The 55,393-nt window shown below is 72.7% G+C and carries 42 protein-coding genes; 11 read left to right on the top strand and 31 right to left on the bottom strand.

What is annotated here, in order from left to right; all coding sequences use genetic code 11:
- Window positions 1-492: 492 nt before the first annotated feature.
- Together ACZ60J_RS38915 and dapA are read right to left on the bottom strand one after the other, a co-directional pair.
- Window positions 493-2,178: a ribonuclease J gene (locus ACZ60J_RS38915; protein ID WP_469688905.1), complete on the bottom strand. Its 1,686-nt coding sequence runs from the start codon at window positions 2,176-2,178 to the stop codon at window positions 493-495.
- 116 nt (window positions 2,179-2,294) lie between these two features.
- Window positions 2,295-3,194, bottom strand: a complete 900-nt coding sequence (gene dapA / locus ACZ60J_RS38910) for a 4-hydroxy-tetrahydrodipicolinate synthase (RefSeq protein ID WP_469688904.1) — start codon at window positions 3,192-3,194, stop codon at window positions 2,295-2,297.
- A gap of 426 nt (window positions 3,195-3,620) precedes the next feature.
- Here dapA and ACZ60J_RS38905 point away from each other — a divergent pair, with 426 nt between their 5' ends.
- Complete coding sequence (locus ACZ60J_RS38905) at window positions 3,621-3,860, top strand: hypothetical protein (RefSeq protein WP_243337485.1); 240 nt, start codon at window positions 3,621-3,623, stop codon at window positions 3,858-3,860.
- Window positions 3,861-3,908: 48 nt separating this feature from the next.
- Complete coding sequence (locus tag ACZ60J_RS38900) at window positions 3,909-4,466, top strand: PH domain-containing protein (RefSeq protein WP_469688903.1); 558 nt, start codon at window positions 3,909-3,911, stop codon at window positions 4,464-4,466.
- Between the two features lie 58 nt (window positions 4,467-4,524).
- Here the strand turns inward: ACZ60J_RS38900 and ACZ60J_RS38895 are convergent, their stop codons facing one another.
- The 6 genes from ACZ60J_RS38895 to eccD form a co-directional block, all read right to left on the bottom strand.
- Window positions 4,525-4,977 (bottom strand): hypothetical protein, encoded by a 453-nt coding sequence (locus tag ACZ60J_RS38895; protein WP_469688902.1) that lies wholly within the window; start codon window positions 4,975-4,977, stop codon window positions 4,525-4,527.
- Window positions 4,978-4,996: 19 nt separating this feature from the next.
- A complete protein-coding gene (gene dapB / locus ACZ60J_RS38890) occupies window positions 4,997-5,749 on the bottom strand; it encodes a 4-hydroxy-tetrahydrodipicolinate reductase (protein WP_250749206.1) in 753 nt (250 codons plus the stop codon).
- Window positions 5,750-5,824: 75 nt separating this feature from the next.
- Complete coding sequence (locus tag ACZ60J_RS38885) at window positions 5,825-7,204, bottom strand: M16 family metallopeptidase (protein WP_469688901.1); 1,380 nt, start codon at window positions 7,202-7,204, stop codon at window positions 5,825-5,827.
- On the bottom strand, window positions 7,201-9,423 hold the full coding sequence (locus ACZ60J_RS38880) for a polyribonucleotide nucleotidyltransferase (protein WP_469688906.1): 2,223 nt from the start codon (window positions 9,421-9,423) through the stop codon (window positions 7,201-7,203). Before ACZ60J_RS38880 ends, ACZ60J_RS38885 begins: the two co-directional genes overlap by 4 nt.
- Window positions 9,424-9,720: 297 nt before the next feature.
- Entirely contained in the window at window positions 9,721-10,008 is a 288-nt protein-coding gene (gene rpsO, locus ACZ60J_RS38875; RefSeq protein ID WP_254385843.1) for a 30S ribosomal protein S15, read from the bottom strand.
- A gap of 172 nt (window positions 10,009-10,180) precedes the next feature.
- Window positions 10,181-11,695 (bottom strand): type VII secretion integral membrane protein EccD, encoded by a 1,515-nt coding sequence (gene eccD, locus ACZ60J_RS38870; RefSeq protein WP_469688900.1) that lies wholly within the window; start codon window positions 11,693-11,695, stop codon window positions 10,181-10,183.
- 239 nt (window positions 11,696-11,934) lie between these two features.
- On the opposite strand from eccD, the gene eccCa reads away from it, so the two are divergent.
- Together eccCa and ACZ60J_RS38860 are read left to right on the top strand one after the other, a co-directional pair.
- A complete protein-coding gene (gene eccCa, locus ACZ60J_RS38865; RefSeq protein ID WP_469688899.1) occupies window positions 11,935-15,918 on the top strand; it encodes a type VII secretion protein EccCa in 3,984 nt (1,327 codons plus the stop codon).
- 109 nt (window positions 15,919-16,027) lie between these two features.
- A complete protein-coding gene (locus tag ACZ60J_RS38860) occupies window positions 16,028-16,282 on the top strand; it encodes a DUF397 domain-containing protein (protein ID WP_469688898.1) in 255 nt (84 codons plus the stop codon).
- A 103-nt stretch (window positions 16,283-16,385) separates the two neighbouring features.
- Here ACZ60J_RS38860 and ACZ60J_RS38855 read toward each other — a convergent pair whose 3' ends face one another.
- The 4 genes from ACZ60J_RS38855 to eccB form a co-directional block, all read right to left on the bottom strand.
- Window positions 16,386-16,694, bottom strand: a complete 309-nt coding sequence (locus tag ACZ60J_RS38855) for a WXG100 family type VII secretion target (RefSeq protein WP_469688897.1) — start codon at window positions 16,692-16,694, stop codon at window positions 16,386-16,388.
- A 46-nt stretch (window positions 16,695-16,740) separates the two neighbouring features.
- Window positions 16,741-17,079, bottom strand: a complete 339-nt coding sequence (locus ACZ60J_RS38850) for a WXG100 family type VII secretion target (protein ID WP_469688896.1) — start codon at window positions 17,077-17,079, stop codon at window positions 16,741-16,743.
- A gap of 217 nt (window positions 17,080-17,296) precedes the next feature.
- Window positions 17,297-18,523, bottom strand: coding sequence for a type VII secretion-associated serine protease mycosin (mycP, locus tag ACZ60J_RS38845; protein WP_469688895.1), 1,227 nt, complete (start codon window positions 18,521-18,523; stop codon window positions 17,297-17,299).
- Complete coding sequence (gene eccB / locus ACZ60J_RS38840; RefSeq protein WP_469688894.1) at window positions 18,523-20,109, bottom strand: type VII secretion protein EccB; 1,587 nt, start codon at window positions 20,107-20,109, stop codon at window positions 18,523-18,525. The genes mycP and eccB overlap by 1 nt, the downstream gene beginning before the upstream one ends.
- Window positions 20,110-20,369: 260 nt before the next feature.
- Here eccB and eccE point away from each other — a divergent pair, with 260 nt between their 5' ends.
- The 3 genes from eccE to ACZ60J_RS38825 all read left to right on the top strand — a co-directional run bounded on the left by eccE (window position 20,370) and on the right by ACZ60J_RS38825 (window position 26,041).
- On the top strand, window positions 20,370-21,647 hold the full coding sequence (gene eccE / locus ACZ60J_RS38835; RefSeq protein ID WP_469688893.1) for a type VII secretion protein EccE: 1,278 nt from the start codon (window positions 20,370-20,372) through the stop codon (window positions 21,645-21,647).
- Complete coding sequence (locus ACZ60J_RS38830) at window positions 21,644-22,435, top strand: hypothetical protein (RefSeq protein WP_469688892.1); 792 nt, start codon at window positions 21,644-21,646, stop codon at window positions 22,433-22,435. Before eccE ends, ACZ60J_RS38830 begins: the two co-directional genes overlap by 4 nt.
- Window positions 22,436-23,311: 876 nt before the next feature.
- Window positions 23,312-26,041: an SCO5717 family growth-regulating ATPase gene (locus tag ACZ60J_RS38825; RefSeq protein ID WP_469688891.1), complete on the top strand. Its 2,730-nt coding sequence runs from the start codon at window positions 23,312-23,314 to the stop codon at window positions 26,039-26,041.
- Between the two features lie 114 nt (window positions 26,042-26,155).
- Here the strand turns inward: ACZ60J_RS38825 and ACZ60J_RS38820 are convergent, their stop codons facing one another.
- The 9 genes from ACZ60J_RS38820 to rimP form a co-directional block, all read right to left on the bottom strand.
- A complete protein-coding gene (locus tag ACZ60J_RS38820; RefSeq protein ID WP_469688890.1) occupies window positions 26,156-27,112 on the bottom strand; it encodes a bifunctional riboflavin kinase/FAD synthetase in 957 nt (318 codons plus the stop codon).
- Window positions 27,113-27,168: 56 nt separating this feature from the next.
- A complete protein-coding gene (locus ACZ60J_RS38815; protein WP_469688889.1) occupies window positions 27,169-30,975 on the bottom strand; it encodes a serine protease in 3,807 nt (1,268 codons plus the stop codon).
- A gap of 290 nt (window positions 30,976-31,265) precedes the next feature.
- Complete coding sequence (gene truB / locus ACZ60J_RS38810) at window positions 31,266-32,174, bottom strand: tRNA pseudouridine(55) synthase TruB (protein WP_469688888.1); 909 nt, start codon at window positions 32,172-32,174, stop codon at window positions 31,266-31,268.
- On the bottom strand, window positions 32,174-32,641 hold the full coding sequence (gene rbfA / locus ACZ60J_RS38805) for a 30S ribosome-binding factor RbfA (protein ID WP_469688887.1): 468 nt from the start codon (window positions 32,639-32,641) through the stop codon (window positions 32,174-32,176). The genes truB and rbfA overlap by 1 nt, the downstream gene beginning before the upstream one ends.
- 27 nt (window positions 32,642-32,668) lie before the next feature.
- Window positions 32,669-32,962 carry a DUF503 domain-containing protein gene (locus ACZ60J_RS38800; RefSeq protein WP_030161467.1) on the bottom strand — a complete coding sequence of 98 codons (294 nt, stop codon included), beginning with the start codon at window positions 32,960-32,962 and terminating at the stop codon, window positions 32,669-32,671.
- 165 nt (window positions 32,963-33,127) lie between these two features.
- Entirely contained in the window at window positions 33,128-36,250 is a 3,123-nt protein-coding gene (infB, locus tag ACZ60J_RS38795; protein ID WP_469688886.1) for a translation initiation factor IF-2, read from the bottom strand.
- Window positions 36,251-36,402: 152 nt separating this feature from the next.
- Window positions 36,403-36,690, bottom strand: a complete 288-nt coding sequence (locus ACZ60J_RS38790; protein ID WP_469688885.1) for a YlxR family protein — start codon at window positions 36,688-36,690, stop codon at window positions 36,403-36,405.
- A 127-nt stretch (window positions 36,691-36,817) separates the two neighbouring features.
- A complete protein-coding gene (nusA, locus tag ACZ60J_RS38785; RefSeq protein ID WP_469688884.1) occupies window positions 36,818-37,840 on the bottom strand; it encodes a transcription termination factor NusA in 1,023 nt (340 codons plus the stop codon).
- A gap of 2 nt (window positions 37,841-37,842) precedes the next feature.
- Window positions 37,843-38,340, bottom strand: coding sequence for a ribosome maturation factor RimP (gene rimP / locus ACZ60J_RS38780; protein ID WP_469688883.1), 498 nt, complete (start codon window positions 38,338-38,340; stop codon window positions 37,843-37,845).
- Window positions 38,341-38,495: 155 nt separating this feature from the next.
- Between rimP and ACZ60J_RS38775 the strand changes: the two genes are divergently transcribed.
- From ACZ60J_RS38775 to ACZ60J_RS38760, 4 genes are all read left to right on the top strand, one after another.
- Entirely contained in the window at window positions 38,496-39,047 is a 552-nt protein-coding gene (locus ACZ60J_RS38775; protein WP_469688882.1) for a hypothetical protein, read from the top strand.
- Window positions 39,044-39,499, top strand: a complete 456-nt coding sequence (locus tag ACZ60J_RS38770) for a ferritin-like domain-containing protein (RefSeq protein ID WP_469688881.1) — start codon at window positions 39,044-39,046, stop codon at window positions 39,497-39,499. The genes ACZ60J_RS38775 and ACZ60J_RS38770 overlap by 4 nt, the downstream gene beginning before the upstream one ends.
- Before the next feature lie 52 nt (window positions 39,500-39,551).
- Window positions 39,552-40,454 (top strand): aminoglycoside phosphotransferase family protein, encoded by a 903-nt coding sequence (locus ACZ60J_RS38765; RefSeq protein ID WP_469688880.1) that lies wholly within the window; start codon window positions 39,552-39,554, stop codon window positions 40,452-40,454.
- Between the two features lie 69 nt (window positions 40,455-40,523).
- Window positions 40,524-41,483 carry a slipin family protein gene (locus ACZ60J_RS38760; RefSeq protein WP_469688879.1) on the top strand — a complete coding sequence of 320 codons (960 nt, stop codon included), beginning with the start codon at window positions 40,524-40,526 and terminating at the stop codon, window positions 41,481-41,483.
- 164 nt (window positions 41,484-41,647) lie between these two features.
- Here ACZ60J_RS38760 and ACZ60J_RS38755 read toward each other — a convergent pair whose 3' ends face one another.
- The 10 genes from ACZ60J_RS38755 to ACZ60J_RS38710 form a co-directional block, all read right to left on the bottom strand.
- Complete coding sequence (locus tag ACZ60J_RS38755) at window positions 41,648-43,351, bottom strand: proline--tRNA ligase (RefSeq protein ID WP_469688878.1); 1,704 nt, start codon at window positions 43,349-43,351, stop codon at window positions 41,648-41,650.
- Between the two features lie 72 nt (window positions 43,352-43,423).
- On the bottom strand, window positions 43,424-43,996 hold the full coding sequence (locus ACZ60J_RS38750) for a GNAT family N-acetyltransferase (RefSeq protein ID WP_469688877.1): 573 nt from the start codon (window positions 43,994-43,996) through the stop codon (window positions 43,424-43,426).
- Window positions 43,997-44,080: 84 nt separating this feature from the next.
- Complete coding sequence (locus ACZ60J_RS38745; protein WP_469688876.1) at window positions 44,081-44,941, bottom strand: GNAT family N-acetyltransferase; 861 nt, start codon at window positions 44,939-44,941, stop codon at window positions 44,081-44,083.
- 181 nt (window positions 44,942-45,122) lie between these two features.
- Window positions 45,123-46,280 (bottom strand): flavodoxin-dependent (E)-4-hydroxy-3-methylbut-2-enyl-diphosphate synthase, encoded by a 1,158-nt coding sequence (gene ispG, locus ACZ60J_RS38740; protein WP_250749283.1) that lies wholly within the window; start codon window positions 46,278-46,280, stop codon window positions 45,123-45,125.
- A 197-nt stretch (window positions 46,281-46,477) separates the two neighbouring features.
- Window positions 46,478-47,779, bottom strand: coding sequence for a M50 family metallopeptidase (locus ACZ60J_RS38735; protein ID WP_469688875.1), 1,302 nt, complete (start codon window positions 47,777-47,779; stop codon window positions 46,478-46,480).
- The gene (gene dxr / locus ACZ60J_RS38730) at window positions 47,776-49,029 is read right to left on the bottom strand and encodes a 1-deoxy-D-xylulose-5-phosphate reductoisomerase (RefSeq protein ID WP_469688874.1); all 1,254 of its coding nucleotides are present in this window, start codon (window positions 49,027-49,029) and stop codon (window positions 47,776-47,778) included. The genes ACZ60J_RS38735 and dxr overlap by 4 nt, the downstream gene beginning before the upstream one ends.
- Before the next feature lie 20 nt (window positions 49,030-49,049).
- Complete coding sequence (locus ACZ60J_RS38725) at window positions 49,050-50,453, bottom strand: hypothetical protein (RefSeq protein WP_469688873.1); 1,404 nt, start codon at window positions 50,451-50,453, stop codon at window positions 49,050-49,052.
- Between the two features lie 34 nt (window positions 50,454-50,487).
- The gene (locus tag ACZ60J_RS38720) at window positions 50,488-52,458 is read right to left on the bottom strand and encodes an acyl-CoA dehydrogenase family protein (protein ID WP_469688872.1); all 1,971 of its coding nucleotides are present in this window, start codon (window positions 52,456-52,458) and stop codon (window positions 50,488-50,490) included.
- A 99-nt stretch (window positions 52,459-52,557) separates the two neighbouring features.
- Entirely contained in the window at window positions 52,558-53,349 is a 792-nt protein-coding gene (locus tag ACZ60J_RS38715) for a thioesterase II family protein (RefSeq protein ID WP_469688871.1), read from the bottom strand.
- A 117-nt stretch (window positions 53,350-53,466) separates the two neighbouring features.
- Window positions 53,467-54,912, bottom strand: coding sequence for an aldehyde dehydrogenase family protein (locus tag ACZ60J_RS38710; RefSeq protein ID WP_469688870.1), 1,446 nt, complete (start codon window positions 54,910-54,912; stop codon window positions 53,467-53,469).
- Window positions 54,913-55,393: the final 481 nt, after the last annotated feature.

The following is a 55,393-nucleotide window of genomic DNA, read 5'->3' as shown; positions in this document are numbered from 1 at the left end:
TCCACCGAAGTGGACGGGGTATCAACTTTTTGGCGTTGATTTTTGGCACGCTGTTGAGTTCTCAAGGAACGGACGCTTCCTTTGTACTCACCCTCAGTAACACTTACTGGGGCTTTCCTCCGGGCGCTTCGTTTCGTTCTTGTGTCTCCGACTCTATCAGACTCTTTCGTGTCCGATTCCCAGTCAGCGGGATTCACTTTCCAGTTCTTCGCTTTCGCGTTTCCCTTTCCGGCGATTCCAACTCTACCAGATCATTTCCGTGCCGTTTCCGGCTTGGATTTGAATTGGATGGCCATTGGAGAGCCATTCCCTTTCGGGCGAGCCAGACTTTATCAGGTTTCCCTGCTCTGGAATCCCACCCGCCCGCACCGACACGGCCGGGCACACGTGTGTGCCGGGTGATCGTGCGGGGTGGAGAGGTAAACGTACTGGAGCGGGGCCCCCGGATGCAAATCCGGGGGCCCCGCTCCGGTGTGGTCGCTACGGCGAGGGTCAGACCTCGACGACGACCGGGAGGATCATCGGGCGGCGGCGGTAGCCGTCCGAGACCCACTTGCCCATCGTGCGGCGGATGAGCTGCTGGATCTGGTGCGGCTCGGCCACGCCGTCGGCCGCGGCGCGAGCGATGGCTTCCTCGATCTTCGGCAGGACGGAGGCGAACGCCGAGTCCTCGATGCCGGAGCCCCGGGCCTGGATGTTCGGGCCGCTGACGACCTTGCCCGTGGTGCTGTCCACCACGACGTAGACCGAGATGATGCCCTCGTCGCCGAGGATCTTGCGGTCCTTGAGGTGGGCTTCGGTGACGTCGCCGACCGAGAGGCCGTCCACGTAGACGTAGCCGGCCTGGACCTTGCCCGAGATGCGGGCCTTGCCGTCGACGAGGTCGACGACGACGCCGTCCTCGGCGATGACGATGCGGTCCTTCGGTACGCCCGTCAGGGCTCCGAGCTCGGCGTTGGCGCGCAGGTGGCGCCATTCGCCGTGGACCGGCATCAGGTTCCGCGGCTTGCAGATGTTGTAGAAGTACAGCAGCTCGCCTGCGGAGGCGTGGCCGGAGACGTGCACCTTGGCGTTGCCCTTGTGCACGACGTTGGCGCCCCAGCGGGTCAGGCCGTTGATCACGCGGTAGACCGCGTTCTCGTTGCCCGGGATGAGCGACGACGCCAGGATGACGGTGTCGCCCGGGACGATCCGGATCTGGTGGTCGCGGTTCGCCATGCGGGACAGGGCCGCCATCGGCTCGCCCTGCGAGCCGGTGCAGACGAGGACGACCTCGTTCGGCGGCAGGTCGTCGAGGGTCTTGACGTCCACGACCAGGCCGGCCGGGACCTTCAGGTAGCCCAGGTCGCGCGCAATGCCCATGTTGCGGACCATCGAGCGGCCGACGAAGGCGACCCTGCGGCCGTACTCGTGCGCGGCGTCGAGGATCTGCTGGATGCGGTGCACGTGGCTCGCGAAGCTCGCCACGATGATCCGGTTGTTGGCGCTGGCGAAGACGTTGCGCAGGACGTTCGAGATCTCGCGCTCGGGCGGGACGAAGCCCGGTACCTCGGCGTTCGTCGAGTCCGAGAGGAGGAGGTCGATGCCCTCTTCGCTCAGACGCGCGAAGGCGTGCAGGTCGGTGAGGCGGCCGTCCAGCGGCAGCTGGTCCATCTTGAAGTCACCGGTGGCGACGACCATGCCGGCGCCGGTGCGGATGGCGACGGCCAGCGCGTCCGGGATGGAGTGGTTGACCGCGATGAACTCGCAGTCGAAGGGGCCGAGGTTCTCGCGCTCGCCTTCCTTCACCTCGAGGGTGTAGGGGCGGATGCGGTGCTCCTGGAGCTTGGCCTCGATGAGCGCCAGCGTCAGCTTGGAGCCGATCAGCGGGATGTCCGGCTTCTCCCGGAGGAGGTAGGGGACGGCGCCGATGTGGTCTTCGTGGCCGTGCGTGAGGACGATGCCCTCGATGTCGTCGAGGCGATCCCGGATGGACGAGAAGTCCGGCAGGATCAGGTCGATGCCCGGCTGCTCCTCTTCGGGGAAGAGGACACCGCAGTCGACGATGAGCAGGCGGCCGTCGAACTCGAAGACGGTCATGTTGCGGCCGATCTCACCGAGCCCGCCCAGGGGGGTGACCCGAAGGCCGCCCTTGGGGAGCTTCGGCGGCGGACCCAGTTCAGGATGCGGATGGCTCAAAAGGTTCTCCTTCACCACGCGCGGCCACGTACCCGTCGAGGCACGTGGCGCGCATGTCATTCGTGCACTTGCTGTTGTCTTGTGTGGTTCTGCTTATTCAGTTGTGAAGTCTGATGTCAGAGCTGTACCCCGCCGGCGGCAAGATCGATCTTGAGCTGCGCCGTCTCTTCGGCGGTCAGCTCGATCAGCGGGAGCCGCAGCGGGCCCGCGGGCAGGCCCTGCAGGTTCAGCGCGCCCTTGGTGGTGATCACACCCTGGGTGCGGAACATGCCAGTGAAGACGGGGAGCAGCTTCTGGTGGATCTCGGTGGCCTTCTGGACGTCGCCGCCCAGGTGGGCCTCGAGCATCTCGCGGAGCTCGGGGGTGACCACGTGACCGACCACGGAGACGAAGCCGACCGCGCCGACCGACAGGAGCGGCAGGTTCAGCATGTCGTCGCCGGAGTACCAGGCCAGGCCGCTCTGCGCGATGGCCCAGCTGGCGCGTCCGAGGTCGCCCTTGGCGTCCTTGTTGGCAACGATACGGGGGTGCTCGGCCAGCCGGACGAGTGTTTCCGTATTGATCGGTACGCCGCTGCGGCCCGGGATGTCGTAGAGCATGACCGGGAGCTCGGTGGCGTCGGCGATCGCCGTGAAGTGCCGGAAGAGGCCCTCCTGCGGCGGCTTGCTGTAGTACGGGGTGACCGCGAGCAGGCCGTGGGCGCCGGTGCGCTCGGCCTGGCGGGCCAGCTCCAGGGTGTGCCGGGTGTCATTGGTGCCGATGCCGGCGACCACGTGGGCCCGGTCTCCGACCGCTTCGAGTACGGCTCGTACGAGGTCGTTTTTCTCCGCGTCGGTGGTGGTCGGCGACTCACCGGTGGTGCCGTTGATGATCAGGCCGTCGTTGCCTGCGTCCACCAAGTGGGCGGCGAGCTGCTGCGCGCCGTCGAGGTCAAGTGCGCCATCCGCCGTAAACGGCGTGATCATGGCGGTGAGGACCCGCCCGAAGGGGGTCTGCGGAGTCGAGATCGGAGCCATGGGTAACACGCTACTCGCTGCCATGCTCGCGGTGTCCCCTCGGGGGACGTGATGAGGGTGTTGGAGCCCGGCACTGCCTGCTCGGGGGTTCAAGCAGTGCCGGGTCCGTTTGATCAGCCTAGATGAACTTTCCGAAACGTGGCAATACGGACACTTCAGACTTGTTCCGCACATCCGTGCGGAACCGAAAGATCCACACATACGGGGCATCGTGGCGGCGGGGCCGAACGGGCGGGCAGGGGTCCTCCGCGCTCCCGGCTGCCGGGCCGCCGGGCTGACGCGCGAGCTGACACAGCGCCATAAAGTTTGGTTAATGTCCCGAAAACCGGCACCGATCGGGCCTTTCGTACGTCCTACTGCGTAGAACGTCCGCCCGTCCCGCCACTGCCGCCCCAAGGGCCCTGACCCCGAGGAGAGTCGTTCCCCATGTTCCGCCGGCGCGAACCCGTCCCGTTCGCCTTCGTCGCCGAGGCCGACCGATTCCGCAGCAACGTCACTCCGCCGCCGCGCGAGAGTCTGAGCAAGACCCAGATCGCCGCCCGTAGTCTGGTCGGACTGACCGTCGTCGCGGGGCTCGTCGGATCCCTGCTCTTCGGCATCCCCGCACTGCAGCCGAGCCACGCACCGGCGAAGTCGCAGCAGTCGGAGGCCTCCGAGGGGCGGTAGCCTCACGGGCACAGCCCAACCGAACGTGCATGTGAGTGAGGTCCTGCCGTGCCCCTGCCCTTCCTGACGGCCGACGGCGCATTCGACGCGCACGACACCGGGGAGACGCTCCCCTACGAAGACCCCGACCGCTGGCGTCGCCCCTACCGTCCGGGGCCCTGGAGGGTGGCCATCGCCGCCGTGCTGCTCCTGCTCGGCTCGTTCATGCTGTTCGCCACCGTGATCATCATGGCCGCCGGCACCTGGACCGGCGCCCTGGGCGGTCTGCTCGCCTCGCTCGCCGTGGTCGGCTCCGCGCTGCGGCTGCTGCGCACGGGCGTCTGGGTGAGCCCCAAGGGGCTGCGCGTGGCGGGGTTCTTCACGACCCGCACGATCTCCTGGAGCCAGGTCGGCGAGGTCCGCACCGTGCAGCAGCCCGTGCGCTGGCTCGGGCTGCCGAGGACCGTGCAGGGCCAGGCCCTGACGGTCGCCGCGCACGGTGGCGCGGAGCTGCCGGTCCTGCTGACCGACCACAACGCCGATTTCCTGTCGCGGACCGAGGCCTTCGACCGGGCAGCCGGCTCGGTCGAGGCCTGGGCCGACGAGTACCGGGCCGTCCCGGTCTGAGACGGACCGCCCGGCGCCCCCGGAGGGCGCCGCACCCGCACGGGAAGCCCGTACAGGCTCAGGCTTGTACGGGCTTTCCGTCGTGCAGGGAGATGGCCCGCTGCATGGCCTTGCGCGCCCGCGGGGTGTCGCGGGCGTCGTGGTAGGCGATGGCGAGGCGGAACCAGCTGCGCCAGTCCCCCGGCGCGTCCTCGGTCTCGGCCTTGCGGCGCGCGAAGACCTCGTCGGCCGAGTCCCGCAGGATCCGGCCGTACTGGTCCCGCTCCAGCTCGTCCACGGGCAGTCCGCCCTCGGCCTCCAGCTCGGCTCCGAGCTGGTTGGCCCTGGTGACGAACTGGGTGTTCTTCCAGAGGAACCAGACGCCGATGACCGGCAGGATCAGCACCGCCACCCCGAAGGTGACGGTGAGCCAGGTCCCGTGCCGGATCAGCATCAGGCCCCGGCTGCCGACCAGGACGAAGTACACGACCAGGACCGCGGCCGTGATGAAGTAGAGGATCTTCGCGCGCATGGGTGCAGCCGCCTGCTCGTCAGCCGAGTTCGAGGAAGTTTTCCAGGCCGAAGGTGAGGCCCGGGGTCTGCGTCACGCGGCGCGCGCCGAGCAGGATGCCCGGCATGAAGCTGCTGTGGTGCAGGGAGTCGTGACGGATGGTCAGGGTCTCGCCCTCGCCGCCGAGGAGCACCTCCTGGTGGGCCAGCAGGCCGCGGAGGCGGATCGCGTGCACCGGGACCCCGTCGACGTCCGCGCCGCGCGCGCCGTCGAGTGCGGTGGCGGTGGCGTCGGGCTGCGCGCCGAGGCCGGCCTCGGCGCGGGCGGCCGCGATGAGCTGCGCCGTACGGGTCGCCGTGCCGGAGGGGGCGTCGACCTTGTTCGGGTGGTGCAGCTCGACGACCTCGACGGACTCGAAGTACCGGGCGGCCTGGGCGGCGAACTTCATCGTGAGGACGGCGCCGATGGAGAAGTTCGGCGCGATGAGCACACCGGTCGCCGGGGAAGCGGCGAGCCAGGTGTTCAGCCGGGCGAGGCGGTCCTCGGTCCAGCCGGTGGTGCCGACCACTCCGTGGATGCCGTGGCGGACGAGGAACTCCAGGTTCTCCATCACCGAGGCGGGGGTGGTCAGCTCGACCGCGACCTGGGCGCCGGCCTCGGCCAGCGTCTCCAGCTTGTCTCCGCGGCCGAGGGCGGCCACCAGTTCCATGTCCTCGGCGGCCTCGACGGCCTTGACCGCCTCGGAGCCGATGCGGCCCTGGGCGCCGAGAACTGCCACGCGCAGCTTGCTCATGTCATTCCTTAAAGTGCGTACGGACCCGGGCCCTGTCCCGGGGCCCGGGCAACGTGCTCCTGGGGGTTCGCCCGGCTAGGCGACGGCCTCGTCCAGACGGGCCGCCTGCTTCTCCTTCAGCGGGCCGATCACCGCGAGCGAGGGCCGCTGGGCCAGGACGTCCTGCGCGACCGAGCGCACGTCGTCCGGGGTGACGGCCGCGATCCGGGCCAGCAGGTCGTCGACCGACATCTGGTCGCCCCAGCACAGCTCGCTCTTGCCGATGCGGTTCATGATCGCGCCGGTGTCCTCCAGGCCCAGGACGGTGGAGCCGGACAGCTGGCCGACGGCCCGCCGGATCTCCTCGTCGGTGAGCCCGTCGGCCGCGACCTTGTCCAGCTCGTCCCGGCAGATCCGCAGGACGTCGTGGACCTGGTTGGGGCGGCAGCCGGCGTAGACGCCGAAGAGGCCGGTGTCGGCGAAGCCCGAGGTGTACGAGTACACGCTGTAGGCGAGGCCGCGCTTCTCCCGGACCTCCTGGAAGAGGCGGGAGGACATGCCGCCGCCGAGCGCGGTGTTCAGTACGCCCAGCGCCCAGCGGCGCTCGTCGGTGCGGGCCAGGGCCGGCATGCCGAGGACCACGTGGGCCTGCTCGGTCTTGCGGTTGACCAGCTCGACGCGGCCGGCAGTGCGGACCCGCTTGGTGCCGGAGCGCGGACCGACCGGTTGGGCGTCGGTGCGGGTCAGGGCACCGGCCTTCTCGAAGGCCGCGCGGACCTGGCGTACGACCTTGTTGTGGTCGACGTTGCCCGCGGCCGCCACGACCAGGTGGGTGGGGTCGTAGTGCTTCTTGTAGAAGCGGCGGATCCGGTCGGCGGTCAGTGCGTTGATCGTGTCGACCGAGCCGAGGACCGGGCGACCGAGCGGGGTGTCCCCGTACATGGTCTGGGCGAACAGGTCGTGGACCATGTCGCCCGGATCGTCCTCGGTCATCGCGATCTCTTCGAGGATGACTCCGCGCTCGGCGTCGACATCGGATTCGAGGATCAGCGAGCCGGTGAGCATGTCGCACACGACGTCGATGGCCAGCGGCAGGTCGGTGTCGAGCACCCGCGCGTAGTAGCAGGTGTACTCCTTCGCCGTGAAGGCGTTCATCTCGCCGCCGACCGCGTCGATCGCGGAGGAGATGTCGAGGGCACTGCGCTTCTCGGTGCCCTTGAAGAGGAGGTGCTCCAGGTAGTGCGTGGCGCCGTTGAGCGTGGGCGTCTCGTCCCGGGAGCCGACGTGCGCCCAGATCCCGAAGGTGGCGGAGCGGACGGACGGCAGGGTCTCGGTGACGACGCGCAGGCCGCCGGGGAGGACCGTGCGGCGGACGGTGCCGATGCCGTTCGCGCCCTTGAGCAGTGTTTGGGTACGGGCGACGGCCCGCCCCTCCGAAGAGGGGCGGGCCGTCACACGGGAACTACGCGACGTCACTTGTCGGAGTCGTCCTTGTCAGCTTCGTCACCGGCGGCCTCGCCGTCGATCACGGGGATCAGGGAGAGCTTGCCGCGGGAGTCGATCTCGGCGATCTCGACCTGGACCTTGGTGCCGACCGCGACCACGTCCTCGACGTTCTCCACGCGCTTGCCACCGGCGAGCTTGCGGATCTGCGAGATGTGGAGCAGGCCGTCCTTGCCGGGCATGAGGGAGACGAAGGCACCGAAGGTGGTGGTCTTGACGACCGTACCCAGGTAGCGCTCGCCGACCTCCGGCATGGTCGGGTTGGCGATCTGGTTGATCGTGGCGCGGGCGGCCTCGGCGGCCGGGCCGTCGGCGGCACCGATGTAGATGGTGCCGTCGTCCTCGATCGTGATCTCGGCGCCGGTGTCCTCCTGGATCTGGTTGATCATCTTGCCCTTGGGCCCGATGACCTCACCGATCTTGTCCACCGGGATCTTGACGGTGATGATCCGGGGGGCGAACGGGGACATGGCGTCCGGCGTGTCGATCGCTTCCATCATCACGTCGAGGATGTGGAGGCGGGCGTCGCGGGCCTGCTTGAGGGCGGCGGCCAGAACCGAGGCCGGGATGCCGTCGAGCTTGGTGTCCAGCTGGAGCGCGGTGACGAACTCCTTGGTGCCGGCGACCTTGAAGTCCATGTCGCCGAAGGCGTCCTCCGCACCGAGGATGTCGGTGAGGGCGACGTAGTGGGTCTTGCCGTCGATCTCCTGCGAGATCAGGCCCATGGCGATACCGGCGACGGGGGCCTTGAGGGGCACACCGGCGTTCAGCAGCGACATGGTGGAGGCGCAGACCGAGCCCATGGACGTCGAGCCGTTGGAGCCGAGGGCCTCGGACACCTGGCGGATCGCGTAGGGGAACTCCTCGCGCGTCGGCAGGACCGGCACGATCGCGCGCTCGGCGAGCGCGCCGTGGCCGATCTCGCGGCGCTTCGGCGAACCGACGCGGCCGGTCTCGCCGACCGAGTACGGCGGGAAGTTGTAGTTGTGCATGTAGCGCTTGCGGGTCACCGGGGAGAGGGTGTCCAGCTGCTGCTCCATGCGGAGCATGTTGAGGGTGGTGACGCCCAGGATCTGGGTCTCGCCACGCTCGAACAGCGCCGAGCCGTGCACGCGCGGGATGGCCTCGACCTCGGCGGCGAGGGTACGGATGTCCGTGATCCCGCGGCCGTCGATGCGGACCTTGTCCTTGATGACGCGCTCGCGGACCAGGGCCTTGGTCAGGCTGCGGTACGCGGCGGAGATCTCCTTCTCGCGGCCTTCGAAGGCCGGGAGGAGCTTCTCGGCGGCGATGTCCTTGACGCGGTCCAGCTCGGCCTCGCGGTCCTGCTTGCCCGCGATGGTCAGCGCCTGGGAGAGCTCGCCCTTCACCGCGGCCGCGAGGGCCTCGTAGACGTCGTCCTGGTAGTCCAGGAAGACCGGGAACTCGCCCTCGGGCTTGGCGGCCTTGGCGGCCAGGTCCGACTGGGCCTTGCAGAGGACCTTGATGAAGGGCTTCGAGGCGTCGAGACCGGCGGCCACGACCTCCTCGGTCGGCGCCTCGGCGCCGCCCTTGACCAGGGCGATGGTCTTCTCGGTGGCCTCGGCCTCGACCATCATGATCGCGACGTCGCCGTCCTCGAGCACGCGGCCCGCGACGACCATGTCGAAGACGGCGTCCTCGAGCTCGGTGTGCGTCGGGAAGGCAACCCACTGGCCGCGGATCAGCGCGACGCGGACGCCGCCGATCGGGCCGGAGAAGGGCAGGCCGGCCAGCTGGGTGGACGCGGAGGCGGCGTTGATCGCCACGACGTCGTACAGGTGGTCGGGGTTGAGCGCCATGATCGTCGCGACGACCTGGATCTCGTTGCGCAGGCCCTTCTTGAAGGAGGGGCGCAGCGGGCGGTCGATCAGGCGGCAGGTGAGGATCGCGTCCTCGGAGGGGCGGCCCTCGCGGCGGAAGAAGGAGCCGGGGATCTTGCCGGCCGCGTACTGGCGCTCCTCGACGTCCACCGTCAGGGGGAAGAAGTCGAGCTGGTCCTTGGGCCGCTTCGACGCGGTGGTGGCGGAAAGCACCATCGTGTCGTCGTCCAGGTAGGCAACGGCGGAGCCGGCGGCCTGGCGGGCCAGACGGCCCGTCTCGAAGCGGATGGTGCGGGTGCCGAAGGAACCGTTGTCAATGACGGCCTCGGCGTAGTGGGTCTCGTTCTCCACTAGCGTTTTCTCCATTTTCGTCGTCTCCGTCCGCCACCCGTGTGGTGGTGGACGGTGGCGGAGAAGCGCTCCTGGCGTGCGGGCCGGTCTTCGATCGAAGCAGCCGGGCGAAGCCGCGTGCGGGCTTTCCGGATGCCACTACCGAGGACCGGCGGCGTAGGGAGGGCGCTCCTCCTCTTCGGTTGTGCGCGTCTTGCGACGCGGACGCTTCCAGACTACAAAGCGTCCGGTACGTCGCGCACGTACAGCAAAGGGAGCGGCCCACTCAATGTGGGGACCGCTCCCTTCACAGCGTCTTTACTTGGCGCCGGCCGCACCGCGGCGGATGCCGAGGCGCTCGACCAGCGTACGGAAGCGCTGGATGTCCTTCTTGGCCAGGTACTGCAGCAGGCGGCGACGCTGGCCGACCAGGATCAGCAGACCACGACGGGAGTGGTGGTCGTGCTTGTGGGACTTCAGGTGCTCGGTCAGGTCCGAGATGCGGCGGGACAGCATCGCGACCTGGACCTCGGGGGAGCCGGTGTCGCCCTCCTTGGCACCAAACTCTGCGATGATCTGCTTCTTGACTGCGGCGTCGAGCGGCACGCGTACTCCTCGTATCAGGTCTTCGTAGCCACCGAGTGCCCCAGGTCGAATTCTCTGGGGATCTTCCGTAACTCGGGAGGCGGGGTCCGCTGAGCGCAGCCTCCAGATGATTCCGGGGGCGCGTACACAAACGGCCGTCACACAGCCTACCAGGCTGCCGCAGCCCCTCGTCTCAGCTGGTGAGAGCGCGGGCCCGGGCGTAGACGTCGAGCACGGCCAGGGCCAGCGGGACCAGGCTGAGGAGGACCGCCGCCTCGGTGAGGTCGAGCAGCCGCCCCCAGAAGGGTGACAGACCCTTGCGGGGAATGACCAGTGCAATTCCGGCGAAGAGGGCCGCGCCGGCGGCGACGGCCGCGGAGAGCCAGAGCGTACGGATCTCCAGGCCGCTGTGGTCCCCGTACAGGGCGAGCTCCCGGAGCAGGTCGGCCGGGGGGTGCATGGCGAGGCCGAGGACGAGCAGGCCCAGGGCGGCGAAGCCGGCCACGAGGGTGCAGGCGACCTGCGAGGTGTAGCGGAAGAGGCGGGCGCGCAGCAGCATGGCGAGGCCGGTCGCCAGGGCCAGCAGCCGGGCCCAGGTGTTGTCCGAGAAGCCGAGGACGGCGGCCGATCCGACGGCGACGGCTGCGCAGCCGCCGACGAGGCCGAGGAGCATCTCGTGGCCGCGGCGGGCCTGGGCGGCGATGGCCTCGGCGTCGAGGGGGGCTCCGGAGTCGTGCCCGTCGGCGGCGGAGCGCTCGCCGTACTCGTTGTAGGGGTCGCTCTCGTAGCGGTCCGGGGCCTCGTACTCGGCGGTGGCGCTCTGCGGGGCGGCGTAGCCGATGGGGAGGCGGGCGAAGCGGGCGGAGAAGCCGGGGAGGAAGGCGACGAGGCCGATGACCGCGGGCGCGCAGACGGCCGCGGCGGAGGTCGCGCCGGCATCGGCGGCGATGGCGGCGAAGGTGGCCAGGGTCCCCGTGGCGGCGAGGAAGGTGGTCGCGACGAAGGGGGCGTCGCCGTCGGGGGTCAGCGCGACGAGCGCGACGGAGGCGACGAGCACGCAGACGCAGCCGAGGAGGAACTGGAGCCGGCCGGGGCCCTGGCCTGCGGCGGGGGCGATGATGCCGGCGCCGGCGAGCAGCAGGTGCGGTACGGCGGCGAGGCCGAGGGCGACGGCGGAGCCGCGGTCGCGGTAGACCCGGGCGCGGACGCCCGCGGCGGCGGTGAGGAGCACGCCGACGGAGCCGGCGATGATGCCGGGCAGTCCGTGCATGTCGTGCAGGACGGGGTCGGCGTACCAGAGGACGAAGCCGAGGAGGACGAAGAGGACGGCCGCGCCGGTCAGGCCCGCGCCGCGCAGCATGTCGTCGCTCCAGCGGTGGCGGTCGCGCACCACGGCGGCGGCGACGGCGTCGGAGACGTCGTCGAAGACGGCGGGCGGCAGGGATTCCGCGAAGGGGCGCAGGCTCAGCACTTCGCCGTCGAGGACCTGCTGGGCCGCGAGGGTGCGGGCGCCGTCCAGGACGGTGCCGGAACGCAGGACCAGGTGGAAGCCGGTGGGTGCGCCGACGGGCTGGCTCTGGCCGGTGAGGCGCAGCAGCTCGGGGTAGATGTCGGCGACGGCGATGTCCTCGGGGAGGGCGACGTCTATGCGGCTGTCGGGAGCCACGACGGTGACCCTGCGGAAGCCGGTCGCCTCGGCGGTGTTCACCTGATGCCCCCCGGTGGGTGTGTGCGCTGGTGTGCGTGCGGGTGCGCCGGTGAACGGTGGTCCGCCCGCCGGTGCGCAGCCGATTCGCGGATGCGCATGCCGCGCGCGCCACCCTACCGGGAGGTCCGGTGACTGTCGGCAAGTAGGATCACCTCTCTGCGGAGGAGACCCCCTTCGCGCCCGGGACTTGAGGGCGCCGGTTGCGACGTCCCGTCTGTTTTCGAGGGATTGATGCTCCGGTGAGCCAGATCGTCGTCAAGCGTCCGCCCCGGTCGCTGCCGCCCGAAGTGCCTTCGGACGAACTGAGGCTGGAGGCGCCGCCGGAACTTCCCCGGGGGCAGCAGGAGGGCGTGCTGATGCAGCTCCTCCCGATGCTCGGGATGGGCTCGTCCGCCGTGTTCTTCTTCATGCCGGGTGCCGCGCCGTTCATGCGCATCATGGGCGTGCTGATGATGGTGTCGACGGTGGGCATGCTCGTGGCCCAGCTGGTGCGCCATCGGCGCGGTACGCAAGGGCAAATGGCGGATATCCGGCGGGACTACCTCAAGTACCTGGCTCAAACCCGCCGTCAGGTACGGAGGACGGCGCGGGCCCAGCGTGACGCGCAGCTCTATCTGCACCCGGCTCCGGAGCAGTTGTGGTCGGTGGTGGCCGAGGGTTCCCGGCTGTGGGAGCGGCGGGTCGGCGACGCGGACTTCGGGCAGGCCCGGCTGGGGCTGGGCGCGCAGCGTCTGGCGACCCCGCTGGTGGCTCCGGAGACGGCGCCGGTGGACGAGCTGGAGCCGCTGGCGGCGGGTGCCATGCAGCAGTTCCTGAGGGTGCACTCCTCGCTGGACGGGCTGCCGATGGCGGTGTCGCTGCGGGCGTTCTACCACGTGACGGTGTCCGGGGAGCCCGAGTCGGCGCGGGGCACCGCGCGGGCGCTGGTGGCGCAATTGGCGACGCTGCACTCCCCCGAGGACCTGGTGGTGGCCGTGGTGGCGGCGCCGGGCGCGGTGGCGGAGTGGGACTGGGTGAAGTGGCTGCCGCACACCCAGCTCCCGGGTCAGATCGACGGGGCGGGCACGAAGCGGCTGTTCGGCGACGACCTCTCCGAGCTGGAGGGGCTGCTCGGTTCCCGGCTGGAGGGGCGGCCCCGGTTCAGCCGGGAGGGTTCTCCGGTGCTGGACCAGCCGCACGTGGTCCTCGTACTGGACTCGGGTTCCCGCGGGGGTCTGGTGCCGCCTGATTCGGTGTTCGCGGCGGCCGAGGGTCTGCAGGGGGTCACGGTCGTCGAGGTGGTGGCCGGCGAGCTGGACGAGGCGCGCGGCGGGCTGTCGGTCGTGGTGCGGCCGGGTCGGCTGCGGCTGGAGTCCGGTGCGGGCTTCGCCTACGAGGGGCTGCCGGACACCCTGTCGCTGACGGCGGCCGAGGCGCTGGCCCGGCAGCTGGCGCCGTTGCGGACGGGCGGCGGGGACGAGGACGAGCCGCTGCTGGCCAATCTGGACTTCACCGACCTGCTGAACCTGGGCGACGCGGCCGCGGTGGACGTGGCCCGGACCTGGCGGCCGCGCTCCGCGGGCGAGCGGCTGCGGGTGCCGATCGGGGTGGGCGAGGACGGCTCCCCCGTGATGCTGGACCTGAAGGAGGCCGCGCAGGAGGGCATGGGCCCGCACGGCCTGTGCGTGGGGGCGACCGGTTCGGGCAAGTCGGAGCTGCTGCGCACGCTGGTGCTGGGGCTGGCCGTCACGCACACCTCGGAGACGCTGAACTTCGTACTCGCCGACTTCAAGGGCGGTGCGACCTTCACCGGGATGGGGCAGATGCCGCACGTCGCGGCGGTCATCACCAACCTGGCGGACGACCTCACGCTCGTGGACCGCATGGGCGACTCGATCCGCGGCGAACTGCAGCGCCGCCAGGAGCTGCTGCGCTCGGCGGGCAACTACGCGAACATCCACGACTACGAGAAGGCCCGCGCGGCGGGTGCCCCGCTGGAGCCGCTGGCCTCGCTGGTGCTGGTCATCGACGAGTTCTCCGAGCTGCTGACCGCGAAGCCGGACTTCATCGACATGTTCATCCAGATCGGCCGCATCGGCCGGTCGCTGGGCGTGCACCTGCTGCTGGCCTCGCAGCGGCTGGAGGAGGGCAAGCTGCGCGGGCTGGACACGTACCTGTCGTACCGGATCGGTCTGCGGACCTTCTCGGCGGCGGAGTCGCGGACCGCGATCGGTGTGCCGGACGCCTACCACCTGCCGTCGGTGCCCGGTTCGGGCTACCTGAAGTTCGGTACGGACGAGATGACGCGCTTCAAGGCCGCGTACGTCTCGGGCACCTACCGCTCGGGCGGGCCCGACCTGTCGGTGGGGCTGTTCCCGGTGGAGCGGCGGCCCGTGCTGTTCACGGCGGCGCCGGTGCCGGTGGTGTACGCGGCTCCGGACCCGGCGTACCTGTCGGCGCGGGCGGCGGAGGCCGAGCGGGCCGGGCAGGGCGACGACGCGCTGGCGGACACGGTGCTGGACGTGATCGTGGGACGGCTGGAGGGGCAGGGGGTGCCGGCGCACCAGGTGTGGCTGCCGCCGCTGGACCAGGCTCCGCCGCTGGACCAGTTGCTGCCGGCGCTGGCGCCGTCGGCGGAGCGCGGGCTGCACGCGGAGGGGTACACCCGGCCGGGCGGTCTGGTCGTACCGCTCGGGCTCATCGACAAGCCGTTCGAGCAGCGGCGCGAGGTGCTGTACCGGGACTTCTCGGGTGCGGCGGGCCACATGATGGTGGTCGGCGGTCCGCAGTCGGGCAAGTCCACGCTGATGCGGACGCTGATCTCCTCGTTCGCGCTGACGCACACCCCGCGCGAGGTGCAGTTCTACGGGCTGGACTTCGGCGGCGGCGGCCTGTCCTCGCTGGCCGAACTGCCGCACGTGGGCGGGATCGCGTCCCGGCTGGACCCGGAGCGGGTGCGGCGTACGGTCGCGGAGGTGGCCGGGGTGCTGCGCCGGCGCGAGGAGTTCTTCCGCGCGAACGGCATCGACTCGATCGGCACCTACCGGCGCCGGCGGGCCGCGGGCGAGCTGCCCGGGGAGGCCTGGGGCGACGTGTTCCTGGTCGTCGACGGCTGGGGCGGCTTCCGGGGCGAGTACGAGGCCCTGGAGCAGGTCGTCACGGACATCGCGTCCCGCGGGCTGGGATACGGCATCCACGTGGTGATCACGGTCGCCCGGTACATGGAGGTCCGGGCCGCGCTGAAGGACCAGATCCTCAGCCGGCTGGAGCTGCGCCTCGGCGATGTCATGGACTCCGAGTTCGACCGCAAGGTGGCGGCGAACGTCCCGACGGGGATGCCGGGCCGCGGCCAGGTCGCGGAGAAGCTGCACTTCCTGGGCGCGCTGCCGCGGGTCGACGGCTCGCACACGGCGGAGGACCTGTCGGAGGCGACGGCCGCCTTCGTGGACGCCGTGAAGCAGAACTGGACGGGCCAGGCCGCCCCCGGGGTGCGGCTGCTGCCGCGGCTGCTCCACGCGGACCAGCTCCCCAAGGGCGGGGAGTACCCGGAGCGCGGGATCGCGATCGGCATCGACGAGACCGAGCTGGAGCCCGTGTTCGTCGACTTCGAGACCGACCCCTTCCTCCTCGTGTTCGGCGAGAGCGAGTCGGGCAAGACGAACCTGCTGCGGCTCATCGCGCAGCGGATCGCGGAGCGCTACGGCCCGGACCGGGCCCGGCTGGTGGTCGGCGACTACCGGCGCAGCCTGCTCGGTGCGCTGCCGGAGGAGCACCTGCTGGAGTACGCGCCGATGGCCAGCTCCCTGCAGATGCACATGGAGGCGCTGGCCGGGGTGTTCGCCCGCCGGCAGCCGCCGCAGGACGTCACTCCGCAGCAGTTGCGCGACCGCAGCTGGTGGACGGGCCCCGACGTGTTCATCATCATCGACGACTTCGACCTGGTGGCCACGAGCCAGGGCAATCCGCTGGCGCAGCTGGTGGAGTTCCTGCCGTTCGCACGCGACACGGGGGTCCGCTTCATCATCGCGCGCAGTTCGGCGGGTGCCTCGCGGGCGCTGTACGAGCCGTTCATGCAGCGGATCAAGGAGCTGGGCGCGCAGGGCGTGGTGCTGTCCGGTGATCCGTCCGAGGGGGATCTGGTCGGCAACGTGCGGCCGCGCCCCATGCCGCCGGGCCGTGCTTCCTTCGTCTCGCGCAAGCGCGGGAGCTCGCTCATCCAGATCGGGCGGATGCCGGGGATGTAGGGCGGTGCGCGGGGGCCGGGGGTCCGGAAGGGTTCTGCAAAGCTCCCCGCGCGCGGCTGGTCAGCGTCGATAATCGGCAGGGATCGCACCACCGAAGGAGAGGCCGCGCATGGGCACTCAGCAGGAGAAGGACGAGCTGTACGGGCTCGACATCAGCGGCGTCGAGTGGGAGGGCCCGCCCGGAACCTCTCCCGACGAGGAGCGCGTCGAGATCGCCCGGCTGCCCGAGGGCGCGGTGGCGATGCGGTCCTCGCTGGACCGGGAGACGGTGCTGCGGTACACCGCTGCCGAGTGGGAGGCGTTCGTACTCGGGGCCAGGGACGGGGAGTTCGATCTCGACCGGGAGCCGCCCCGGGAACCGTAGGGCTCCCGGAGACGGAGGAAGGGGCGCGCCCGGTGCGGGCGCGCCCCTTCTCCTCGTGTTCCGCCGGGTCGCCGTGGGCCCGGAAGGATCCGGCCGAGACGGCCTAGTAGGCCTCGGTGAACAGGCGCGAGGCCTTCACGTCGGTGGCGCGGTAGTCGTTCTTGCCGCGCTCGATCAGGTCTGCGACCAGGCGCAGCTGGGCGCGCATGTGGTCGGCCTTGGCGTTGTACTTGCGCTGCAGCTCGACGTACTGGGCGTGTGCCTCGCCGTCCCAGGTGTCGGTGACGACCGTCAGGGCCGCACCCATCTCGTCGAGGTCCTTCTTGATGTTGTCCGAGACGATGCGGATGCGGTCCGCCATCATCTGGACGCTCTCGTACCGGACCTTCGTGTGCCCGTCGTTCGCGGTCATGCTCTTCTCCTTCGCACGGGGCGGGGCAGGTGGGTGAGGAAGTGGGTCAGATCCCGTTCAGGGCGGAGGTGTTGCCGCCGCTGGACGCCTTGACCGTCTGGAACGCCGAGACCACGTCGTCGTCCTGCGCGTTGCTGAGGTTCTTGGTCTGCCCGACCGCGTTGTGCAGGACGCCGAGCAGCCGGCGGATCTCGTCGTGGTCCTCGTTGACGACGGTCTGCGCGGAGGTGAACCCCGACGCACCCACACCGGTCCAGCCCGCGCTGACGGTGGCGAGGATGTCCGCCAGCTCCCGGGACTGCCGCGTCACGCTGTCGGCGGTCTCCGAGATCTTGTTCAGTGCCTGCTTTACCGGGTCATCAGCGAGTCCGAAATTGTTGGTCATCCGAAGCTCCTCATCTCTCAATTCGCCAGACATGACCGGCGGATCGCGCGGCGGAGCGGTGCTTCGAGGAGGCGGTTTTCAGCCACGCGCCCCCCGGATCCCCTCCGCTTCACACACCATCCCCGATCACAGTCGTGAAGCCTCCGATCACTGTAGTCAGTTGATCGGCCTTACCCAACACAGCCCTTTGGGATCTGTTGATGAACCGTGACACCGTTCACAGCAAACGGCGCCGCCGGTTCCGGGCGTCCCGGACCACGGTGGCGGTACCGGCGATCACGGCGATGAGCACCCCGCCGATCCCCAGCGCGTACGTGCCGAGCCGCTCGTCGCGTTCGCGCGCCGTCTCGGTCGTCTGCATCGCGGCCGGCTCCGGGGCCGCCGCGGGGGGCGGTCCGGGGTCGGCCACGGGGGCCTTGGGGGGCTCTGCCCCCACGGCGGACTGGGTGAGCGCGCGGACCGGGTCGACCACGCCCCAGCCCACGTAGTCGTCGTGGCCGTTGACGGAGCGCTCCGCGGTGTTCTGGAGCTGCCAGACCACTTCCTGCGCCGTCCACTGCGGGTGCTTGGCGCGCAGCAGGGCGGCGACGCCCGCGACGTAGGGGGCGGAGAAGCTGGTGCCGTTGTCCACGCACTGGCCGAAGCCGGGGACGGTGGAGACCATGTCGACCCCGGGTGCCGCGATGCCGACGAAGGAGCCGGGCTGGGAGAAGGCGGCGCGCTCGTTGTTGCGGTCCGAGGAGCCCACGGCGAGGACGCCGGGGAAGGCCGCCGGGTAGGTGGGGCGCTTCTTCCCGGTCAGGCCGTCGTTGCCCGCCGAGGCGACGACGACCACGTTGGCCTCCACGGCCTTCTTGACGGCCTGGCCGAGCTTGGAGTCCTGGGTCATCGGCACCTCGGTGTCCTGCGAGATGTTGATGACCTGGGCCCCCTTGGCCACCGCGTGCGTGATGGCCTCGCTCAGGGTCTCGGCGTTGCCGTTGCCCTGCCCGTCGTTCTGCCGGATCGGGATGATCGTGGCCTCGGGGGCGAGCCCGACGAATCCGGTACCGGCCTTCGGGCGGGCCGCGATCAGCCCGGCGACCTTGGTGCCGTGCCCGACGGTGTCCTGCGTACCGTCCCCCTTGGCGTCGAGGAAGTCCCGGCCGGCCCCGATGTCGAGGGCATCGCTGAGCTGCGGGTTGACCCGGTCGACGCCGGTGTCGATGACGGCCACGCGGACGCTCTTCCCGTCCTTGGAGCGGCCCTTGGTCTCCGCCCACAGCTCGTCGAGCAGCAGGCGCTGGAGCGCCCAGGGCCGGTCCTCTATCTGCTTCTTCATCGGGAAGGTGCACTCGCCGGCGCCCGCGAGGCGCAGCGGGTACGAGGGCTGCGGCGCGGCCCCCAAGGTGAGGGCGGCGGCCGCCAGCAGGGCGGCGAGGGCGGGCTTCGCTGGGCTCGGCATCACGAACCCTGGGGCTGGCGGGCGGAGTTGCTGTCGAGGCGGGGTCCCTTGGAGAGGAACTCCGACCAGGCGATGGGCACCGGCACCGGCACCACCTTCGCGTAGCCGAGCCGGGCCTGGGCCTGGCTCGGCGCGGGGCGGCCGTCGGAGGCGGCGGGCCCGTCCGGGCCGGAGCTCGCGCCCGGTCCGGGTGAGGGCTGGGCCGCGTCGCTGTCGCCGTTGGCCTGGACGGCGTACCGCAGGCCGGTGTCGGTGACCAGGAAGAGGGCGCCGCCCGCGGTGGTCTGGCGGCCCTGCGTCTGGGTGTAGAGGAGGCCGGTGCCCGGGGTGACGTAGGCGCTCGTGCCGGTGGCGGTGATGTCGACGGGGAATCCGGTGCCGGCCCAGGTGCTCAGCGTCTGGCGGCCCTGGGGGTCGACCGAGCGCAGGACGCTGCAGACGGTGTCGCGGGCGCCGTCCGCGGGGGTGGCGCCGGTGGCGCGGACCTCGTTGATCCGGTCGGTCTTCTTCAGCGGCCACTTCGCGTCGCCCCTGAAGGGCGTGCGGTCCGGGTTGATGGACTGGAGGTCCACCTCGTGGGGTTTGCCGTGCATGTCCAGCCGGTCGGTCGCGGGCGAGGAGATCATCAGCCAGGCGACGAAGTCGGAGACGGGGACGACCTTGCCGGGCACCACGAGGTAGTGCTGCGCACCCGCACCGGTCACGGCCTTCAGCACCATGCCGACCTTGTCGTCGGCGCTGGCCAGGCCCTTGACCCCGGCGGCCGTCCCGGCCTTGCCGCCCGGCAGTTCGGGGAAGGCCAGGTCGTCGCCGGAGCCGAGGGTGGCCAGCCACTCCTCGGTGACCGGCTGCGGGACGGCGCTGCCGCCGACGAGGGCGTTGGTCATGGTGCGCGCGTCCGCGGTGCCCTCGGGGAACTTGTACTTCACGCCCGCCGCGTCGACCAGGTAGCGGGCCCGGCCCTGGCCGGTGCTCTGGACGTACAGGGCCTGGGAGTCGGAGAGCCGGCGCCCGTCGTCCATCAGTTTCGCCTCGCGGTCGGCCAGCACGAAGGAGGCCGTCTGCACGCCCTTGCCGTTGCCGCCGGGCTGCTGGCAGACGGCCCAGCGCTTGGCCTTCCCCGCCTCCTCGGGGGCGGGCAGCCGGTCGGGGGCGTAGGGGATGCCGATGATGGGGCCGCGCGGGATCTTGCCCGCGTCCAGCACCTTGTCCTCGACCTGGACGACCTTGGCCTTGGACGGGTCGAGCAGCAGCCGGGCGGAGGCGAGGTTGAGCACCGGGTGCAGGCGGGTCTGGTCCTTGCCGTCGACCTTGGTGGTCAGGACCACGTAGCGGGTCGTCGAATCCTTGCCGACGATGACGTGGTCGCCGGGGGTGTCCCAGCCCTTGGGGGCCGTCGGCTTGAACATCCCCCAGGCTCCGAAGGCGGCGAGGACGAGCGCCGCGGTGATCACACCGGGCAGGACGGCGCGCAACGGTCGCGGAGCGCCCTCCTCCGACCCGCTCGCGGAAGGCTGAAGGAACGCGGCCACCGTGCGTCGCTTCGCAAAGGTGTACGCGTTGAGCTCGTCACGTCGTGAGGCCATGGCCGCCTGATTCTCCCCGCACGGCCCGGTCGGTGGGTACGGTCGCCGGGCCTTCGTTGTCCGACCGGCCACCTACTATGCCTCTTGACGGAGGGCGGGTGGGGGCCGGGTAGGGTGGGGCAGCCGCTCCACGCCTTCCGGGCCGGGGGAAACAGGGGTGTTGGGGCGGGTTGGGGAGATTCCGGGGGCGAGCGGCCGGCTGTCGCGCGGGCCGCCGGGGCTCAGGGGTACGAACCCCGGAAAGGTGAGGTGCGCGAGGGATGGCCACTGCCGTGAGGCCGCGGACCGGGGCGCCCGCACCCGCGCCCGCCGGAGTGACGCCGCATCCGAAGTCCGGCCCGGGGCGTTTCGGGCCGTTCCGATTGCAACAACTCGTGCTCCTCCAGGTCGCCGCGGCGGCCCTGTTGGCCGCCTGGGTGGTGGAGCCGCTGCTGCTGGCGCCGGCCGGTGTGCTCGCCCTGATCCTCGTCCTGCTCGCGGTCGTCCGCAGGCACCGGCGCTCGCTGCCCGAGTGGATCGGCGGCGCACTGGCGCTGCGCGCACGCCGCCGCCGGGCCGCCGCCACCGCGGTGCCGGCCGGTACGGAGCCGGGGCTGGCCCCGCTCGTCGAGGCCGAACCGGCATTGCGCACGCTCACGTTCAGCGAGCGGGACCGTGACCGGCGGCCCGTCGGGATGGTCGGCGACGGCACCTTCCTGACCGCGGTGGTCCAGGTCGACATGGACGCCACCGCGCTGCGGCCCGACCGGACGGCGCGGCCGCTGCCGCTGGCCCTCGTACGGGACGTCCTCGAAGTGGACGGCATCCGGCTGGAGTCCGCGCAGCTCGTGCAGCACACCCAGCCGGCGCCGGCACCGCACCTGCCGGCCCAGTCGATGGCCACGCGCAACTACGCCCCGCTCCAGGCCCTGACCGGGAGCCCGGCGGTGCGCCTCACCTGGATCGCGCTCAAGCTGGACCCGGAGCTGTGCCCCGACGCGGTCACCGCGCGCGGCGGCGGGCTGCCGGGTGCGCAGCGGTGTCTGGTGCGGGTCGCGGACCAGTTGGCGAGCAGGCTCGCGGGGGCCGGTTTCCGTGCGACGGTGCTCACGGAGCAGGAACTGACGGGCGCGCTGGCCACGTCCTCCTGCGCGAACCCGATGGCGATCACCCAGGCCGGGCGGTCGGCGGCCACGGGGCGGCGCACCGAGGAGACCCCGCGGACCTGGCGCTGCGACGACCGGCGGCACACCACGTACTGGATCAGCCGCTGGCCCCAGCTGGGCGGGGGCGGGGCGGGACTTCCGCAGTTCGTGGCGCTGTTGACCTCGCTGCCGGCGCTGGCGACGAACTTCAGCCTGACGATGACCCCGACGGCGCGGCACGAGGTCACGCTGTCCGGGCACGTACGGGTCACCGGGCGCAGCGACGAGGAACTGGTCGCGGCGCGGCGCGGACTGGAACAGACGGCTCGGGGAGTCAAGGCCGGGCTGGTGCGGCTGGACCGGGAGCAGGTGCCGGGGCTGCTGGCGTCGCTGCCGCTGGGAGGAGCGCGATGAGGGGCGTTGGCGCTACGAGGCGTTCGGCGCGGGGGTCGGCTGCGGGACCGTCTGCGGTTTCGGCGCCGGTTCCGGCGGCCCGGGCAGCGGTGCGGGGCGGCTTCGGGCTGGTCGGCCCGCGCCGGGAGCGGCACGTGCTCCAGGCCGCGGAACTGGACGCCCTCGCCCTGCCCATCGGGGACGACGGGGTCGTCATCGGCGTGGACTCGGGGGGCCGCCCGGCGGTCCTCGGCGTCAACCGGCCGACGCCGTACGAGGTCACGCTGATCGGCGGCCTGTGGACGGCGCAGGTCCTGGCCCTGCGGGCGGCCGCCACGGGGGCGCGGGTGACGGTGGAGACCGGGCGCGGCCAGGTGTGGTCCGGGCTCGCGCAGGCCGCGGGCGGCGGCCAGCAGTGCGTGACCCTGCACGACGTGGGCCGGGTGCCGCCGCAGGGCGCGTCGGCGGGCAGTCCCGTCCTGGTGATCCGCGACTGCGGCATGCGGCCGCCGCGGGGCCGCGTGGCAGCAGGACCCTGGCAGTCGGTCCTGACCCTGCTCCCGTACCTGAGCCCGGCGGCTCCCCGCCTGGTACGGGGCGCCTCCCTGGTCGGCATCCAGCGGGTCTCCCCGGACGAGGCGGAGCAACTCGGCCGCCTGATGCGGCTGCCCGCGGCGGCGGTGGAGTCCCTGCCGACGCTGGGCGACGGGGTCACGCTGTGGTGCACCGAGCGGGACCGGCAGTTCGTCATGACCCAGCCGACGGACGCCGAAACGGGCCTGCTGGGCCCGGCCCGCCGCATCGACTGAGCCCTGGGGCACGGGGCCCTCGGCTGCCGGGAGGCCGCGCCGCCGCGGGTTCAGCCTCACGGGGGACCCGGGGGCGCGGGGTGGGCACTCGGGGGGTACCGGTTCGAGGGATACCGCTCGGGGATCCCGGCTGGGCGGATCTGCGCGTGTACGGGCATCCGGGAACTTCCCCGATCTGCGGTCTGCGGACGGGCCGACCGGACCGGGTGAGCCCGGAAGCGGCATCGCCCGTACGGGAAGAGCAGGGACCGGCACGCCGGACCGGGCAGCGCCCGTACGGGCGGACCGAGAACCTGCCGGTCGAGCCGAGCCGGCCCGGGGTGGGCATGCCGAGCGCAGGTAGGCGCCCGAACCGGCGGCGCCGGGGCACTTGGTACTGGGCGTGCCGGGAAGCGCGGACGGGTTGGGGACCCGCAGAGCGGGCACGGGTGAGCTGGGGTCTGCCGCGAACGGCGGCCTCCTGATCCGAGGGACACCCCCTCAGGGCTGGCACGCACGTGGACGCGTTCCTCCAGCGGTGGGGGGGCGCGGCAGGCAGACCGGGAACGGCGGGCTGCTGCGGTGCGCCGGGCCGGAGAGGGGGCACGGCCGTGCCCGACCGGCCCGAAGTCGCGGGCGTCACTGCGTAACCGGCCCGAGGGCACGGTCGCCGCGGCACACCGGCCCCCGGGGCGCGGTCGTCACGGCCGTGCACCGGATGGGGAGGGGATTGGCCGGGGATACGGCCGTATGGGCAGGATGGGGCGGCCCGCAGCCCGCGGTCGGCCTCGGGTACGGGCAGGCGGGGGCGGATACCGGCTGCGGGACCCGATTAGGCTGGGCGGCGGCGTGGCGCGGTGGGACGCCAAACCAGTGTTCGACATACCAGGAGGACCAGTGAGCGGCGATCGGAACGAGAGGCGCGGCGGGACGTGGGACGTCCCGACGGACGATCAGTCCGACGCGGAGCCCGAGCTGACGGGCGAGTTCACCATCGACTACACCCCGCCGGCCTGGTACACGCAGGGCGCGGCTCCGGCGGCCGCGGTCCCGGGCCTCCCCGAGGGCAGCGGCTTCGAGCCCCACCGGCCGCCGTCGGACCTGGAGACCCCTCCGACGATGCGCATCGCGCCGCCGAACGCACCGGCACCCGCCTCGGCCGTGCCGTACCCGGGCGCCCCCGAGGCACCCACGCCTCTGACCGCGGACTCCGCGGCCGCACCGTACGCGCCGGCCGCGCCGGCCGCCGGTCCTTCCGTCCCGCCGTACCCGTCGGTCCCGGGCCCTGCCGTTCCGCCCCACGCGCCTGCGCCGGGCACCGGACTGCCGCCGTACCCGTCCGCCCCGGACGCCGCCGGACAGTCGTACCCGCAGGCCCCGGACAACCCGGCACCACCCCAGGCCCCCGCCCCCGACACCACCCGGCCCGCATACCCGTCCGCCCCGGACGTCGCCGGGCAGCCGTACCCGCCGGCCCCGGACAACCCGGCACCACCCCACGCGCCTGCCCCCGACACCGCCCGGCCCGCATACCCGTCCGCCCCGGACGCCGCCGGGCAGCCGTACCCGCCGGCCCCGGACAACCCGGCACCACCCCACGCGCCGGCCCCCGACACCACCCAGCCCGCATACCCCTCGGCCCCGGACGCCGCCGGGCAGCCGTACCCGCCGGCCCCGGGCAACCCGGCACCGCCCCAGGCCCCCGCCCCCGACACCGCCCGGCCCGCGTACCCGTCTGCCCCGGACAGCCCGGCCTCGCCCGACGCGCCGGCCCCCGGCACCGGGCTGCCGTGGCGTCCGGCGGAAGTGGACGCGGGTGCCGAGCTGTCGGCGGGGCCGGACGCTTCCGCGGCGGCACCGGGCGCCGTGCTGCCGCCGGTCGTGTCGGCCTCGGGCGGCGAGCTGCCGCCGTACCCGGGTGCGCAGCTCCCCTCCGCTTCGGAGGAGCCCGTCGACCGGGCGGAGGGCCCGCAGGCCCCGGCCGGTCCGGGGTCCGAAGGTTCCGAGCCGTTCGCAGCAGAGGTGCAGGCGGGCGGGGGGCTGCCCGTTGGGGACGCGTCGAGCGACCCGTACGCACCGGCTTCGCCCGCCGTCGTGCGTACGCCCACTCCCCCCGAGGGGACCGTCGTTCCGGCTCCGCGCCCGGCGGACGCGTTCGGGGGATCCGCCGGAGCCGACCCGGTGGCCGGCGGCGAACTCCCGCGGTGGCCTTCGGAATCGGCCCCGCCCGCGATGGCTCCGGGGTCCCCCGGCCCTCAGGCCGGGTACGACATCCTGCCGCCGGCCCAGGCGCAGGCCCCGGCTCAGCCGCGGCCCCAGATGCCCGACGCCGGGTACGGATTCCCGCCCGCGCAGCCCCAGCCGCCCCAGCCGCCGCAGCCGCCGCAGCCCCAGCAGTACGCCGATCCCCGCGGCGGTCAGTGGCAGCAGGGTCCCCCCGGCCCGCAGGGACCGCAGGGCCCCCACGGGCACGATCCCCGCTACGGCGCGCCCCAGCCCTCCGGCGGCGCCCCCCTCGGGTACACCGCGGCCGTCGAGCTGTCCTCCGACCGCCTGCTCCGCGGCAAGCAGAAGGCCAAGAGCGGCAACAACGCCTCCGGAGGCGGCGGCCTGTTCCGCTTCGGCGGCAAGGCGGCCGAAGCGGAGCGGCGGCGCAAGCTGGAGCTGATCCGCACGCCGGTCATGTCCTGCTACCGCATCGCCGTGATCAGCCTCAAGGGCGGCGTCGGCAAGACCACGACCACCACCGCCCTCGGCGCCACCCTCGCCACGGAGCGCCAGGACAAGATCCTGGCCATCGACGCGAACCCCGACGCCGGCACCCTCGGCCGCCGCGTGCGCCGCGAGACCGGGGCCACGATCCGGGACCTGGTCCAGGCGATCCCGTACCTGAACTCGTACATGGACATCCGCCGGTTCACCTCCCAGGCGCCCTCCGGGCTGGAGATCATCGCCAACGACGTGGACCCGGCCGTCTCGACGGCCTTCAACGACGAGGACTACCGGCGGGTCATCGAGACCCTCGGGCGCCAGTACCCGATCATCCTCACCGACTCGGGCACCGGTCTCCTCTACTCCGCCATGCGCGGGGTCCTGGACCTGGCCGATCAGCTGATCATCATCTCGACCCCGTCGGTGGACGGCGCGAGCAGCGCCAGCACCACCCTCGACTGGCTCTCCGCGCACGGCTACGCCGACCTCGTCTCGCGCTCCCTCACGGTGATCTCCGGGGTCCGCGAGACCGCCAAGATGATCAAGGTCGAGGACATCGTGCGGCACTTCGAGACCCGCTGCCGCGGTGTCGTCGTGGTCCCGTTCGACGACCACCTCGCGGCCGGCGCCGAGGTCGACCTCGACATGCTCCGGCCCAAGACGCGCGAGGCCTACTTCAACCTCTCCGCCCTGGTCGCCGAGGACTTCATCCGCGCCCAGCAGCAAGCGCCCCCGAACCACTGGGGCCAGCCCCAGCCGCCCCAGCAGCCCTACCCGCAGCAGCAGCCGCCGCAGCCCCAGCAGCCGCAGCCCGCGTACGGGCAGCAGCCCTACCCCACCCCCGGCCAGCCCTGGCCCCAGCAGCCCGGTCAGCCCCAGCCCGGCGGGCCCCCGCGCGACCCGCGGCTGGGCTGACGCAGCCGGCACACGCACGAGGGCCCGTACCGCCCCCGGAACTCCCGGGACGGTACGGGCCCTCGCCCGTTGCAGAACCGCTGGTCAGGCCGTCAGGCCGTCGGCGTCGAGCCGTCAGCGCTCCGCGTCGTAGGACTCCGTCAGCACCCGCGCCCGCTTCACGTCGTCGGCGATGGCCTCCAGCAGCCCGTCCAGCGACTCGAACTTCGCCATCCCGCGCACGTAGGCGAGGAAGTCGACGGCCACCTGCATGCCGTACAGGTCCAGCCCGACCCGGTCGATCGCGTACGCCTCCACGGTCCGCTCGGTCGCATCGAACTGCACGTTCGTGCCGACCGAGATCGCCGCCGGCATCCGCTCGCCGTCCGCCGTCAGCCAGCCCGCGTACACCCCGTCGGCCGGGATCGCGGTGTGCGGCTGCGTCTCCACGTTCGCCGTCGGGTAGCCGAGCTCGCGCCCGCGCTGCGCACCGCGCACCACGACGCCCTCGACCCGGTGCGGGCGGCCCAGGATCTCGGCCGCACCGTCCATGTCGCCCTCCGCCACGAGCTTGCGCGCCAGCGTGGAGGAGAACGGCACGCCGCCGCCCGCCTCGCCGCGCTCGACCAGGTCCACGACCTCGACCTCGTAGTCGTAGGTGGCGCCGAGCTGCCGGAGGAACTCGACGTTGCCGGCGGCCTTGTGGCCGAAGCGGAAGTTCGGTCCCTCGATGACCGCCAGGGCGTGCAGCTTGTCGACGAGCACCTTCACGATGAAGTCGGCCGGGGACAGCTGCGAGAACTCCGCCGTGAAGGGCAGGATCAGCAGCGCGTCCACGCCCAGCTGGGCCATCAGCTCGGCGCGCCGGTCGTAGGGGGCCAGGATCGGCGGGTGGCTGCCGGGGCGGACGACCTCGCTCGGGTGCGGGCTGAAGGTGACGACGACGGAGGGGACGCCGAGCTCGCGGGCCTTGGCCACGGCCCGTCCGATGATCAGCTGATGACCCCGGTGGACGCCGTCGTAGGAGCCGATGGTGACGACGCCGCGTCCCCAGTCCTGGGGGATGTCCTCCAAGCCACGCCAGCGCTGCACTGTGACCGCTCCTCGCCCGAACCCTGAAGGCCCTGTTCTGATTGCCGATTGCAGGTCTAAGACTGCCATGCCGGTGGCCGCTGCCCATCATCGGCGTCGTCCCGCGGCGACGCGCTGTGAGCGAGCGTCTCGACGGTCCGGCGCGCGCTCGGCCCCAACAGCGCCGCCGCCTCCTGCGGCGCCCGCTCCAGCCAGCGGGCCACGAGTGCGCCGAAGGCCGGTTCGGCCCGTGCCAGCTCGACCGTGCGCCGCTCGAAGACCGCCGGCCCGCCCGGTGCCCGCAGCAGTTGCCGGCCGGTGCGCCGCAGCAGGTCCCGGGTACGGTCGGGCGCGGCCGTGGCCGCCCCCGCCGCCAGTGCGCCGAGGAAGGCGTCGAGCACCGACGGGTCGAGCTCCTCGCGGAGCAGCGCCTCGGCGAGCTCGCCGCGGAGCGTGTACGAGGACTCCGTGCCCGGGGCGGCCAGTACGCCGGCCAGCGCGGCCCGGACCGGGGGCGGACCGGAGCCCAGCAGGTCCCGTACGAGCGGCCGGAGCACGGGGGCGGCGGCCAGGCCCTGTTCGAGCCGCCGGTCCACGAACTCGGCGGCGTGCGCGGCGTCCTGCGGGTGCCGCGCCAGGTGGTCCCGTACGAGGTCGGCCGCGCGCCGCGCCAGGCCCGGGGTGGTCAGCACGGCCAGCGCGCGCACCACGTCGCCGTCGGCCCGCTCCCGCAGGACGGCGAAGACCGCGTCCGGGTCGGGCAGCACGGGGAGCGCGGCGACCAGCGCGGCGGCGGTCAGCCGCAGGCCGCGCCCGGGGTCGCGGAAGCAGGCGAGGGCGTCGGGGAGGTAGCGGGCGCGCACCTGGGGGTCGCGGAGCAGGATCCCGAGGGCGCTGCCGTGCAGGGAGGCGTCGCCGGGGCGGGCGAGGAGGGCCTGCGCGGCGTGGCGCAGCAGCTCGCGGTCGGCGGGGGTGCGTACGTGCGGGGCGGTGAGGGGCCCGTACGCGGCGGCCGCGACCCTGCGGCCGGGGCGCTCGTCGTGCGCCCAGCGGTCCACGGCCCGGCTGAGGGCGGAGGGCTCGTCCTCGGCGAGTACGGCGAGCAGCTCGTCGGCGCGGGGGTGCGCGGCGGTGACGAGCGCCTCGGCGAGGTCGTCGACGGCGAAGCAGCGATGGGTGTGGAGCAGGGCCTGCGCGGCGGTGGCGACGGTGGCCCCGGGCCGCCCGAGCAGCTGCCGCTCGTCGTGGAACCAGCCGCAGAGCAGCGGCTGCACGAGGTGCGGCGCGCGGACCAGCCGGCGCGCTGCGGCATCGAGGAGGCGGTGGTCGTGGGGCAGCATCCGGCGCAGCAGCTCGAACCGGTCCTCCTCGGCGACGCGCAGCCGGGTCCAGAACCAGGCCCCGAACTCCCCCTCGTCCTCCCGGCCCCGGCCTGGCCCGGGCGGACCGCCGGCCGCGGCGGTCCCGCCGGTCCCGCCGGTCCGCGTCCGACCGGCGCCGACTTCGTGCCCGGCAGCAGCCCCGGGGCGGAGGTGCCCCGCCTGCCCGCCGGCCACCGGGGCTCCGCCCTGGGCGGGGATCCGCGGGTGCCCGGTGGTACCGGGTCCCGGCCAGGGTCCGGCGGCCGCCGGCCCGTGGGGCCCCAGGGCGCCCGCGTACGCCGCCGACCCGGCCGGTGTCGGATCCGCCGCCGGCACGGGCACCGGCGTCGGGCTGCTCGCGGGCGTCGGGCCGGCTTCCTGCCTGCCGCCCGGTGCGGGCCTGGTGGCCAGGTGGGTGGTGAGGGCGTGCAGGACCGGGAGGTACGGCGTCGCGTCCGGGACGCGGAGCAGGGTTTCGCCGACGAGGCGGGCGGCCCACCACCGCGCCTCGGGGTCGGCCGCCGCGTCGAGCAGGGCCACGAGCCGCTCCAGTGCCGCCGCCCGTTCCCCGGGCGGCAGCAGGCCCAGGGCCTCCAGGACGGGACCGATGCGGTGGCGGGGAACGTCCCGGCCCAGGGTGTCCAGGGCGGCGGGCAGATCCAGGTGCGCGGCCTGCACCCAGTCGGCGAGCTCCTCGTGGGCGAAGCGGTACCCCTCTCCGGCGGGCACCAGCAGCCCCTCGGTGAGCACGGCGGAGGCCCACCCCGACCGCCAGGGGAAGAGTTCCTCGAAGGAGGCCCGGTCCACCTGGCCGCGGCCCGGCCCCAGGCACCGCCGGGCGGCTTCGTGCACCCGCCCGGCCACCCGCGCCGCGAGTCGGCCCACCCCGGGCCCGTACACCCCGGCCGTGTCGGGCCCGTAGGCGCCGACCTGGTCCGCGGCCCCGCCGACGCCGGGTCTACGGGGCTGCGGCAGCGCGGCGGACACCCGGACGGCGACGCGCAGGCACAGCAGGTCCAGGTGTGCGGCGAACACCTCGTCACGGGACGGACGGCCGGCGATGACCCCGGCCGCGCGGACCTCCGCGAGCAGCCGCAGGGTGAGCGGGTGCCGGGCGTCGGCTCCCGCGACGGCCTCGGCCGGGATCCCCAGCCGGGCCCGGGCGAGCGCCGCCTCCTCGGGGGCGAGGTCGCCGACGGGGACGGCGGGCGGCAGCCGGCGGGCCGGCCGGGCCGGGGTCCGGAGCATCCGCGGCGGGTAGAGCCGCCCGGCCGACTCCCAGTACTCGGGGCGGGCGGCCACGACGAGCCGGGCTCCGGTCGTGTCCAGCCAGGCGGCGGTGGCCCCGGTCCACGGCCCGGCCCGCGCCGCGAGCTGCGGCGGCATCTCCTCGGGCCCGTCCAGGACGACGAGCAGGGCCCGCCCGGCCGAAGCCACCAGTGCGGCCAGTGCCGACGCCTGGTCCGGGCCCGGCGCGGCGGCCGGCAGCTCCAGGATCCGCCCCGCCTCCACGAGGGCCCGGGTCACCGCGTCGGCCAGGGAGCCGTCCCCGGCCTGCAGGTCGGCGCCGCGCAGCCAGAGGGTCGGGGCCGGGCGGGGGCCGCGGGCGCGGCGGACCGCGAGGGCGGCGAGGGCGGTCGTGCGGCCGGTGCCGGGGCGCCCGACCAGCGCGAGGACCGGGCGGTCCCCGGCGGGGAAGCGGTCCCCGGCGGTGAAGGCGTCCAGCTCGGCCGCGATCTCCGGGCGGTCCACCGGCTCCGGTCCCCCGGCGGCGAGGGCCGCGCCCAGGGTGGTCCCGGTGAGCTGCAGGGCTCCGGCGAGGTTCAGATCGGCGCCGTGGCCGGGCACGGTGGCGGCGTTGCGTTCCAGCAGCGCGGCGAGGGGGCCGCCGGGATCGGCGGCGGCCGCGGCCGTGAGGGGCACGGCGAAGCCGCCGGAGCGGTGCTCCGTCCGCAGTGCGGTGCACAGGACCGCGAGCACCGCTCCGGTTGCGGCGTCCAGCACCGGGCCCCCGCAGGCCTCGCCGCCGAGCCGCAGCGCGTCGCGGCCGTCGGTCCCGATGGCCAGCTCCAGCACGGCCGGGAGCCGGTGGAGCCGGTCCGCCGCCGTCGTCGCCCCCGCCGGCCCCGGCCCCGCCGTCGCCGCCGTCCCCACCCTCGTCGTGGTGGCGGTCGCCGCGTAGGTGGCCTCGGCCCCGCCGAGCACCCGCGCCTGGCGCCAGCCCCGCGCGGACAGCCGTACGTACGTCCCGGGAGCGATCTCCGCGCGCGGAGCGACCGGCAGCGGCCGCACCCCGAGCCCGTCGCTCCGTACGAGCGCGAGCCCCAGTTCCGGCAGGGCGGTCACGTCCGAGGCCCCCGCCACCCAGGTCCGCTCCCCCGGCGCCGGCCCGTGCAGGACCACCCGGGCCAGTCCGTCGACGGCCTCGTGGCTGGTGAGCACCGTCCCCCGGTCGTCCGCGACGAACCCGCTCCCCCGCGGCCTCCCGGTGAGATCGCAGATCCTGATCAGTTCCGCCGTCACCGCACCACTCCCCGCCGCGCGTGCCCCGTAGCCACGACCGTAGGCAGGTGAAGATCAGCGGGAACAGCACGCGAGGCGAAAGCGCCCCCTTACGCTCCCTCCATTCACTCCGAGCGCCTGCTCGGACGGGTGAATAAGGGGCTCCGGGTGGATAGAGACCTACCCGAGGGGGGTCGTGGAGCGGTGAGCAGCAGTCCGTGTGCGCTCACCGCTCCACGTCAAACGAGAACCGGCCGGCCCGAAGGCCGACCGGTTCACTGCATCGGGGGACGCGCCGGGCGCGGAACCCGTCAGGCGAAGACGGCGAGCGACTTCGCCTTGCCGCCCTTGCTCTCGACGAGCCCGAGCAGCTGCCCGTCCGGACCGTAGACCGCGACCGCCTTGCCGGGCTCGTACTCGTCCGGCATGTCGATCCGCACGCCGTTCGCCAGCAGCGACGCCCGCCGGGCGTCGAGCTGCCAGCGCGGGAACGCGGCAGCCGCCGCCTCGCCGATCGGCATGACGGTCAGCTCCTCCTGGAGCTGGTCGAGGGTGCGCGCCCGGTCGATCTTGTACGGGCCCACCCGCGTGCGCCGCAGCGCCGTGAGGTGCCCGCCGACGCCCAGGTCGGCGCCCAGGTCCCGCGCGAGCGCGCGGATGTACGTACCGCTGGAGCAGACCACGGAGACGACGAGGTCGACGACCTTGGTGCCGTCCTCGGCCTCCGCCTCCCGCATGTCGTACACCTGGAACGAGGACACGGTCACCGGGCGGGCCGGGATCTCGAAGTCCTCGCCGTCGCGTGCGCGCTTGTAGGAGCGCACGCCCTTGATCTTGATGGCGCTGACCTTGGACGGGACCTGCATGATCTCGCCGGACAGCTTGGCGATGCCCGCGTCCACGCCCTCCCGGGTGACCCCGGAGGCGTCCGCGGAGGAGGTGATCTCGCCTTCGGCGTCGTCCGTCAGGGTGTTCTGGCCCAGCCGGATGGTGCCGAGGTACTCCTTCTCCGTGAGCGCGAGGTGGCCGAGGAGCTTGGTGGCCTTCTCCACGCCCAGGACCAGCACGCCCGTCGCCATCGGGTCGAGCGTGCCGGCGTGGCCGACGCGGCGGGTCTTGGCGATCCCGCGCATCTTGGCGACCACGTCGTGCGAAGTGAAACCGGACGGCTTGTCGACGATGACCAGGCCGTCCGGCGTCTTCCCTGCGTTGTCGCTCATTACGCGGTGGCGTCCTCGTCGTCGTCCCCGGTGGAGGCGTCGTCCTCGTCCGGCTTCTTGTACGGGTCGGCGTCGCCGGCGTACTGGGCGCCGGAGGACACCTCGCGCACCTGGGCGTCGGAGGTCCGCGCCTTCTCGAGGAGGTCCTCGATGGTCTTGGCGTTCTCCGGGAGGGCGTCCGCCACGAAGGTCAGGGTGGGCGTGAACTTGGTTCCCGCCGCCCGGCCGACCGCGGAGCGCAGGACGCCCTTGGCGCTCTCCAGGCCCGCTGCCGCACTGGCCCGGTCCTCGTCGTCACCGTAGACCGTGTAGAAGACCGTGGCCTCCCGCAGGTCGCCGGTGACCCTGGTGTCCGTGATGGTCACGTGCGTACCGAGGCGGGGGTCCTTGACGCCGCGCTGCAGCTTCTCGGCCACCACCTCCCGGATGAGGTCCGCCAGCTTCTTCGCCCGCGCATTGTCGGCCACTGGTCCGTCTCCTTCTTCGTCTTGCGGTCAGTCTTCATCACCGTGGAGCCGCCGTCGTACCGACAGCAGCTCCACTTCCGGACGTGCCGCGACCAGCCGCTCGCAGCGGTCCAGTACATCCGAGAGGAACCCCGTGTCCCCACTCACCAGAGCGACCCCTATGCGGGCCCGGCGGTGCAGGTCCTGGTCGCCCACTTCGGCCGCGCTCACAGAGAACTTGCGCTGGAGCTCGGCCACGATGGGCCGGACGACGGAGCGTTTCTCCTTCAGCGAGTGAACGTCGCCGAGGAGCAGATCGAAGGACAGAGTCCCCACGTACATGCAGGTCCGGATATCCCGCCGGTGCGGGTTCGGTGGCCTGCCGGCCGTCGCGCGGCAGGATCATCAGAACCGTACACGCAACGGCCGGGGCCGATCGACGGATATTCCGCCGACCGGCCCCGGTGTCACACAGCTACCTACGACACGGTGCGAACCGCCTCGCGCTTACGCGCGGGGCTTCTCGCGCATCTCGTACGTCGCGATGACGTCGTCGATCTTGATGTCGTTGAAGTTGCCGAGGTTGATACCGCCCTCGAAGCCTTCGCGGATCTCGGTGACGTCGTCCTTGAAGCGGCGCAGACCGGAGATGGTGAGGCTCTCGGCGATGACCTTGCCATCGCGCAGGAGCCGCGCCTTGGTGTTGCGCTTGACCTCGCCGGACCGGATGAGGACACCGGCGATGTTGCCCAGCTTGGACGAGCGGAAGACCTCGCGGACCTCCGCCGTACCGAGCTCGACCTCTTCGTACTCCGGCTTGAGGAGGCCCTTGAGCGCCGCCTCGATCTCCTCGATGGCCTGGTAGATCACCGAGTAGTAGCGGACGTCGACACCCTCGCGCTCCGCCATCTGCGCGGCACGGCCGGCCGCACGGACGTTGTAGCCGATGACGATGGCGTCGGAGCCCATCGCCAGGTTGATGTCGGACTCGGTGACCGCACCCACACCGCGGTGCAGGATGCGGATGTCGACCTCTTCGCCGACGTCGAGCTGGAGCAGCGAGGACTCGAGGGCCTCGACCGCACCGGACGCGTCGCCCTTGATGATGAGGTTGAGTTCCTGGACCAGACCGGCCTTGAGGACCGAGTCGAGGTCTTCCAGGGACACCCGGCGGACGCGCTTGGCGAAGTTGGCGTTGCGCTCACGCGCAGCACGCTTCTCGGCGATCTGACGGGCGGTGCGGTCCTCGTCGACGACGAGGAAGTTGTCGCCGGCGCCGGGGACGTTGGTGAGACCCAGGACCAGGACGGGGGTCGCGGGACCCGCTTCCTCGACGTTGTTGCCCTTGTCGTCGAGCATGGCGCGCACGCGGCCGTAGGCGTCGCCCACGACCATCGTGTCGCCGACGCGGAGGGTACCGCGCTGGACGAGGACGGTGGCGACGGCACCGCGGCCGCGGTCGAGGTGGGACTCGATCGCAATACCCTGAGCGTCCTGCTCCGGGTTGGCGCGCAGGTCGAGCGAGGCGTCGGCGGTGAGGACGACGGCCTCCAGCAGGGAGTCGATGTGCAGACCCTGCTTGGCGGAGATGTCGACGAACATCGTGTCGCCGCCGTATTCCTCGGCGACCAGACCGAACTCGGTGAGCTGACCGCGCACCTTGACCGGGTCGGCACCCTCGACGTCGATCTTGTTGACCGCGACGACGATCGGGACGCCGGCGGCCTGGGCGTGGTTGAGCGCCTCGATCGTCTGCGGCATGACGCCGTCGTTGGCCGCGACCACCAGGATCGCGATGTCGGTCGACTTCGCACCACGGGCACGCATGGCGGTGAACGCCTCGTGACCCGGGGTGTCGATGAAGGTGATCTTGCGGTCTTCGTCGTTGACCTGGGTGGTGACCTGGTACGCACCGATGTGCTGCGTGATGCCGCCGGCCTCGCCCGCAACGACGTTCGTCTTGCGGATGGCGTCGAGCAGTCGGGTCTTACCGTGGTCGACGTGACCCATGACGGTCACGACCGGCGGACGCGGCATGAGGAATTCCTCGCCGCCCTCGTCCTCGCCGAACTCGATGTCGAAGCCCTCGAGGAGCTCGCGGTCCTCTTCCTCCGGGCTGACGATCTGAACGACGTAGTTCATCTCGCCGGCCAGCATTTCGAGGGTCTCGTCGGAGACGGACTGCGTGGCCGTGACCATCTCGCCGAGGTTCATCATCACGGCGACGAGCGACGCCGGGTTGGCGTTGATCTTCTCCGCGAAGTCGGTGAGGGAGGCACCGCGCGACAGGCGAACGGTCTCGCCGTGGCCGCGGGGCAGCATCACGCCGCCGACCGACGGGGCCTGCATGGCCTCGTACTCCTGGCGACGCTGGCGCTTGGACTTGCGACCACGACGCGCCGGACCACCGGGACGGCCGAAGGCACCCTGCGTGCCACCACGGGCACCGGGACCACCGGGACGACCACCGAAGCCGGGACGACCGCCGCCACCGGCACCGGCCGGACCGCCGCCGAAGCCGCCGCCACCCGGACGGGGGCCGCCGAAGCCGCCGCCACCCGCGGGACGGGAGCCCGGACCGGCCGGACGGCCGGCGAAGCCGCCACCGGGACGACCCGCGCCACCGGCACCGCCGGGACGGGGACCACCGGCACCGGGACCACGGCCACCGGGGCCGCCACCGGGACGGGGACCGGGACCACCGGCAGCGGGACGCTGCGGCATCATGCCCGGGTTCGGACGGTTACCACCGGGAGCACCACCGGGACGCGGGGCGCCGCCCTGCGGGCGGGGCATGCCGCCCGGGGTCGGACGGCCTGCGCCCTGACCCTGCGGACGCGGGGCGCCGCCGGGGCCGCCCTGCGGGCGGGGAGCACCCTGGCCGCCGCCGGCGCCGGGGGCACCGGGACGGGGAGCGCCGGCCGGACGGGGCGCCTGCGGGCGCGCCATGCCGGTGGAGCCACCAGAGGTGAAGGGGTTGTTGCCCGGACGGGGACCGGCCGGACGGGCGCCCTGGGGACGCGGGGCCTGGGCACCGGGACCGGCGGGACGCTCGGCACGCGCCGGAGCGGCACCGGCCGGACGCGGGGCGCCGGGACGGGCGCCGGGCTGGCCGCCCTGGCCCGGGGCCGGACGCTGCTGCGCCGGACGGGGGCCGGGAGCCGCGGCGGGACGCGCCGGGGCGGCCGGAGCCGCCGGGGGCGCGGAGAACTCGGTCGCCACGGGAGCCGCCGGAGCGGGCTTCGGGGCGGCCGGAGCCTTGGGACCGGGACGCGGGCCGCCGGGGGCGGCCGGGGTCACCGGGGCGGGCGCCGCGGCGGCCGGAGCCTCTGCGACGACCGGCTTGGGGGCCGGTGCGCCGGGCTTCGGCGCAGCGGGTCGTGCGGGACCCGGGGTCGGGGCCCCGGGCTTGGCGGGCGCCGCGCTGCGGGGCGCGCCAGGCTTCGCAGGGGCCTTGCCGGCGTTGCCGCCGGGACCCTGCAATGCGTCGGTCAACTTGCGTACGACCGGCGCCTCGATCGTCGAGGACGCCGAACGGACGAACTCACCGAGTTCCTGGAGCTTGGCCATGACGACCTTGCTCTCAACTCCGAACTCCTTGGCGAGTTCGTATACCCGGACCTTAGCCACTTCGCTCCTTTTAGGTCCGGGTTACGCCGGACCGTCTCTACTTCATGCTCGTACTCATCGCGTACTCATCGAGGGGTGCTCATCGCAATCTCGACCTACTTCCAACTCGCGAGGTACCTGACCGCACGGTGAATCCGTGCCGTACTACGTGCTTACTGTGTCGCCTCGGCCGCATCGGCCAGGGCTTCGTGCAGTTCCGCCGTGTCGAACGGTCCTGCGGACTTGAAGGCCCGGGAGAACGCCCTGCGGCGGACAGCCTGGTCGAGGCAGACCACGGCGGGGTGCACGTAGGCACCCCGGCCGGGCAGCGTACCGCGAGGATCGGAGACACATTTGTCACCGACCGCCACGATGCGCAGCAGATCGCTCTTGGCCGCTCGCTCCCGACACCCCACACAGGTGCGTTCGGGGCATGCGCGGGCTTGCGTCCGGCCAGACACGGTTAAGTCTACCTCCCCGTACCGACCTCACCCCTTCGGGCGAAAAATCGAACGGATGTTGTCGCGATCCTTGACGGACCGAGCTCTTGATCTGTCTACCGCCCGGACAGCTCCGGGCGGTAGCGGTTTATTCCCCGCGCCGGTCGTCGTCGCGGCGGTCGTCCCCGTCCGAGGGCTGCTCGGTGTCGGGACGGATGTCGATGCGCCAGCCGGTCAGGCGCGCGGCGAGGCGGGCGTTCTGGCCCTCCTTGCCGATGGCCAGCGACAGCTGGTAGTCGGGCACGGTCACCCGGGCGGACCGGGTGTCCCAGTCCACGACCTCGACCTTGCTCACCCGGGCGGGTGACAGGGCGTTGGCGACCATCTCCGCCGGGTCGTCCGACCAGTCGACGATGTCGATCTTCTCGCCGTGCAGCTCGGCCATCACGTTGCGCACGCGGCTGCCCATCGGGCCGATGCAGGCACCCTTCGGGTTGAGGCCGGAGCGGTTGGCGCGGACCGCGATCTTGGTGCGGTGACCGGCCTCGCGGGCGATGGCGCAGATCTCGACGCTGCCGTCGGCGATCTCCGGGACCTCCAGCGCGAACAGCTTCTTCACCAGGTTCGGGTGGGTGCGCGACAGGGTCACGGACGGACCGCGGACACCCTTCGCCACCCGCACGACGTACGACTTCAGGCGCAGTCCGTGCGTGTACTCCTCGCCGGGGACCTGCTCCTGCACCGGCAGCATGGCCTCCATCTTGCCGATGTCGACGAGGACGTTCTTCGGGTCCTTGCCCTGCTGCACCACGCCGGTGATGACATCACCCTCGCGGCCCAGGAACTCGCCGAAGGTCAGGTCGTCCTCGGCGTCGCGCAGACGCTGGAGGATCACCTGCTTGGCGGTCGTCGCGGCGATGCGGCCGAAGTCCGACGGCGTGTCGTCGAACTCCTTGGCCTCCTGGCCCTCTTCCAGGTCCCTCGGGTCCTCGGTCGCCCACACGATCACGTGACCGTTGGTGCGGTCGAGCACGACGCGTGCGCGCCGGAAGCTTCCCTCGGTGCGGTGGTACGCGATGAGGAGGGCCGACTCGATCGCCTCGACGAGCAGGTCGAAGGAAATCTCCTTCTCCCGGACCAGACCCCGCAGGGCACTCATGTCGATGTCCACGACTACGCCTCCTCTTCCTTCTTGTCCTTGCGGTTGAACTCGATCTCGACACGCGCCTTGGCGATGTCGGTGAACACGATGCGGCGGGCGGTCGCCTTGCGGCCCTTCACGCCCGGGACCTCCAGGTCCATGCCCTCGTCGTCGACGTCGAGGATGCGGGCGATCACTTCCCCGCCGTCCGACGTCTGGAACTTCACGAGCCGGCCGATCGCCCGGATGTAGTGACGGTGCTCGGTCAGCGGGCGGTCCGCGCCCGGCGAGCTCACTTCGAGGACGTACTCGTCCTCACCCATCGCGTCGGTCTCGTCCAGCAGGTCGGAGACCTCGCGGCTCAGCTCGGCGCACGCGTCCAGCTCCACGCCGTCCTCGGAGTCCACGATGATGCGCAGCATCCGGCGCTTGCCCGCCTTGGACGTCTCGATGTCCTCGAGGTCCAGGCCCTTGGCGGCGACGAGCGGCTCCAGCAATGCGCGCAGCCTGTCGCTCTGGGTGGTGCTCATCCGGGTGACTCCTCGGCCGCGTGTGCTGTTGTGGTTTCCGTCGTGCGTCAGGTCAAAGGGTATCCGGTCGCGGAGGGTGTTGCCGTCCGCGCTGCGGAGGGGGGCCCCGGGTACCGTGATCACACCCTGCCCGCCTTCACCCCTAGGACGTATGCGTGCCCTCGATCCTGCCGTCGCGAAGAGGCCTGCTCGCCGGTGCCGCGGGCATCGCCGGAGCCGCGCTGCTCAGCGGTTGCTCCGACGACGGGCCGCCCGCCGCGGACCCCGAGGTTCCACTCGAACGGCGGATGCGCGAGACGGCCGTTCGTGAGAGCGAGCGGCTGCTGGAACGTTACGACGCGACCAGCGCGGCCCATCCGGCCCTCGCGCAGCGCCTCGCGCCGCTGCGCGTCTCGGTCGCGGCGCACGCGGCGGCCCTGGCCGAGGGGTCCCCGGCATCCGCGCCGTCGCGTTCCGCCTCCGCGCCCTCCCCCGTCCCGTCAGGCGGCGCGGCCGCGGCTCCCCCCGCTCCGGGCACCGCGCCGGTGCCCGCCGCGCCCGCCGAAGCGCTGACCGCGCTCGCGGACGCCGAGCGGAGCCTGGCCGAGGCCCGGACGATCTCCCTGGCCGACGCCCCCGGGGAGCTGGCCAGGATGCTCGCCTCGGTGGCGGCGTGCGGCCACGTGCACGCGTACCTGCTGACCTCGACTCCGGGAGCCTCCTCGTGACGCCCACCCCCTCCCCTGCCGCGCAGGTCCTTCAGGCCGCGCAGGCCGCGCTCGCCGCCGAGCACGCGGCCGCGTACGGCTACGGCGTGATCGGGGCCCGGGCCGGGGCCGCCCGCTCCGCAGAGGCCCGCGAGGCGCACGGCGGGCACCTCGCGCGCCGTGACGCGCTCGCCCGCACCGTGCGTGAGCTGGGCGGTTCCCCCCGCCCCTCGGAGGCCGCGTACGCCCTGCCGTTCACCGTGCGCACGCCCGCCGACGCCGAGCGGCTGGCCGCCGGGATCGAGGACCGGGTGGCGGGCGCGTACTCCGATCTGGTGCGCGCCGCCGACGGCCGGTTGCGCCGCGAGGCGGCCGACGCGCTGAGCGCCGCGGCCCTGCGGGCGGCACGCTGGCGTGGTGGCGGCGTAGCCTTCCCAGGGCTCACGGAACGCGCGGACTCACCGCGGACCTAGCGCGCAAACATGCGCGACGAGCCCGGGCACAGCTGAAAGGGACCACGCACGCATGGCTTTCGAACCGCCGCAGCGGCTCGTACGGGCGCTCGGCGAGCTGCCGGAATCGGCGCACGTCTCGGACTGGCTGGGGCAGCTCCCCGGGCTGGCGGAGGCCGCGCTGGCCCGGCGCGGAGTACAGGCCCAGCGGGTGCAGGCCCCCGGCGGCCGCAGCAGCCTGGTCGTCCTCGTCCGGTACGCCGACGGGACCCCGGCCGCGCTGAAGCTGGCCCCGCCGGGGCTCCGGCCCGACCGGGAACTGGCCGCGCTGGCGCACTGGGGCGGCTTCGGATCGGTACGGGTCCTCGACACGCGCCACCACGAGGAGGACGGGGCGCTGCTGCTGGAGCGGCTGCACCCCGAGGTCTCGCTGCGGTCCCTGCCGGAGGCGAAGGCGCTGCTGGAGGCCTGCGGCACGCTGCGCAGGCTGTGGGTGGCCCCGGCGCCGGGGCACGGCTGGGAGACGGTCGCCGAGCGGACCTCCGAGCAGGCCGAGGTGCTCCGCAAGGCTCCCCCGGAGACCTCGGAGCTGGCCTCGGCGGCGCTGGCGGCCCGCGAGGAGCTGACGGCGGCGCCGGCCGAGGAACTGCTGCTGCACGGCAACTTCCGGCAGGGCAAGGTCCTCGCCGGCGAGCGCGCCCCGTGGCTGGCGGTGGGCCCGGACCCGATGGTCGGCGAGCGGGCCTACGACCTGGCGCGGCTGGTACGGGACCGGCTGGAGGACCAGATGGCCTCCTCGGCGGGAGCCTCGGGCGCCCGGCGCCGGGTGAACAAGCTGGCCGACGCGCTGGAGGTGGACCGGGACCGGCTGCGGGGCTGGACGCTGTTCCGGGCGGTCGAATCGGGCAACCGGGCGCTGGCCGCCGGGCGGCGGCGGGACGCGGAGCTGCTGCTGGAGTTCGCGGGCTGGTTGTAGGGCATAAGCCCTGTGGGGGGAACGCGGGGAGCGCGGGAAAGTGCCGCCCGGCAGGAGCAGGAGGCCGTCATGGTCGAGGAACTGCTGACAGCCGGCGCCGTTGCGGGCGTCGGGATCGTGGCCTACATGGGGGCCGCCGCCCGCGTGGTGAAGCAGTACGAGCGGGGCGTGGTCTTCCGCCTGGGCCGTCTGCGGGGCGGCGTCCGCGGGCCCGGCTTCACCTTCGTGGTCCCGGCCGTCGACCGGCTGCGCAAGGTCAACATGCAGATCGTGACGATGCCGGTGCCCGCGCAGGAGGGGATCACGCGGGACAACGTCACGGTGCGGGTGGACGCGGTCGTGTACTTCAAGGTGGTGGACGCGGCCAGCGCGATCATCGAGGTCGAGGACTACCGGTTCGCCGTCTCCCAGATGGCGCAGACCTCGCTGCGGTCGATCATCGGCAAGTCGGACCTGGACGACCTGCTCTCCAACCGGGAACAGCTCAACCAGGGGCTGGAGCTGATGATCGACAGTCCGGCGGTGGGCTGGGGCGTCCAGATCGACCGGGTGGAGATCAAGGACGTGTCGCTCCCGGAGACGATGAAGCGGTCGATGGCCCGGCAGGCGGAGGCCGACCGGGAGCGGCGGGCGCGGATCATCAACGCGGATGCGGAGCTCCAGGCGTCGAAGAAGCTGGCCGAGGCGGCGGAGGTCATGTCGGAGCAGCCCGCGGCGTTGCAGCTGCGGCTGCTCCAGACGGTCGTGGCCGTGGCGGCGGAGAAGAACTCCACCCTCGTCCTCCCGTTCCCGGTGGAACTCCTCCGCTTCCTGGAGCGTGCGGCGCCCGCACCGGCGGCTGCGGCCCCTCCGCCGGTGGAGCCGACCCCGGGTACGGCGGCCCCCGCCGCGGGGGCGTCTGCGAGCACCGCGGCCCCCGCCCAGGAAGCGGTGGCTCCGGAGAGCTCTGCGGGGCTCGGCCCCGGGGCTGCTGTGGAGCCCTGCCTGGACGGGTCCCCGCCGTCTGCGGAGCCGGACGTGCGCGGCTAGGCGCTGCGCGGAGCCGTCCCCTATCCGCCCTTCCACCGTTCCCCGGGCTCCGCCCGGACCCTTGCCGCGTGCGGCGCCGTTCCCGGGGGCCGGCCCCCGGACCCCGCTCCTCAAACGCCGGAGGGGCTGAGTTTCGCCCGGCCGGCGCTTGAGGCCCCGCAGGGTTACGGCGTCGTCGTCAGGCGGGACAGCGCTTCCGTCAGGGGAAGTTCCTCGCGGGTGCCGGTGCGGCGGTCCTGGAGTTCGACCACGGACTCCGCGGACCGGCGGCCCGCGACCAGGATCCACGGGACCCCGATCAGCTCCGCGTCCGTCAGCTTCACCCCGGGCGACAGGCCCGGCCGGTCGTCCAGGAGGACCCGGAGCCCCGCCCCGGCCAGGGACTCCGCCGCCGACTCCGCCAGCGCGAGCGGAACCGCCTTGCCCGCAGCCACGACGTGCACGTCGGCCGGGGCCACCGCCGCCGGCCAGCACAGGCCCCGCTCGTCCGCCGTCTGCTCGGCCAGCGCGGCCACCGCGCGGGAGACTCCGATTCCGTAGGAGCCCATCGTGACCCGGACCGGCTTGCCCTGGGCCCCGAGGACGTCGAGTCCGAAGGCGTCCGCGTACTTCCGGCCGAGCTGGAAGATGTGCCCGATCTCGATGGCCCGGTCGAGCCGCAGCCCGGCGCCGCAGGAGGGGCAGGGGTCGCCCTCCTCGACGACGACCACGTCCAGGTACCGGTCCACCTCGAAGTCCCGCCCGCAGACCACGTTCCGGGCGTGGGTGTCGGGCTTGTTGGCCCCCGTCACCCAGGAGGTGCCCGGCGCGACGCGGGGGTCGGCCAGGTAGCGGACCTTGTCCAGGCCCTGCGGGCCCACGTAGCCCCGTACGAGGTCGGGCCGGTCGGCGAAGTCCTCCGCCGTCACCAGCTCCACGACCGCCGGGGCCAGGTGCTCCCCGAGCTTGCCGAGGTCGACCTCGCGGTCGCCCGGTACGCCGACGGCGGTGATCTCTCCGTCGACCTTGACGAGGAGGTTCTTCAGGGTCGCCGACGCGGGCACGCCCAGGTGCGCCGCCAGGGTCTCGATCGTGGGGGTGTCGGGGGTCGGGATCTCCTCCGGCGCGGCGTGCTCCCCGGGGGCCGGGGTCAGGGCGAAGGTCACCGCCTCCGTGTTGGCCGCGTAGCCGCAGGAGGGGCAGTCCGCGAAGGTGTCCTCGCCGGCCGGGGCCGGTGCCAGGAACTCCTCCGACGCCGAGCCGCCCATCGCGCCCGACACCGCCGACACCACCCGGTGGTCGAGGCCGAGCCGCTCGAAGATGCGGACGTAGGCCTCGCGGTGGAGCCGGTAGGACTCCGCCAGGCCCTCGTCGGAGACGTCGAAGGAGTACGAGTCCTTCATCTGGAACTCGCGGCCGCGCAGGACGCCCGAGCGGGGCCTCGCCTCGTCCCGGTACTTGGTCTGGATCTGGTAGAGCATGACCGGCAGGTCCTTGTAGGACGTGCACTGGTCCTTGACCACCAGGGTGAAGATCTCCTCGTGGGTGGGGCCGAGCAGGTAGTCCGCGCCCTTGCGGTCCTTGAGCCGGAAGAGCAGGTCCCCGTACTCCGACCAGCGGCCGCTGACCTCGTACGGCTCCTTCGGCAGCAGCGCCGGGAGCAGGACTTCCTGCGCCCCGATCCCGTCCATCTCCTCACGGACGATGCGCGAGACGTTGTCCAGGACCCGCTTGCCGAGCGGCAGCCAGCTCCACACCCCGGCGGAGCTGCGCCGGACGTAGCCGGCCCGGACGAGGAGGCGGTGGCTGAGGGTCTCCGCGTCGGCGGGGTCCTCGCGGAGGGTCTTGGCCATGAGACGGGACATGCGCTGCACGTGTTGCGTTGACATGACGGGAGGCTATCGGGGGCTCCGGGGCCCGCGGAAACGGATTGAGCGCCTCGCCGGCCGGGGCCGTACGGCTCAGGGCCTGCGCAGCGGCAGCGGGGCCCCCATGACGGCGTACGGGAGGCTCGCGCTCGGGAAGAGGACCCTGCGGGCCAGGTCCGTGTAGCCGAGGGAGCCGTAGAGGCCGCGGGCGGGGCTGTCGGTGTCGATCGCGGAGAGGATCGAGCGGTCCTCGGCGGCGGTGTCGGTGATCAGGGTGATGAGGGCGCGGCCGACGCCCTTGCCCTGGAAGCCGGGGTGGACGTGGAGCTCGGTGATCACGAACGACCCGTCGAGCCACTCCTCGTGGCCGCCGGCCCGCAGATAGGGCTCGACGACTCCGGACCACCAGTGCGAGCGGTCGTTGGGCATGCCGTAGACGAACCCGGCGAGCGAGCCGTCCTCGGTGAACGCGCCGAGCGCGCGGGCTCCGCGGCAGGTCATGTGGCGCTGGACGATGTAGCGCCGGATGCCGACCTCCTCCTCGCTGAGCCCGAAGGCCATGGCCTGCACGCGCAGGGCCTCGTCGACCCGGGCGGCGAGGTCGAGGGGGCCGATCCGCAGTCCGGCGGGCCGGCCGGGCTCTTCTCCCGCGGGGGTTGGCGTCATGCGGCGACCTTACTGGCCGACCGCGTGCTCGAACAGGAAGATCGGAACAGGACGCTCGGAAACGGCACGCTCAGAACAGCACGTTCAGAACAGCACGCTCATGAACGCGCCGACCTCGCGGAAGCCGACCCGGTGGTAGGAGGCCCGTGCGGCGGTGTTGAAGTCGTTGACGTAGAGGCTGACCACGGGGGCCACGTCCCGGAGCGCGTACGCGACGACGGCGGCCATCCCGGTCTCGGAGTGTCCGCGGCCGCGGAACTCGGGGGCCACCCAGACGCCCTGGATCTGGCAGGCGCGGGAGGTCGCGGCGCCGATCTCGGCCTTGAAGACGACCTTGCCGTCCTCGACGCGGGCGAAGGAACGCCCACTGGCGACCAGCTCGGCGACCCGGGCCTGGTAGAGCAGGCCACCGTCGCCCGTCATCGGGGAGATGCCGACCTCCTCGGTGAACATGGCCACGCAGGCGGGCATGATCAGGTCCATCTCGTCCTTGCGGATCCGGCGCACCCGGGGGTCGGCGGTCACCTCGGTGGACGGCTGCTCCATGACCATGAGCGGCTGATGGGACCGGACGTCGCGGGCCGGGCCCCAGCTCGGCTCCAGGAGCTGCCAGAGCAGGCCGGTGGCCTCGGCGGGGCCGACGATCGAGGAGCAGCGGCGGCCGGTGCGGCGGGCGCGGTCGGCGAAGGCCCGTACCGCGTCGGGACCGGCGCAGACGGGGACCAGGTTGGCGCCGGCGTAGCAGAGCGAGCGGAGCTCGCCGTCCGCGTACCAGCCCCACATCTCGCCGCCCAGGCGCCACGGGTCGAGCCCGGCGACCTGGACCCGGGAGGTGACGAAGGCGTTCTCGACGGGCTCTCGGCCGAGGATGTCGAGCGCGGCGTCGAGATCACTGGGCTCGAGGACCCGGGTCGTGGTCTGCGTCAACACTGGGGGCCTCACCATGCAAGTCTGCTGATCTCCGCACTGTACCCGGACCGGCTCCGAGATGCCCCCGAGGGCCCTCGGGGCGGTCGTGCCCGCAGGCGCGCATGCGGACGGGCCCGGAGCCGCACCTGCGGCTCCGGGCCCGTCATGTCACGTCACGCGGGACCGGCGGGAACCCGCCGGCGCGGAACCAGCGGAACTAGACGCCGATCGCGACGGTCGGCTCGCCCGACATCACGCCGTCCTTCTCCATCTGCTCGGCGATCTTCATCGCCTCTTCGATGAGGGTCTCGACGATCTTCGACTCGGGGACCGTCTTGATGACCTCGCCCTTGACGAAGATCTGGCCCTTGCCGTTGCCGGAGGCGACGCCCAGGTCGGCCTCACGGGCCTCGCCGGGGCCGTTGACGACGCAGCCCATGACCGCGACGCGCAGCGGGACCTCCATGCCCTCCAGGCCCGCCGTGACCTCCTCGGCCAGCTTGTAGACGTCCACCTGGGCGCGCCCGCAGGACGGGCAGGAGACGATCTCCAGGCGGCGCGGCTTGAGGTTCAGCGATTCCAGGATCTGGATGCCGACCTTGATCTCCTCCACCGGCGGGGCCGACAGGGAGACGCGGATGGTGTCGCCGATGCCCTCGGAGAGCAGCGCGCCGAAGGCGACGGCGGACTTGATCGTGCCCTGGAACGCCGGGCCGGCCTCGGTGACGCCGAGGTGCAGCGGGTAGGTGCACTGGGCGGCCAGCTGCCGGTAGGCGTTGACCATGACCACCGGGTCGTTGTGCTTGACCGAGATCTTGATGTCGCTGAAGCCGTGCTCCTCGAAGAGGGAGGCCTCCCACAGCGCGGACTCGACCAGCGCCTCGGGCGTGGCCTTGCCGTACTTCTTCAGCAGTCGCGCGTCGAGCGAGCCGGCGTTGACGCCGATCCGGATCGGGGTGCCGGCGTCCTTGGCGGCCCGCGCGATCTCCTTGACCTTGTCGTCGAACTGCTTGATGTTGCCCGGGTTCACGCGGACGGCGGCGCAGCCCGCGTCGATCGCGGCGAACACGTACTTCGGCTGGAAGTGGATGTCGGCGATGACCGGGATGTTCGACTTCTTCGCGATCACCGCGAGCGCGTCGGCGTCGTCCTGCGTCGGGCAGGCCACGCGGACGATGTCACAGCCGGACGCGGTCAGCTCCGCGATCTGCTGGAGCGTGGCCCCGATGTCGGAGGTCCTGGTGGTGGTCATCGACTGCACGGAGATCTGGGCGTCCCCGCCGACGGCGACCGAGCCGACCTGGATCTTGCGGCTGAACCTGCGCTCGGCCAGCTTCGTCGGCACGGCGGGCATTCCGAGAGAGATGGCAGTCATCTGCTGTGCAACCCCAAGGTGTGGATATAGGTGCCGGGATCGGCGGGCTCCAAACCCCGAGATTACGCCAACCGGCACGGCTCTCGTGCATCGCCGATTCCGTGCCACTCGAACGTAGGGAGCCGGGCACGAAGAGTGCCCGGCTCCGGTCCACGTGGGGTACGCAGGGCCCGTACGGGGCCGCGCCGATCTTTCGATCAGGTGATTTTAATGGGATTGACCACATCTGCGGCCAGTACCAGCAGGGTGAAGCAGAGGAAGATGCCGGCCACCACGTACGCGGCGGGCATCAGCTTCGCCACGTCGAACGGGCCCGGGTCGGCGCGCCGGAAGACCCGGGCGAAGGCCCTGCGCACCGACTCCCACAGGGCGCCCGCGATGTGCCCGCCGTCCAGGGGCAGCAGGGGCAGCATGTTGAACAGGAAGAGGGAGAGGTTGAACATGCCCAGGACGTTCAGCATGATCGACATCCGCTGCTCGCTCGGAATGTCCAGGGCCGCGATCTCCCCGTTGATCCGGGCCGCGCCGACGATGCCCATCGGGGAATCGGGCTCGCGCTCGGCCCCGTTGAAGACGGAGTTCCACAGGGCCGGGATCTTGCCCGGGAGCTGGGCCAGGCCCTGCAGGCTGCTCTGGACGACCTCGCCCACCCGCTCCGCGGACTGGGTGAAGGTGAGCGGGGCGATCACGGACTTCGGGCCGACGCCGAGGTAGCCGGCCGAGACGTACTCGCCCTTGACGTAGCCTCCGTGGCCGTCGGTCTTGCCGACGCGGTTCTCCACGAGGTTCGCGTGCAGGGTGACCTTCTGGCCGTCGCGCAGGACGGTGAGGGTGGCGGGTCCGATGGTGTTCCGGATGTCCTGCTGGAGCGCGTCCCAGTCCTCGACCGGCTTGCCCTGGAAGGCCACGATCTTGTCGCCGGCCTGCACGCCCGCGGCCTTGGCCGGGGCCGCCGGGTCGCCGGCCGTGCAGGTGTCGCGGTTCTCGCTCTGCTTGATCACGCAGTCGGTGACGGTCTGGACCTGGGTGGTCGTCTGCTGGACCCCGAAGGTCATCCACACGCCGAAGAAGATCGCCATCGCCAGGACCAGGTTCATGAACGGTCCCGCGAACATCACGATCACGCGCTTCCACGGCTTGCGCGTGTAGAAGAGCCGCGATTCGTCGCCCGGCTGCAGTTCCTCGTACGCCGCCGAGCGGGCGTCCTCGATCATCGAGCGGAACGGCGACGTGGAGCGGGCGGTGACCTTGCCGTCCTCGCCCGGCGGGAACATCCCGATCATGCGGATGTAGCCGCCCATCGGGATGGCCTTGAGCCCGTACTCGGTGTCGCCCTTCTTGCGCGACCAGATGGTCTTGCCGAAGCCGACCATGTACTGGGGCACGCGGATGCCGAAGAGCTTGGCCGTGGAGAGGTGGCCGAGCTCGTGCCAGGCGATGGAGAAGAGCAGCCCCACCACGAAGACGAGCACGCCGATCAGGGTCAGCAGTACGGTCATGCGCGCGCCTCCAGGGCGGCCGATGCCGCCATTTCCTGTGCCCGGGCCCTGGCCCAGGTCTCCGCTTCAAGGACGTCCGCGACCGTGAGGGAAGTTCCCCCGGCGGGGATCCCGTGCTCATCGACCACGGCAGAGACCGTATCCATGATTGCTGTGAACGGGAGCCGACCGGCCAGGAACGCCTCTACGCACTCCTCGTTCGCCGCATTGAACACGGCGGGCGCGGTACCGCCCAGGGTGCCGACGTGCCGGGCCAGGCCCACCGCCGGGAAGGCCTCGGTGTCCAGCGGGAAGAACTCCCAGGTGGACGCCTTGGTCCAGTCGAAGGCGGTGGACGCGTCCGGGACCCGCTGGGGCCAGCCGAGGCCGATCGCGATCGGGCCGCGCATGTCCGGCGGGGTGGCCTGGGCCAGCGTGGAGCCGTCCGTGAACTCCACCATGGAGTGCACGTAGGACTGCGGGTGGACCACGACCTCGATCCGCTCGAAGGGGATGTCGTAGAGCAGGTGCGCCTCGATGACTTCCAGGCCCTTGTTGACCAGGGTCGCCGAGTTGACGGTGATCACCGGGCCCATCGCCCAGGTCGGGTGGGCCAGCGCGTCCTGCACCGTGACCGAGGCCAGCTCGGCGCGGGTGCGGCCGCGGAAGGGCCCGCCGGAGGCGGTGACCACGAGCTTGCGCACCTCGGCGCGGGTGCCCGCGGCCAGGGCCTGGAAGAGCGCCGCGTGCTCGGAGTCGACCGGGATGATCTGGCCCGGCTTCGCCAGGGCCTTCACCAGCGGGCCGCCGACGATCAGCGATTCCTTGTTCGCCAGGGCCAGGGTCCGCCCGGCCTTCAGCGCCGCGAGGGTCGGCGCGAGGCCGATGGAGCCGGTGATGCCGTTGAGCACGGTGTGGCACTCGGAGGCCGCCAGCTCGGTCGCCGCGTCCGGTCCGGCGAGGATCTCGGGCAGCGGCTCACCGGGGCCGTACTCGGCGTCCAGCGCCTCCTTGAGGGCCGGTACGACGTCTTCGCGCGCGACGGCCACGGTGTTCACGCGCAGCAGCCTGGCCTGCTCGGCCAGCAGCGCGACCCGGCCGCCGGCGGCGGACAGGGCCGTGACCCGGAACCGGTCCGGGTTGCGCACGGCCAGGTCGATGGCCTGGGTGCCGATGGACCCGGTGGAGCCGAGGATGACGATGTCCCGACGGCCGGCCGCGGGGTCGAAGAGGAGGTGCGGATCGGCGAGGGGGGATGGGCGGTCGCTCATGGACCCATTGTTGCCGCAACTCAGGGGCGCCCGGACACGGAGCCCCCGTCCGTTACCCGAAGGAGAAGGTGCGGGAGCGTCCCGGCGAAGTCCGGCAGGGCGAGCGCCACCCGCCACCAGGCGTCGGGATCGGAGCCGAGGGCCAGCGCGAACAGCCGGTCGGCCTCGGACCGTGCGGCGATCACGGGGGCGGCCGGTTCGTGGCGGTCGGGGTGGTCCACCTCACCCAGCCAGTTGTCCTCGTCCAGGGCCCAGCAGGCGGGCGCCTTGTGCCGGATCACGTCCTCGCCGGTGAGCAGCCCGCGGGCGAGGCAGTCGCGGACCCACCGGATGTCCTCCTGGCCGGACTCCATGGGCACCGCGAGGCTGGCCAGGGCCAGTTCCCGATCCACGCCCGCGACGGGCTCGGCGGTCCCGGGCGCCATGGAGCGCACCGCCTCGGCGAGCCCGGGGACCGGTGGTCCCGCGGCGGGCTCCGTCAGGGTGCCGCGCACGATCCGGGCCACCAGGACCGGCAGGGTGCCGGGGAAGCCGGGGGCGTGGCGCAGCAGTTCCGCCCAGAGCCGGGGGTCGTCGCGCAGGGGGCGCAGCGCCCGGGCGACGGCCGTGCGCATGCCCGTCCGCTCGGGCAGGGTCCAGCGCAGGCCCGTCCTGCGGGTCAGGTCGGCGAGGAGCAGGGTGCGGTGCGCGGGTGCCAGGTGGGCGACGAGCTCCTCGTGCGTGACCCGGCCCATCCGCACGGCGCGGACGGCGGGCCGGTACCAGCGGGGCTCGTCCGGCGCGATGGTGGCGAGCAGCGCGTGTACGGCGTCCCGGGGCAGGTCGGCGGCGAGCAGCAGGGCTTCGACGGAGCCGGCGGGCAGCGGCCGGCGGAGGTGTTCGGCGAGCAGCGGCTCCGGGTCCGGATCGTGGGGCAGCGCCAGGACGTCCAGTGCGACCCGGGGCCGGCGGCCGTGCCGGCGGAGCAGGCCGACGAGCTCGGCCGCGGTGAGCGGCCCCTCGCCGGGATCGCGGCCGAGCTCGGCGCGGAGCACCGGGAGTAGTTCCGGCGGGGTCCGGCGGCGGGCGTACCGGGCGGGCCCGGGCAGGCCGGGCAGCGGCCGGCCGACGACGCGGGGGTTGCGGGCGACGTAGGTCCGGTCGGCCTCGCTGCCGTGGCGGAGCAGCAGGGTGACGGTCGAGGCCGCCAGCCACTCGTCCCGGCACAGGTACTTGACGGCGGGCTCGTCGAGCCGGCCGATCATGTCGGTGACGACGTGGTCCGGTGCGTGGCGCAGCACCTGCGCCACGCACCAGGCCAGCCGTCGGCTGGCGCGGTCTTCCTCGGCCGTCGGCATCGTTCTCGTCCGCCTCGCGCTGTGCTCGTACGGGTACGTGTGCGGGTACCCGTACCCGCACACGTACCCGCACTCGTCCTCGTACATCTGCCCGATGCCTGATGTCCGCGATGATCGCAGGTCAGCGCAGCGGCCGGTGGACGTTTTTCCGGGTCGAGGGGCCGGGGGCGGCGTCGGCGATCCACGGGCCGTCGCCGGAGGGGTCGAGGATGCCCTCCTCCAGCCAGGTGTAGGTGCCGGACAGGACGCCGGCCACGACCTTGCGGTCCAGGTCGTCGGTGTTGTCCCAGAGCCGCCCGAAGAGCTCCTCCACGCGGAGCCGGGACTGCCGGCAGAAGGCGTCGGCCAGCTGGTAGGCCTCGCGGCCGTGCTCGCCGGAGGCCCGCAGGTGCTCGGCGCGCACGCAGGCCGCGCTCATCGCGAAGAGCTCGGCGCCGATGTCGACGATCCGGCCGAGGAATCCCTGCTTGGTCTCCATCCGGCCCTGCCAGCGGGACATCGCGTAGAAGGTCGAGCGGGCGAGTTTGCGCGACCCGCGTTCCACGTAGCGCAGATGGGTGGCGAGGTCGGGGTGGCCGCTCGGGTGGAAGGCCCGGTAGGTGCCGGGTACCTGGCCGGCGCCGGTGGCGAGCTGCGGCAGCCAGCGGGCGTAGAACCCGGCGGCGCGGGCGCCCGCCTTCGCCTTGTCGCCGAGGGCCTTCTCCGGGTCGATGAGGTCTCCGGCCACGGACAGGTGGGCGTCCACGGCCTCACGGGCGATCAGCAGGTGCATGATCTCGGTGGATCCCTCGAAGATCCGGTTGATGCGCAGGTCGCGCAGCATCTGCTCGGCCGGGACGGCCCGCTCGCCGCGGGCCGCGAGGGACTCGGCGGTCTCGAAGCCGCGCCCGCCGCGGATCTGGACCAGCTCGTCGGCCATCAGACAGGCCATCTCGGAGCCGTAGAGCTTGGCGAGGGCGGCTTCGATGCGGATGTCGTTGCGGTCCTCGTCGGCCATCTGGGAGGCCAGGTCGACCACGGCCTCCAGGGCGAAGGTGGTGGCCGCGATGAAGGAGATCTTCGCGCCGACCGCCTCGTGCCGGGCGACGGGCCGCCCCCACTGTTCGCGTACGCCGGACCATTCGCGGGCGATCTTCAGGCACCACTTCCCCGCACCCACGCACATGGCGGGCAGCGACAGCCGGCCGGTGTTCAGCGTGGTCAGCGCGATCTTCAGCCCGGCGCCCTCGGCGCCGATGCGCTGGGCGGCGGGGACCCGGACCCGGTGGAAGCGGGTCACGCCGTTCTCCAGACCGCGCAGGCCCATGAAGGCGTTGCGGTGCTCGACGGTGATGCCCGGCGAGTCGGCCTCGACGACGAAGGCGGTGATCCCGCCGCGGTGGTTCTCGCTCTTGGGGACCCGGGCCATGACGACGAGCAGGTCGGCGACGACCCCGTTGGTGGTCCAGAGCTTCACGCCGTCCAGGACGTACGCGTCCTCCCCGTCCGGGACCGCCGTGGTGGCCAGGCGCGCCGGGTCGGAGCCGACGTCCGGCTCGGTGAGGAGGAAGGCGCTGATGGCGGTGGTCGCGCAGCGCGGCAGGTAGGCGTCCTTCTGCTCCTGGGTGCCGAACATCTTCAGCGGCTGGGGCACGCCGATCGACTGGTGGGCGGAGAGCAGGGCGCCGATGGCCGGGCTCACGGAGCCGACCAGGGCGAGCGCCTTGTTGTAGTACACCTGGGTGAGGCCGAGGCCCCCGTACTTCGGGTCGATCTTCATGCCGAGCGCGCCGAGCTCCTTGAGCCCGCGCACGGTCTCGTCGGGGATCTTGGCCTCGCGCTCGATGCGCGCCCCGTCGACGGAGGTCTCGCAGAACTCCCGCATCCGGGCCAGGAAGGCCTCTCCTCGCCGGACGTCCTCCTCGGCGGGGAGCGGGTGGGGGTGGATCAGGTCCAGCCGGAACCGTCCGAGGAACAGCTCCTTGGCGAAGCTCGGCCGCTGCCAGTTCTGTTCCCGGGCCGCCTCCGCGACCTGCCGTGCCTCGCGCTCTGTCACCTTGGGCTGTGCGGGCTGTGCGGGCGGGACGGGCTGTGCGGGCTGTGTTGCGGACATGAGCGGGCTCACCTCGCCGCCGAGAGAGGGGGTGCTTACCGGTCGGTGCTACCAGTGAGTCGTACCCGTTCGGGGCGGCGGGGAAGCTCTCCCGGGATCTCAGGCATCCTGACGGGCCACGGCCAGACGGGCGACCTGCTCCGCATGGGGGATGAGGTAGAAGTGGTCGCCCTCGAAGACGTGGGACGTGAAGGCGCCCGTGGTGACCGTCGACCAGTCCCGTGCGCCCGTGGTGACGCGGGGGTCGCGGTCCCCCGTCAGGGCCATGACGCCCGCGCGCAGCAGCGGGGACTCCTCGCGGCGACGGTAGGTGCCGATCAGGTGGAAGTCGTTGCGCACGATCGGCAGGAACAGCTCGCGCAGCTCCGGGTTCTGCCAGATCTGCGCGTGGGGTCCGCCCAGCGAGGTGACGGCCGCGATCAGTTCCTCGTCGGTGCGCGGAGCGGCCGGGTCGGCGGGCCCGGCGAGTGAGCGGCCCGAGACGCACAGGCGCGTGACGTGGTCCGCCCCCGCGGCTTCGAGGCGCAGGAGGGTCTCGTAGGCCACGGCCGCGCCCATGCTGTGGCCGAGGAACACCGTGGGTACGGGAGCCTCGGCGAGGAGTTCCTCGGCGATCTGCGGCGACAGCGCGTCCATCGTCGGGATCAGCGGTTCGTCGATGCGGTTCTCGCGTCCCGGGTACCGCACGGCCACGACCTCGACCGAGGGCTCCAGGTGCCGGTGCCAGTCACGGAAGAAGTTCGCGCCGCCGCCCGCGTGCGGGAAGCACACCAGGCGCAGGGAGGGGGCGGCGATGGGGCGGTGGCGGACCAGGTAGGACACGTGCGACTCGATTCGTCGGCCGGGGATCGTCTCGCCCAGCGCTGCGCAGCCGCTGATCTGGGCGCTCACGACCCTGCCACACGGGGGCCGCGGCCGGGGCCCTCGGGGGCCCCGGGGCAAAAGGGGACGGCCGGAGCCCCCGCACAGTAGGCTCCGGCCGTCGGCTTGGTGGCCGTACGAGTTCGGTCAGATGTCGAGGCCGCTGAGGACCAGGACGCGCTCGTAGGTGTAGTCGTCCATCGCGTAGCGCACGCCCTCGCGGCCCACGCCGGACTGCTTGACGCCGCCGTAGGGCATCTGGTCGGCACGGTAGGACGGGACGTCGCCGACGATCACGCCGCCGACCTCCAGCTCGCGGTGGGCGCGGAACGCGGTCTGGATGTTCCGCGTGAACACGCCGGCCTGCAGACCGAACTTCGAGTCGTTGACGGCGGCGAAGGCCTCGTCGGTGTTCTCGACCCGGCGCAGGGTGAGGACCGGTCCGAAGACCTCCTCGGTGGCGAGGGTGACGCCCTCGGGCACCTCCGCGACGATGGTGGGCTCGTACGAGGCACCCTCGCGCTTGCCGCCCGTGAGCAGCTTGGCTCCGGCGGACACGGCCTCGTCGACCCAGGACTCGACCCGCTTGGCGGCGTCCTCGGAGACGAGGGGGCCGACGTCGGTGGCGGAGTCGTTCGGGTCGCCGGTGACCTGCTCGCGGACCTTGGCGACGACCTTCTCGACGAGGCGGTCGTAGACGGCGGCGTCGGCGATCACGCGCTGCACGCCGATGCAGGACTGGCCGGCCTGGTAGTTCGAGAAGGTCGCGATGCGGGTCGCGGCCCAGTCGAGGTCGGCCTCCGAGGACCAGTCCTCCAGGATCACGGCCGCGGCGTTGCCGCCGAGCTCCAGGGTGCAGTGCTTGTGGGGCACGGCCTGCTGGATGGCGTAGCCGACCTTGTCGGAACCGGTGAAGGAGATGACGGGCAGGCGCTCGTCCTTGACCAGCTCCGGCATCTTGTCGTTGGCGACGGGGAGCACGGACCAGGAACCGGCCGGCAGGTCGGTCTCGGCGAGCAGCTCGCCGAGGATCAGACCGGAGAGCGGGGTGGCCGGGGCCGGCTTCAGGATGATCGGCGCACCGACGGCGATGGCCGGGGCCACCTTGTGGGCGCACAGGTTCAGCGGGAAGTTGAAGGGCGCGATGCCCAGGACCGGACCCTTGACGAAGCGGCGGGTCAGGGCCAGGCGGCCGACGCCGCCGGCGTCGGTGTCCAGGCGCTGGGCCTCTCCGCCGTTGAAGCGGCGCGCCTCTTCGGCGGCGAAGCGGAACACGGACACCGCACGGCCGACCTCACCGCGGGCCCACTTGATCGGCTTGCCGTTCTCTGCGGAGATCAGCAGTGCGATCTCCTCGGTGCGCTCGGCGAGCCGGCGGGCCACGTGGGCGAGGGCCTCGGCGCGTACGTGGGCCGGGGTGGCGGAGAACTCCGCGGTCACGGCGTACGCGGCGGCCACGGCCTCTTCGACCTGCGCGTCGGTCGGCACGCTCACGGTACCGACGAGGCGGCCGTCCCACGGGGAGTGGACGTCGAAGCTGTCGTCGCCCGTGGCCTGGCGGCCGGCGAGCCAGAAGGCGTGGGTGGAAGTCATGCTGATCCCGGCCCTTCGGAGTGTGTGCGGTGGGTCCTTGTCTCCTCCACCGTAGGACTCCGGCGGGGTTTCGGCGTTTGTCCGGGGTGGAGTACGTGCGTGGCGCGGCGCGCCGCTTTGTCAGTGTCGGCGGCGCCCCGCCCCGTGCGGTCCCCCGCCGGGGGCTCACCCGGGACCCGGGGCGGCCCGCCCCGGCTCCGGGCGGCGGCCCGTCCCGGCTCCGCAGCGGTGGCCCGTACCGGCGGCGGCCCGGCTGCGCCATGGGCCGGGCCGGCTGCGGCGGAGCGGGCCGCTGCGCGGGGCGGAGTCCCCTACCCGCCCTTCCACCGTTCCCCGGGCTCCGCCCGGACCCGCGCCTCAAACGCCGGCGGGGCTGAGTAGGGGTACCGGGCTGCGCCCGGACCCCCTGGGGCTCCGCCCCAGACCCCGCGCCTCAAACGCCGGCGAGGCTGGAATTGCCCTACGGGCAACCCAGCCCCGC

The organism is Streptomyces sp. NPDC104226 (assembly GCF_055584085.1).
This window is presented reverse-complemented; position numbering and strand designations above follow the sequence as displayed.

Coding starts and splice junctions, on each gene's coding strand:
- dapA (WP_469688904.1), bottom strand. CDS start 3,194: ATGGCTCCGATCTCGACTCCGCAGACCCCCTTCGGGCGGGTCCTCACC.
- ACZ60J_RS38905 (WP_243337485.1), top strand. CDS start 3,621: ATGTTCCGCCGGCGCGAACCCGTCCCGTTCGCCTTCGTCGCCGAGGCC.
- ACZ60J_RS38895 (WP_469688902.1), bottom strand. CDS start 4,977: ATGCGCGCGAAGATCCTCTACTTCATCACGGCCGCGGTCCTGGTCGTG.
- dapB (WP_250749206.1), bottom strand. CDS start 5,749: ATGAGCAAGCTGCGCGTGGCAGTTCTCGGCGCCCAGGGCCGCATCGGC.
- ACZ60J_RS38860 (WP_469688898.1), top strand. CDS start 16,028: ATGGGCACTCAGCAGGAGAAGGACGAGCTGTACGGGCTCGACATCAGC.
- ACZ60J_RS38855 (WP_469688897.1), bottom strand. CDS start 16,694: ATGACCGCGAACGACGGGCACACGAAGGTCCGGTACGAGAGCGTCCAG.
- ACZ60J_RS38850 (WP_469688896.1), bottom strand. CDS start 17,079: ATGACCAACAATTTCGGACTCGCTGATGACCCGGTAAAGCAGGCACTG.
- mycP (WP_469688895.1), bottom strand. CDS start 18,523: ATGCCGAGCCCAGCGAAGCCCGCCCTCGCCGCCCTGCTGGCGGCCGCC.
- eccB (WP_469688894.1), bottom strand. CDS start 20,109: ATGGCCTCACGACGTGACGAGCTCAACGCGTACACCTTTGCGAAGCGA.
- eccE (WP_469688893.1), top strand. CDS start 20,370: ATGGCCACTGCCGTGAGGCCGCGGACCGGGGCGCCCGCACCCGCGCCC.
- ACZ60J_RS38830 (WP_469688892.1), top strand. CDS start 21,644: ATGAGGGGCGTTGGCGCTACGAGGCGTTCGGCGCGGGGGTCGGCTGCG.
- truB (WP_469688888.1), bottom strand. CDS start 32,174: ATGAGCGACAACGCAGGGAAGACGCCGGACGGCCTGGTCATCGTCGAC.
- ACZ60J_RS38800 (WP_030161467.1), bottom strand. CDS start 32,962: ATGTACGTGGGGACTCTGTCCTTCGATCTGCTCCTCGGCGACGTTCAC.
- rimP (WP_469688883.1), bottom strand. CDS start 38,340: ATGAGCACCACCCAGAGCGACAGGCTGCGCGCATTGCTGGAGCCGCTC.
- ACZ60J_RS38765 (WP_469688880.1), top strand. CDS start 39,552: ATGGCTTTCGAACCGCCGCAGCGGCTCGTACGGGCGCTCGGCGAGCTG.
- ACZ60J_RS38760 (WP_469688879.1), top strand. CDS start 40,524: ATGGTCGAGGAACTGCTGACAGCCGGCGCCGTTGCGGGCGTCGGGATC.
- ACZ60J_RS38755 (WP_469688878.1), bottom strand. CDS start 43,351: ATGTCAACGCAACACGTGCAGCGCATGTCCCGTCTCATGGCCAAGACC.
- ACZ60J_RS38750 (WP_469688877.1), bottom strand. CDS start 43,996: ATGACGCCAACCCCCGCGGGAGAAGAGCCCGGCCGGCCCGCCGGACTG.
- ACZ60J_RS38745 (WP_469688876.1), bottom strand. CDS start 44,941: ATGGTGAGGCCCCCAGTGTTGACGCAGACCACGACCCGGGTCCTCGAG.
- ispG (WP_250749283.1), bottom strand. CDS start 46,280: ATGACTGCCATCTCTCTCGGAATGCCCGCCGTGCCGACGAAGCTGGCC.
- ACZ60J_RS38735 (WP_469688875.1), bottom strand. CDS start 47,779: ATGACCGTACTGCTGACCCTGATCGGCGTGCTCGTCTTCGTGGTGGGG.
- dxr (WP_469688874.1), bottom strand. CDS start 49,029: ATGAGCGACCGCCCATCCCCCCTCGCCGATCCGCACCTCCTCTTCGAC.
- ACZ60J_RS38725 (WP_469688873.1), bottom strand. CDS start 50,453: ATGTACGAGGACGAGTGCGGGTACGTGTGCGGGTACGGGTACCCGCAC.
- ACZ60J_RS38720 (WP_469688872.1), bottom strand. CDS start 52,458: ATGTCCGCAACACAGCCCGCACAGCCCGTCCCGCCCGCACAGCCCGCA.
- ACZ60J_RS38710 (WP_469688870.1), bottom strand. CDS start 54,912: ATGACTTCCACCCACGCCTTCTGGCTCGCCGGCCGCCAGGCCACGGGC.